Raw genomic sequence first — 48,323 nt, 5'->3', positions numbered from 1 at the left:
CAGAACCATCGTGATCGCCGCCGTCAGCGTCGTCTTGCCGTGGTCAACGTGACCAATCGTGCCGATGTTGCAGTGCGGCTTGTTACGTTCGAACTTTTCCTTGGCCATTCTCTTCTCTCCGTCCCCTGAACAGGGGGCTTTGTCCTAGTGTTTCAGGGGGTGATTTAAGCGGAATACTTCTTGATCACTTCGTCGGCGACGTGTTGCGGCACCGGCTCGTAGTGGTCGTACTGCATGGTGAAGGCCGCGCGGCCCTGCGACATGCCGCGAAGCGTGTTCACATAGCCGAACATGTTGGCCAGCGGCACGAAGGCGTTCACGACGGTGGCGTTGCCGCGCATGTCCTGACCCTGGATCATGCCGCGACGGCCGTTCAGGTCGCCGATGACCGAACCGAGGTAGTCCTCGGGGGTCACGACCTCGACCGCCATGATCGGCTCGAGCAGCTTGGGCGCGCCCTTGTCCTTCAGTTCGCGGAAGGCGGCGCGGGCCGCGATTTCGAACGCCAGCACGCTGGAGTCGACGTCGTGGAACTTGCCGTCCGTCAGCGTCGCCTTGAAGTCGATCAGCGGGAAGCCGGCCAGCAGGCCGCCGTCCTTGATGGACTCGAGGCCCTTCTGGACGCCCGGGATGTATTCCTTGGGCACGGCGCCGCCGACGATCGAGTTCTCGAACACGAAGCCCGAGCCGGGCTCGCCGGGCTCGAAGGTGATCATGACGCGGGCGAACTGGCCCGTACCGCCGGTCTGCTTCTTGTGCGTGTAGTCGATGTCGACCTTGCGGCCGAGCGATTCACGGTAGGCCACCTGCGGCTGACCGATGGTGGCGTCGACCTTGTAGGTGCGGCGCAGGATGTCGATCTTGATGTCGAGGTGCAGCTCGCCCATCCCCTTGAGGATGGTCTGGCCCGACTCGTGATCGGTCGAGACGGTGAAGGAGGGATCCTCCGAGGCCAGCTTGGCCAGGGCGACGCCCAGCTTCTCCTGGTCGGCCTTGGTCTTGGGCTCGACCGAGATCTCGATCACGGGCGCCGGGAATTCCATCTTCTCGAGGATGACGGGCGACTTCAGGGGATCGCACAGGGTGTCGCCCGTGCGGGTGTCCTTGAGGCCGGCCAGGGCGACGATGTCGCCGGCGTAGGCTTCCTTGATGTCCTGACGGTCGTTGGAGTGCATCAGCAGCATGCGGCCGACGCGTTCCTTGCGGTCGCGGCTGGAGTTCAGCAGGCCCATGCCGGTTTCCATCTTGCCGGAATAGATGCGGCAGAAGGTCAGCGAGCCGACGAACGGGTCGTCCATGATCTTGAAGGCCAGAACCGACAGGGGCTCGTCGTCGGAGGCGCGGCGCACGACCGGTTCTTCCGTCTTGAAGTCGATGCCCGGGGTCGGGGGGATGTCGACCGGCGACGGCAGGTAGTCGACGACGGCGTCCAGCAGCGTCTGCACGCCCTTGTTCTTGAAGGCCGAGCCGCACAGGATCGGATAGAAGGCGCCGGTCAGCACGGCCTTGCGGATGCACTTCTTCAGCACTTCCAGCGACGGCTCGGTGCCGTCCAGATAGGCTTCCATCGCCTCGTCATCGAGTTCGACGGCGTTGTCGATCAGGTACTGGCGAGCGGCGACGGCCTTGTCCATCAGGTCGTCCGGGATCGGGCCGACGGTGAAGTTGGCGCCCAGGGCGTCGTTGTCCCAGACCACCGAATTCATGGCGACGACGTCGACCAGGCCCGACAGCGAGGATTCCGAACCGATCGGGAACTGGATCGGCACGGCCTTGGCGCCCAGGCGGTCGCGGATCGACTGCACCGAGGCGTCGAAGTCGGCGCCGATCTTGTCCATCTTGTTGACGAACACGATCCGCGGAACGTTGTATTTGTCGGCCTGACGCCAGACGGTTTCGGTCTGCGGCTCGACGCCGGCGTTGCCGTCCAGCACCGTCACGGCGCCGTCGAGCACGCGCAGCGAACGTTCGACCTCGATGGTGAAGTCCACGTGGCCCGGGGTGTCGATGATGTTGAGGCGCTTCTCTTTCCAGAAGGCGGTCGTCGCGGCCGACGTGATGGTGATGCCGCGTTCCTGCTCCTGGTCCATCCAGTCCATGGTCGCGGCGCCGTCGTGGACTTCGCCGATCTTGTGGGACTTGCCGGTGTAATACAGGATCCGCTCGGTCGTCGTCGTCTTGCCCGCGTCGATGTGGGCCATGATGCCGAAGTTGCGGTAGTCCTCGATCTTGTTGAGACGGGCCATGAGAAGCGTGCCTTGAAGTGAGTTCAGGACGCGTTTCGCGCCCTCGGGGAGATGTCGATCTGTGCGGATAAGCGGGCGCGGGCGATTTAGCTCAAACCGCCCGCGCCGGATAGTCACTAGATAGGCGCCGAACGCGGCGCCTTGAAGGCGTTTACCAGCGGTAGTGGCTGAAGGCGCGGTTGGCTTCGGCCATCTTGTGAGTGTCTTCGCGCTTCTTGACCGCGGTGCCGCGGTTGTTCGAAGCGTCCAGCAGCTCGGCGGCCAGCTTTTCGGTCATGGTGTTCTCGCCACGCTTGCGCGCGGCGTTGACCAGCCAGCGGATGGCCAGGGCGCGGCGGCGATCGGGGCGAACCTCGACCGGCACCTGATAGGTGGCGCCGCCGACGCGACGCGAGCGGACTTCAACGGCCGGGGCCACATTGTCCAGCGCGGCGTGGAAGGTCGCGACGGGCTCCTGCTCCTTCTTCTTGTCGGCCAGGATCTCGAACGCGCCGTAGACGATGTTCTCGGCGACGGCCTTTTTGCCCTCGTACATGACGTAGTTCATGAACTTGGTGACGATCAGATCCTTGTATTTGGGATCCGGCAGAACTTCGCGCTTCTGTGCGCGGTGACGACGGGACATGGGCTTGGCCTTCTAAAGCGGTGTCGGACGGCCGGCGCGAGCCGGCGAATGGAATGGGGCGGTCGCTTACTTCGGACGCTTGGCGCCGTAGTGCGAACGGCGCTGCTTGCGATCCTTGACGCCCTGCGTGTCGAGCACGCCGCGCAGGATGTGGTAGCGAACGCCAGGAAGGTCTTTCACGCGGCCGCCGCGGATCAGGACCACCGAGTGCTCCTGCAGATTGTGGCCCTCGCCGGGGATGTAGCACACGGCCTCGATGCCCGTGGTCAGGCGGACCTTGGCGACCTTACGCAGAGCCGAGTTGGGCTTCTTCGGGGTCGTCGTATAGACGCGGGTGCAGACGCCGCGGCGCTGGGGGCAGCCCTTCAGGGCCGGCACCTTGTTGCGCACCGGCTTGGGTTGGCGCGGCTTGCGGATCAGCTGGTTGATAGTCGGCATGGAGTCTCGGTTCTCTTCAATCGATGGGGGCGTGTGCCTTTCGGCCGGAGCGCCCCGGTGAGCCTTCTTTTCGGACGACGCCTGAACGCCGCCCCGGGTTTGATCTCGAGCCGAGGAGAGCCAACCAAACGAAAAAACCGGAACGCGCGCTTCGGGCGTTCCGGCGGGCGCAGCCCGTCCGCTCAATTGTCACGATCCCGGAACCCGGCGAACCGGGAGCCTCGAAAGTGGGGGGCTTCTACGCGCGAGGGGGCGCGGGGTCAAGGGTGGCGTGACGTCTGCCGGAGCGGCTCACCCGCAACACAGCCGCAATACCGCCACGCTCACCCCCTCCCATGCGCGCATGGCGGGTGGCGGGGGCATGTCGAGATCGATCCGGGTGTGGCCGCGCGCCGACCGCTGGCGCAAGCCCGCCATCGTCGCGGCCTCCCTGCTGCTGCACGCGGGCCTTCTGGGGTATCTCGGCCTGCGGACCATGGGACCGGCCTCGCCGTTCCCCGACCCGGAACCCACCATCTATGTCCAGCTTGAGCCCCGGCCCCTGCTGGCCGACGAGACCCCGCGACAACCGGTGGCCGCCCGGCAGACCGAGGCTCCGCCGTTGACCCGGTCCGTCACCACCCCGACCCCGCGCGACGAGGACGAGGACGAATCGCCCGCGCCGCCCTCCCCGCGCCTCGCGGCGCCCGCCCCTGGCGCGCCTCCGCCCCCGGCGGACAGCGCCTGGACCGTCCGCCCCCGCACCCTCGGCGACCGCATCGGCCAGGGCCTGCGCACCAGTCCCGTCGGCTGCGCCGCCGGCGCCGTGCTCAGCGCCGCCGAACGCGCCATCTGCGACGACCGCTTCGGCCAGCGGGCGGCGACGGCCCGGCCCATCGAAGGCACGGGCAATCCGGAACGCGACGCCCGCTTCGCCCGCGAGGGCGCCCGCCGCCTCGCCGAATACGAGGCCCGCCGGCGCCCCCTGGCAGGCGGCAGCGGCAATGTCGGCCCCCAGGACGGCCCTGGCTCCAACTTCGGCATGGGTGTCGCAGGGGCGCATCTGGACCAGTCCCTGCGTCCGGACTCGACGCAGAACATCCGCACCCGCAGGGATGGTCCGCGCAGCAGCGGAACGCCGCTCACGCCCGGCGCCGGGTTCCAGCGCGACCCGCCGCCCCGCTGAAACCACGCGCTGCCCGCGCTCAAGCAGGGAGCCGCCGCGCGGCGAGCGATAGCGCCAAAAGAAAAGGGCGGCCCCGTCGCCGGGGCCGCCCTCTTCACGGTTGGATTGTCATCCCGGGCTCGACCCGGGATCAGCCTTCGCTGCTCTCCAGCTCCAGCGCCAGGTCGGCCGGAAGCGGCTCGATGGCCTCTTCCCGCTGCGACGTCAGTTCGGCGTCGCGTTCGTTGGCGATCTTCTGCAGGGCGCGGAGATAGGCGCCCGTGCCGGCCGGGATCAGGCGGCCGACGATGACGTTCTCCTTCAGGCCTTCCAGCGTATCGATCTTGCCGTTGACCGAGGCGTCGGTGAGGACGCGGGTCGTCTCCTGGAAGGACGCCGCCGAGATGAAGCTGCGGGTCTGCAGCGACGCCTTGGTGATGCCCAGCAGGACCGGCTGGGTGGTGGCCTGACGGCCGCCACGCTTCTCGACCTTCTGGTTTTCCAGCACGGCTTCCGCCACCTCGACCGTGTCGCCACGGATCAGGGTGGTCTCGCCCGAGTCCAGGATCTCGACCTTCTGCAGCATCTGGCGAACGATCACCTCGATGTGCTTGTCGTTGATCGGCACGCCCTGCAGTCGGTAGACCTCCTGCACTTCGTTCACCAGGTACTCGGCCAGGGCCTCGACGCCCTGGATGCGCAGCAGGTCGTGCGGATCCGGGTTGCCGTCGATGATGTAGTCGCCCTTGTTGATCAGATCGCCGTCGTGGACGGAGATGTGCTTGCCCTTGGGGATCAGGAATTCGACCGGTTCGGCCTGGTTGCCGTCGGCATCCGGTTCCGGCGTGATCTTGATGCGACGCTTGTTCTTGTAGTCGCGTCCGAATTCCACGCGGCCGTCCATCTCGGCGATGACCGCGCAGTCCTTGGGTCGACGGGCTTCGAACAGCTCGGCCACCCGCGGCAGACCGCCGGTGATGTCGCGCGTCTTGGCGCCCTCGGTCGGGACGCGGGCGATGATCTCGCCCGGCTTGACCACGTCGCCGTTGTTCACGGACAGAACCGCGCCCACCGGCAGCAGGTAACGGGCGTCGGAGCCCGAGGCCAGCTTGGCGTAGGCGTCGCCGGAGGTGACGCCCATGGCCGGACGCAGGTCCGCCCCACGCGGGCTGGCGCGCCAGTCGCTGACGACGCGCTGGGCGATGCCCGTCGCTTCGTCGGTTTCCTCGCGGACCGACAGGCCCTCGACCAGGTCCTCGAACCGGATCACGCCGCCGACTTCCGTCAGGATCGGAGAGGTGTAGGGGTCCCACTCGGCCAGACGCTGGCTGCGCTTGACGTCCGATCCCTCGACCACCCGCAGGCGGGCGCCGTACGGGATCTTGTGGCTCTCGCGGTCCTTGCCGTCGACCACGATGGTGACGACGACGTTGCGGCTCATGGCCACCAGATCGCCGTGCGCCGCCTTGACGGTGGGGCCGGTGATACGGGCGATGCCGGGGTTGGTCGCCTCGTAGAACGAGGTTTCCGCCACCTGCGCCGTGCCGCCGATGTGGAAGGTCCGCATCGTCAGCTGGGTGCCGGGTTCGCCGATCGACTGGGCGGCGATGACGCCGACCGCTTCGCCGATGTTGACGTTGGTGCCGCGCGCCAGGTCACGCCCGTAGCAATAGGCGCAGATGCCGGCTTCGGCTTCGCAGGTCAGGGCCGAGCGGACCTTGACCGACTGGACGCCGGCGTTGTCGATGACCTCGACCTCTTCCTCTTGCAGGTAGGTGTCGGCCTTGAACAGGACCTTGTCGCCGCCCGGTTCCTTGATGTCCTCCGCCGCGTAGCGACCCAGAACCCGCTGACCCAGCGAGACCAGCACGTCGCCGCCTTCGACCACGGCGCGCAGGGTGATGCCCCGCGTCGAGCCGCAATCGTCCTCGGTGACGATCGAGTCCTGCGCCACGTCGACCAGACGACGCGTCAGATAGCCGGAGTTGGCGGTCTTCAGCGCGGTGTCGGCCAGACCCTTGCGGGCGCCGTGGGTGGAGTTGAAGTACTCAAGGACGGTCAGGCCTTCCTTGAAGTTCGAGATGATCGGCGTCTCGATGATCTCGCCCGAGGGCTTGGCCATCAGGCCGCGCATGCCGCCCAGCTGCTTCATCTGGGCCTGCGAACCGCGGGCGCCGGAGTTGGCCATCATGAACACCGAGTTGATGTCCGGCGCCTGACCCTTGGCCAGAACGCGCGGCTGCGCGATCTCGCCCATCATGGCGTCGGCGATCTTGTCCGTGGCCTTGGCCCAGGCGTCGACGACCTTGTTGTACTTCTCGCCCTTGGTGATCAGGCCGTCGGCGTACTGTTGCTCGTACTCCTCGACCTGGGTCCGGGTGGCGGCGACCAGGGTGGCCTTGGCGGCGGGGATGACGATGTCGTCCTTGCCGAAGGAGATGCCGGCCTTGGCGGCTTCACGGAAGCCCAGCTGCATCATCTGGTCGGCGAAGATGACCGTCGCCTTCTGACCACAGTGGCGATAGACCTGATCGATCAGGTTGCCGATTTCCTTCTTGGTCAGGTTCTTCTCGAGCAGGCGGTAGCCGATGTTCGCGTTATGCGGCAGCAGCGCGCCCAGCTTCATCCGGCCCGGGGTCGTGTCGATGACCTTGGTGATGACTTCGCCGGCGGCGTTCATCTCGGTCCAGCGAGCCTTGATCTTGGTGTGCAGGGACACGACACCGGCGTCGAGCGCGGCGTCGATCTCGCCCATGTTGGCGAACAGCTTGCCCTCGCCCTTCTCGCCTTCCTTGACCAGCGACAGGTAGTACAGGCCCAGGACGATGTCCTGCGACGGCACGATGATCGGCTTGCCGTTGGCGGGCGACAGGATGTTGTTCGTCGACATCATCAGGACGCGCGCTTCCAGCTGGGCCTCGAGGCTCAGCGGGACGTGAACGGCCATCTGGTCGCCGTCGAAGTCGGCGTTGAAGGCGGTGCAGACCAGCGGGTGCAGGCGAATGGCCTTGCCCTCGATCAGCTTCGGCTCGAACGCCTGGATGCCCAGACGGTGAAGCGTCGGCGCGCGGTTCAGCAGGACCGGGTGCTCGCGGATGACCTCGTCGAGGATATCCCACACCTGCGGCTGCTCGCGCTCGACCATGCGCTTGGACTGTTTGACGGTGCCCGACAGGCCCTTGGCGTCAAGGCGCGCATAGATGAACGGCTTGAACAGTTCGAGCGCCATCTTCTTGGGCAGGCCGCACTCGTGCAGCTTCAGCTCGGGACCCACGGTAATGACCGAACGGCCCGAATAGTCGACGCGCTTGCCCAGAAGGTTCTGGCGGAAGCGGCCCTGCTTGCCCTTCAGCATGTCGGCGAGCGACTTCAGCGGACGCTTGTTGGCGCCCGTGATGACGCGGCCGCGGCGGCCGTTGTCGAACAGGGCGTCGACCGATTCCTGCAGCATCCGCTTTTCGTTGCGGATGATGATGTCGGGCGCGCGCAGTTCGATCAGGCGCTTCAGGCGGTTGTTCCGGTTGATGACCCGGCGATACAGGTCGTTCAGGTCGGAGGTGGCGAAGCGGCCGCCGTCCAGCGGCACCAGCGGGCGCAGTTCCGGCGGGATGACCGGCACGACCGTCAGGATCATCCACTCGGGCTTGTTGCCGCTCTCGAGGAAGGCCTCGATCAGCTTCAGGCGCTTGGAGGCCTTCTTGGCCTTCATTTCCGAGGGGCTGTCGGCCAGTTCGCCGCGGTGCTTTTCGGCCTCGGCGTGCAGGTCGATGCCGATCAGCAGGTTGCGCACGGCCTCGGCGCCGATCTCGGCGGTGAAGCCGTCATCGCCGAACTCGTCCTGGTAGCGGTAGAACTCGTCTTCCGTCAGCAGCTGGTTCTGCTTCAGCGGGGTCAGGCCCGGCTCGGTGACGATGTAGTTTTCGAAGTAGAGGACGCGCTCCACGTCCTTCAGCGCCATGTCCAGCATCAGCGAGATGCGCGACGGCAGCGACTTCAGGAACCAGATGTGGGCGACCGGCGACGCCAGTTCGATGTGGCCCATCCGCTCGCGGCGAACGCGGGCCAGGGTGACCTCAACGCCGCACTTCTCGCAGATGATGCCCTTGTATTTCATGCGCTTGTACTTGCCGCACAGGCATTCGTAGTCCTTGGTCGGGCCAAAGATACGGGCGCAGAACAGGCCGTCACGCTCAGGCTTGAACGTCCGGTAGTTGATCGTCTCGGGTTTTTTGATCTCGCCAAACGACCACGACCGGATCTTCTCCGGGCTGGCGAGGGCGATCTTGATCTGGTCGAAGGTCGGGGTGACCGGGACCGCGTTGAAGATGTTCAGGACTTCCTGGTTCATCTTGATTCCTTCTGCGGGGTGACCCGCCAAATTTCATTGAGGGAGAAAGCGAAAGACCGTCCCTCCCCGCTTTCGCGGAGAGGGATTTTGATCGGTCAGCTGTTCTCCAGCTCCACGTTCAGGCCCAGCGAGCGCATTTCCTTGACGAGCACGTTGAAGCTCTCGGGAATGCCCGCCTCGAAGCTGTCGTCGCCGCGGACGATGGCCTCGTAGACCTTGGTCCGGCCGGCCACGTCGTCGGACTTCACCGTCAGCATCTCCTGCAGGGTGTAGGCCGCGCCGTACGCTTCCAGCGCCCAGACCTCCATCTCGCCGAAGCGCTGTCCGCCGAACTGCGCCTTGCCGCCCAGCGGTTGCTGGGTGACGAGCGAGTACGGCCCGATGGAACGGGCGTGGATCTTGTCGTCGACCAGGTGGTGCAGCTTCAGCATGTAGATGTAGCCGACCGTGACCGGACGCTTGAACTGCTCGCCGGTCTGACCGTCATAGACGATCGACTGGCCCGTGCGGTCGAGGCCCGCCTTCTCCAGCAGTTCCTCGATGTCGTTGATGTGCGCGCCGTCGAACACCGGGGTGGCGAACGGAACGCCCTTGGACAGGTTGCGGGCCAGCTCGACCAGGTCCTCTTCCGATTCCGGAAGCGGGGTGTCGGCGCCGTAGATGCTGGTCAGGTGATCGACCAGCGCCTTCTTCTGTCCGCCCTGTTGCCAGGCTTCCAGAAGACCCTGGATCTGCTTGCCGAGACCGGCGGCGGCCCAGCCCAGGTGGGTTTCGAAGATCTGGCCGATGTTCATGCGCGAAGGCACGCCCAGCGGGTTCAGAACGACGTCCACCGAGGTGCCGTCTTCCAGGTGCGGCATGTCCTCGATCGGCAGGATCTTGGAGATGACGCCCTTGTTGCCGTGACGGCCGGCCATCTTGTCGCCGGGCTGAAGCTTGCGCTTCACGGCCACGAAGACCTTGACCATCTTCATCACGCCGGGGGGCAGTTCGTCGCCGCGTTGCAGCTTCTCGACCTTGTCCTCGAAGCGGCGGTCGAGCGCCTTGCGGGCGTCCTCGAACTGCTTCTTCATGGCTTCCAGCTCGCCCATCGCCTTCTCGTCGTCGAGGGCGATCTGCCACCACAGGCCGCGCGACAGCTCGCCCAGCTTGGCTTCGGTGACGACGCCGCGACCCAGGCCCTTCGGACCCGAGGTGGCGGTCTTGCCGACGATCAGCGGATGCAGACGACCGTAGACGTTGCGCTCGAGGATCTTCAGCTCGTCGTCGCGGTCCTTGCCCAGGCGTTCGATTTCCGAACGCTCGATGGCGATGGCCCGTTCGTCCTTGTCGACGCCGTGGCGGTTGAAGACGCGCACGTCGACGATGGTGCCGGCGACGCCGGGCGGCAGGCGCAGGCTGGTGTCGCGGACATCCGAAGCCTTCTCGCCGAAGATGGCGCGCAGCAGCTTCTCTTCCGGCGTCATCGGGCTTTCGCCCTTCGGCGTGACCTTGCCGCACAGGATGTCGCCCGGCTGGACCTCGGCGCCGATCGCCACGATGCCGGCCTCGTCGAGGTTGCGCAGGGCTTCCTCGCCGACGTTCGGGATGTCGCGGGTGATCTCTTCCGGCCCCAGCTTGGTGTCGCGGGCCATGACCTCGAACTCCTCGATGTGGATCGAGGTGAAGACGTCGTCGCGCACGATGCGCTCGGAGATCAGGATCGAGTCTTCGAAGTTGTAGCCGTTCCAGGGCATGAAGGCGACGAGGGCGTTGCGGCCCAGGGCCAGTTCGCCCAGGTCCGTCGACGGGCCGTCGGCGATCACGTCGCCGACCTTCACTTCATCGCCCACGCGTACGATCGGGCGCTGGTTGATGCAGGTCGACTGGTTGGAACGCTGGAATTTCGACAGGCGGTAGATGTCGACGCCCGAACGGCCGGCGTCCAGCTCGTTGGTGGCGCGCACGACGATGCGGGTGCCGTCGATCTGCTCGACGACGCCGTCACGACGGGCGACCACGACGGCGCCGGAGTCCACGGCCACGACCGCTTCCATGCCGGTGCCGACCAGCGGTGCGTCGGATTGCACCAGCGGCACGGCCTGACGCTGCATGTTCGCGCCCATCAGGGCCCGGTTGGCGTCATCGTTTTCGAGGAACGGGATCAGGGCCGCGGCGACCGAGACGACCTGCTTCGGCGACACGTCCATCATGTCCACGTCGGCGCGGATCAGCAGCTGCGAGTCGCCGTTGATGCGGCCCGGAACCAGCTCCTCGACGATCATGCCGTCCTTGAGCTCGATGTTGGCCTGGGCGATCGTGTATTTCGCCTCTTCCATGGCCGAGATGTAGACCACCTCGTCCGTGGCCTTGCCGTCCTTCACGCGCCGGTAGGGGCTCTCGATGAAGCCGTACTTGTTGACCCGCGCGTGGGTGGCCAGCGAGTTGATCAGGCCGATGTTCGGGCCTTCCGGCGTTTCGATCGGGCAGATGCGGCCGTAGTGGGTCGGGTGCACGTCGCGGACTTCGAAGCCCGCGCGCTCGCGCGTCAGACCGCCCGGGCCAAGCGCCGAGAGGCGGCGCTTGTGGGTGATCTCGCTGAGCGGGTTGGTCTGGTCCATGAACTGCGACAGCTGCGACGAGCCGAAGAACTCGCGCACGGCCGCGGCGGCCGGCTTGGCGTTGATCAGGTCGTGCGGCATCACCGTGTCGATATCGACCGAGGACATGCGCTCCTTGATGGCGCGCTCCATCCGCAGCAGGCCGACGCGGTACTGGTTCTCCAGCAGCTCGCCGACCGAACGGACCCGGCGGTTGCCGAGGTTGTCGATGTCGTCGATCTCGCCCTGGCCGTCCTTCAGGCCGACGAGGATCTGCAGCACGCGCAGGACGTCGTCCTTGCGCAGCACGCGGATCTCGTCCGAGACGTCCGGGGTTTCCAGACGCATGTTCATCTTCACGCGGCCGACGGCGGACAGGTCGTAGCGCTCGCTGTCGAAGAACAGCGAGTTGAACATGGCTTCGGCGGCCTCCGGGGTCGGCGGCTCGCCCGGACGCATCACGCGATAGACGTCGAACAGCGCGTCCTCGCGGCCGGTGTTCTTGTCGATGCGCAGGGTGTTGCGCATGTAGGCGCCGACCGTGACGTGGTCGATGTCCAGCACGTCGATGGTGGAGAAGCCCTTCTCCTCCAGCAGCTCGATGGTCGGGGCGTCCAGCTCGTCGCCGGCCTCGGCGTAGATCTCGCCGGTCTCGTAGTTGACGGCGTCGGCGGCCAGATACTTGGTCAGCAGGGCGTCGGCGGCCAGCGACAGCGACGTGGTCGTGTCGCCCAGCTTCTTGGCCTGGCGGGCGCTGATCTTGGTGCCGGCGGCGGCGATCACTTCACCGGTGTCGGCGTCGACCAGGTCGAACTCCGGCTTCACGCCGCGCCAGCGCTCGGCCTTGTAGGGGGTGACCCAGCCTTCGCCGCGCTTCTCGTAGGGCACGGTCTCGTAGAAGGTCTTGAGGATTTCCTCGCCGTCCATGCCCAGGGCCATCAGGAAGGTCGAGGCCGGCAGCTTACGACGGCGGTCGATGCGGGTGTAGACCACGTCCTTGGCGTCGAACTCGAAGTCGAGCCACGAACCGCGGTACGGGATCACGCGGGCGGCGAACAGCAGCTTGCCCGAGCTGTGCGTCTTGCCCTTGTCGTGGTCGAAGAAGACGCCGGGCGAACGGTGCATCTGCGAGACGATGACCCGCTCGGTGCCGTTGACGACGAAGGTGCCCTTGTCGGTCATGAGCGGGATATCGCCCATGTAGACGTCCTGCTCCTTGATGTCCTTGACCGAGCGCGCGCCGGTCTCTTCATCCGCCTCGAATACGATCAGGCGCAGCTTGACCTTCAGCGGCGCGGCATAGGTCATGTCGCGCTGGATGCATTCCTCGACGTCGTACTTCGGGTCCTCGAACTCGTAGGAGACGTATTCCAGGATGGCGCGTTCGTTGAAGTCCTTGATCGGGAAGACCGATTTGAAGACCGCCTCGATGCCCTGGTCCTTGCGCGGTCCGCTGCGCACTTCGCGCTGCAGGAACTGCTCGTAGGAGGCGCGCTGAACCTCGATCAGGTTCGGCATCTGCACCGCTTCGGGGATCCGGCCGAACGAGTGGCGGATGCGCTTCTTGCCGGTGAAGGTGGTGGCGTGGGCGAACTGACCGTTGACGACGGCGAGCTCAGCTTTGGACTTGGCCATTCTGTCTTCCCAATGCGCGGGCCGGGCAGCCCGCGTTCAATGCAGCAGCCACGGCTCCGCCTCTCGGGCGAACCGTGACCATCGGTTTCGACGTCCACCCTCGGGCCTCTCGGCGCCAGGACGTCTGAAATGTAGAGCTCCCTTGGGGAGGAGCACGCCTTCGCTCGGTCGGAGGGCGACGGACCGGGCCTCGGCGCTTTCGCGCGCATACGGGGGGATGTTTGCGGGACCGGCACATATACGCGCTTCTCTGACGAAATAAAGGCCCCCACTGATCTTTCCTCCCTGTCGCGCAGCGATGGGGAGGGGGACCGCCCCGGCGATTCAGCCGGGGTGGTGGAGGGGGCGACTTGATGGCGGGGGCAGGACGACCTCCCCCGGCGCCCATTGCTTTGCAGCGGGGAGGAAAATAGCGTCCCCGCCATGAAACACCTGATCCTCACGGCCGCCGTCGCCCTCTCCCTCGCCGCCTGCGCCGGCGCATCGCCGCCGCCGCCGGCCGCCGCGACGCCGGGCGTCGGCACGCCCGAGGGCTGGGCCGCCGGAAACGCCCGGTATCTGGTCGTCAACGGCGCCCGCCGCGGCTGGACCACCACCGAATCGGGCCTGCAGTACCGCCGCGTCGGCCGGGCGCACCCCGAGGGCCGCCAGCCCTCGGGCGCCGACACGGTCAAGGTTCACTATCGCGGGACCTTCGTCGACGGCCGCGAGTTCGACAGCTCCTACGCGCGTAACGAACCCGCGGAATTCCCGCTCAACCGCGTCATCAAGGGCTGGACCGAGGGCGTCGCCCTGATGCGCGAGGGCGAAAAATTCGAATTCGTCATCCCCGCCGCCCTCGGCTACGGCGAGCGCTGGGTCGGCGGCGGCGACCTCCCGCCCAACTCGACCCTGCTGTTCACGGTCGAACTGCTGGAAGTGAAGCCGGCGGCGTGATTCTTGATCCGCTCATCCCGCCGGGATGAGCGGGATCGCGAGCCGACGGAACCCCTGACATGACCGCGTTTTAATCAGGCGCGGCGTGGTCACGCTTGACCCCCGCCCCCGCCCGGCGTGATCTGCGCCTCCCCTCGGTCCCGGATTGCCCCGATGAAGCCTGCCGCCCGCCTGCTCGCCTCCGCCTGCGCCGCCGTCCTGCTGTTCGGGGCCGCGCCCGGACTGGCCCAGGTCGGAACGCCGGCTCTCGACCGCGTCCTGACCCCCGTCCCCGCGCCGCGGGACGTCGCCTACCCCGGCGTCATCACGCTCGAGATGGACGCCACCGACATCGACCGCCGCATCGTCTCGGTCAAACAGACCATTCCCGTCGCCGGCCCCGGCCCGCTGATCCTGCTCTATCCGCAGTGGATCCCCGGCAATCACGGTCCGGTCGGCCCGGTCGACGACCTCGGCGACCTGCGCATCACGGCCAATGGCCAGCCGCTCCGCTGGGTCCGCAACACGGTCGACACCAACGCCTACCAGGTCGAGGTCCCGGCCGGGGCCGCCTCGGTCGAGGTCTCATTCAAATGGCTGACCCCGATCGACGGCGCCCAGGGCCGCATCGTCATCACCGACGAGATGCTGAACATCCAGTGGGAGAAGGCCCTGCTCTATCCGGCCGGCTACTATTCCCGGCAGATCACCTTCCAGCCGACCCTGCGCCTGCCCGCCGGCTGGCAATACGGCACGGCGCTCGACACCCGCTCGTTCCAGAACGGCGTGGCCAGCTTCGCCCCCGTCACCCTCGAGCATTTCGCCGACAGCCCCGTGTTCGCCGGGGCCCATTACCGCCAGATCGACCTCGATCCCGGCGGCCGTTCGCCGGTGCGGCTGAACATCGTCGCTGACGACGCCGACATGCTGGCCGCCACCGACGAACACATCGAGCTGCATCGCAACCTGGTCGACCAGGCCGATCGCCTCTACGGCGCGCGCCACTTCAACCACTACGACTTCCTGCTGGCCGTCAGCGATGACCTCGGCGGCATCGGGCTCGAGCATCACCGCTCGTCCGAGAACAGCGTCGACACCGACTATTTCACCGACGCCGCCTCGACCCTCGCCGACCGCGACCTGCTGGGCCACGAATACACCCACTCCTGGAACGGCAAATGGCGCCGGCCCGCCGACCAGCTGACCCCCACCCTCAACGAGCCGCTGCAGAACTCCCTGCTGTGGGTCTATGAGGGCCAGACCCAGTACTGGGGGCTGATCCTGACCGCCCGCGCCGGCCTGATGACGAAACAGCAGGCCCTCGACGTCTTCGCCAACACGGCCGCCACCTACGCCGCCGACAACCCCGGCCGGTCGTGGCGCGCCATGCAGGACACCACCAACGACCCGATCATCGCCCAGCGCCGGCCCCAGCCTTGGGGCAGTTTCCAGCGCAGCGAGGACTACTATCGCGAAGGGGCCATGATCTGGCTCGACGCCGACACCCTGATCCGCGAACAGACCAACGGCCGAAAGTCTCTGGACGACTTCGCCCGGGCCTTCTTCGGCGTCCAGGACGGCAGCTGGGACCCCGCGCCCTACACCTTCGCCGACGTGACCTCGACCCTGAACGGCGTCCAGCCCAATGACTGGGCCGCCTTCCTGCGCACCCGCCTCGACGCCGTCGGCGCGAACGCCCCGACCCCGAACGGCGGCATCGAGCGCGGCGGCTACCGCCTCGTCTGGCGCGAGACGCCGAACGACTATTCGAAGGCCCTGAACAAGGAACTGGACCGCGTCGATTTCGCCTACTCGCTGGGTCTCAGCCTGAACCCGGCCAACCGCGTCACCGCCGTCCGCTGGGGCTCGCCCGCCTTCGACGCCGGCCTGACCTCGGGCTGGGAGGTCGTCGCCGTCAACGGCCGCGCCGCCAGCGCCGACGCCATCTCCGAGGCGATCACGGCGTCGAAAGGCAATACGACCCCGATCGAGATGATGCTGAAGAAGGGTGACCGCTTCCGCACCATCGCCTTCGACTACCACGGCGGCCTGCGCTACCCGCACCTCGAGCGGATCGCCGGGACCCCTGACCGCTTGGGGGAAATTCTGTCTCCGAGGCGGCGCTAATGCCGTCCCTTCCCCCCTTGCGGGGGAAGGTGGCTCGCGAAGCGAGACGGATGGGGGGTCAAACGCCCGTCCTGAACAAGCGGGTCGGCCTCCATTACGACATCCCGACCAGCACCCCCATCCGACCGGCTCCGCCGGCCACCTTCCCCCGTAAAGGGGGAAGGGCATCCGTGACGAGGCTCCCAATGCTGAAACCTGCTCTTCTCGCCCTGCTCCTGACCTCGGCCGCCCTGCCCGCCCTGGCGCAGGTCCCGGCCTCGCAGGCCCAGACGCCCCTGCCCGTCCCGACCAGCCTGCCGCGCGCCCTGCCGCCCATCCCGGCGCCGCAGGACCGCGACTATCCCGGCGTCATCGGCATCCAGGCCGATCTGACCGACCTCGATCACAAGGTCATCCGGGTGCGTCAGACCGTGCCGGTCTCGGCCGGGCATCTGGTCCTGCAGTATCCGAAATTCATCCCCGGCAACCACGCCGACACCGGCCCGATCCAGCTCGTCTCCGGCCTCACCGTCACGGGCAATGGCCAGCGGATCGAATGGCTGCGCGACACCGTCGACCCCCACGCCTTCCACCTCGACATCCCGGCCGGCGTCACGGAAATCCAGGTCGGTTTCGAATGGCTGACCCAGCCCGACAACGCCGTCTGGCGCGTGGTCATGACGCCCGAGATGGTCAATCTCCAGTGGGAGAAGGCCCTGCTCTATCCGGCGGGCTACAACCACGACCGCATCACCTTCGCCCCGTCAGTGAAGCTGCCAGAGGGCTGGCAGTACGGCGTGGCCCTGACGACCACGGGCCGTGAGGGCGACATCGCCACCTTCGCCCCCATCTCGCTCGAACATCTGGCCGACAGTCCGATGTTCGCCGGCCGGCACTATCGCCGCATCGACCTCGATCCGGGCGGACGCTCGCCCGTCAACCTGCACCTCGTCGGCGACACCGCCGCATCGCTGGCGGCCTCTCCCGAACGGATCGAACAGTATCAGTCTCTGGTCGACCAGGCCGACCGCCTGTTCGGCGCCCGCCATTTCGACCATTACGAATTCCTGCTCGGCCTGACCTCGAAGATGGGCGGCATCGGCCTCGAGCATCACCGCTCGTCCGAGAACACCGCCAGCCCCACCTTCTTCACCGCTTCCACCGCCCCCGACTATGGCGCGCGCACCCTGCTGCCGCACGAGTTCACCCACAGCTGGAACGGAAAATTCCGCCGTCCGTCAGATGAATACGTCCAGAACCTCAACCTCCCCACGCAAAACAGCCTGATGTGGGTCTATGAGGGCCAGACCGAATACTGGGGCGACGTCCTCGGCGCCCGCTCGGGTCTGGTCACGAAGGACGAGGCCATCGCCAACCTCGCCGAGGTCGCCGGCTTCTATGACCAGCAGCCCGGCCGCCGGTGGCGCCCGCTGCAGGACACCACCAATCATAACCTGCTCGGCTACCGCACCACCAACCCGTGGCCGTCGTGGATGCGCGGCACCGGCGACTACTACCGCGAGGCCCTGCTGATCTGGCTCGACGCCGACACCCTGATCCGCGAGGCCACCAGAGAGCGCAAGTCGCTCGACGACTTCGCCAAGGGCTTCTTCGGCGTCGACGACGGCGTCTGGGAGGCCAGACCCTATACCTTCGACGACGTGGTCGCGGCCCTGAACGCGGTCCACCCGCACGACTGGGCGACCTTCCTGCGCACCCGGCTCGACGCCGTCGGCCCCGACGCCCGCGCTCCGCTCGACGGCCTCGCCCGCGCCGGCTGGCGGCTGACGTACGTCGACGACCTGACCCCGGTCGAGAAGCGCATCCAGTCCGGCTGGGCCACCGACTTCCAGTATTCCCTCGGCTTCAACCTGAACGCGGCCAACCGCATCACCGGCGTGCGCTGGGGCGGGCCGGCCTTCGAACAGGGGCTGGGCGCCGGCTGGGACCTGATCGCCGTCGGCGACCGCGTCGCCTCGGCCGAGGTCCTGCGCGACGCCGTCACGGCGGCCAGGGGCGGGAGCGAGCCCATCGTCCTCGTGGTCAGGCGCGGCGACGAGTTCCGCACCCTGTCCTTCGACTACCACGACGGCCTGCGCTACCCGCGCCTGGTCCGCATCGAGGGCGCGCGCGACCGCCTGACGGACATCTTCGCCCCCCGGCGTCGCTGAAGCTGACGAGTCTCCTCCCCATCCCCGATGGGGAGGTGGCGCGGCGCCCCTTCGCGCCGTGAGGGAGGGGGTCCGCGCCGCCTTGCCGCCTTCGCCGTCTCGGCTCGAACTGCAGCCGGCCAATTGCCGTTCATGCAGCCCCCTCGATTGCCGTTCACGGGCAAAGAAAAACGGGCCGGGGATCGCTCCCCGGCCCGTCTATTTCATCAGATCGCCCTCAAGCAGCGCGAAGCGCGTTAGGGCAAAAAGACTGCTTACTTGACCTGCACCTTGGCGCCGGCTTCCGTCAGCTTCTTGGCGACTTCGTCGGCGGCCTGCTTGGAGACGTTCTCGACGACGTTCTGCGGAGCGCCTTCGACCAGGTCCTTGGCTTCCTTCAGACCCAGGTCCGAACGCACGCCGCGGACTTCCTTGATCACGTTGATCTTCTTGTCGCCGCCGTCCAGCAGGACGACGGTGAACTCGGTCTGCTCTTCAGCAGCTTCGGCGGGGGCGGCGCCGCCACCGGCGGGCATGGCCATGGCCACCGGAGCAGCGGCGCTGACGCCCCACTTTTCTTCCAGCAGCTTGGACAGTTCGGCGGCTTCCAGAACGGTCAGTTTCGACAGGTCTTCAACGATTTTGGCGAGATCGGCCATGTGAGTTTTCCTTCGGAGGAGTGGGTGTCAGAGAGAGTTTTGCAGAGATGAAAGAGGCGGTTCCGCTTACGCGGCGTCCTTCGAGGCGTACGCGCTGAACACGCGGGCCAGTTGGGAAGCCGGGGCTTGCACGACGCCGGCGATCTTGGTCGCGGGGGCGTTGAGCAGGCCGAGCAGCGAAGCGCGGATCTGGTCCAGCGACGGCAGTTTGGAGAGAACCTCCACGCCCTTCGCGTCCAGAACCTTCTCACCCATGAAGCCGCCCAGGACGATGAACTTGTCATTGGCCTTGGCGTATTCAGCGGTGATCTTGGCGGCCGTCACCGCATCGTCGGCATAGGCGATGCCCACGGGACCCTTGAACAGGCCGTGGTAGTCGCTGCCTTCGGCGGCATCCAGCGCCTTGAGCGCCAGGCGGTTCTTGACCACCTTGAACGTGCCGCCTTCCTTGCGGAGGCGTCCACGCAGGTCTTCCATGTCCGCAACGGTCAGACCCAGGTTGTGGGTCACGACCACGGCGCCCGCGTCGGCGAAGACGCCCTTGAGCGTCTCGATCGACTCGGCTTTTTGAGCGCGGTCCATTGCGGTCTCCAGTCTGGTATTCGCCGCCGGGCTTATTCCCGACGACGGATTGGCCAAAGCGCGCCGCATCGCTGCGAAGCGTTCAGGCCGGTCGTAATGTCCGAAGGAGGCTCGAACCTCGTGCGGCCCGGATACCGGGTCGACGATGGCCGTCTGCATCCCCATCTCCCCACGGCGTCAGAGGGCTCTCTGACATTTATGGCCTGGGTGACCCCCACGCCCCGAAGTTCTCGGACAGGACCGCCGCGGCCGAAGCTGCGACGGAGAAGGCGCGCTCTATACACGGGCCGGCGCAGAACTCAAGCGCCGGCTCTTCCCAAGCGTCGCCGATGGGCGTCAGATGCCGCGAAACCCGGGGCAGGACCATGACACAGCCGAACGACGACGCGCCCTCCGTTCCGCTGGAGGCGATGGGCCGCGACAGTCTCGGCCGAGACGCCGCGCCCTGGCTCGCGCCGGCGCGCCTGGCCATCGGCATGCTGCAGGGCCTGGGTCTGTTCTGGTTGCACCGCGCCTCGGACGGCGTGGCGACCTGGCCCGCGACCCAGCCCCTGCTGTTCGGCCCCCTGCTGCTGGTCCTGGGCTTTCTGCCGGTCATGCTGCTGGCCGGCGTCAGCCGTCTGCGGCTGACGACCTTGGCCATCTGGGCCGGCGTCGCCGCCGCCTCCCTGGCCCTGCTCGGCCTTCACGACATCGCCCGCCAGAGCGCCGACACCCTGCAGGGCCCGCCCTTCCTGTCGCCCCCGGTGATCCTGTTCGCCGCCGCCGGCCTGTTCATCGCCCACCATCTGGTGGCCCCGGCGGACATGGAGCGCCGCCGCATCGCCAGCTACCCGGCCTATTTCGACACCGCCACCAAGTCGCTGGTCCAGCTGGCCCTGTCGATCGGCTTCACCGCCGCCTTCTGGGCCCTGCTGCATCTCGGCGCGGCCCTGTTCCGCATCATCGGCCTCGACTTCCTCGAGGACCTGCTCGGCAAGGACTGGTTCTACATCCCCGTCACCTTCCTGGTCTTCGCCGTCGCCGTGCATCTGACCGACGTGCGCGACGGGCTGATCCGGGGAGTCCGCACCGTGGCCCTGATGCTGCTGTCCTGGCTGTTGCTGGTGATGACGGTGATCGTCGCCGGCTTCGTCGCCGCCCTGCCCTTCACCGGTCTGCAGGGTCTCTGGGAGACCGGAAACGCCACCGCCCTGGTCCTGGCCGCCGCCGCCGCCCTCGTCATCCTGATCAACGCCGCCTACCAGGACGGCCGCCCGGACAACCGGCCGCCGGCGGTGCTGCGGGTCGCCGTGCGGGTCGCCGCCGTCCTGATCGCGCCCCTGGTCGTCATCGCCTTCTGGGGTCTGGCCCTGCGCGTCGGCCAGTACGGCCTGACGCCCGACAGAATCATCGCCGCGGCCTGCGCCGTCGTCGGCGCCGCCTTCGCGGTCGGCTACGGCTGGGCCGCGCTCAGCCCGTTCTGGCGCAAGGGCGAGTGGATGCGGCCTCTGGAGCGCGCCACCATCTGGACCGGGGTCCTCGCCCTCGCCCTGATCCTGGCCCTGTTCAGTCCGCTGCTGGACCCCGCCCGGCTCTCCGTGACGGATCAGGTCGCCCGGCTGCAGCGCGGCGCGGTGACGCCGGACCGGTTCGACTACCATTTCCTCCGTTTCGAGAGCGGCAAGGCCGGACAGGCGGCGCTGGCCCGGCTCGCCCGTTCCGGAAACGCGGACATCGCCGCCCGCACCCGTGCAGCCCGGTCGGCGACCGACCGACACGACCCGGCGCTGGGCCCGCGCCATCCCCAGGTCATCGAGATGTCGCCGGCGGGTTCGGCCTTGCCGGCCGATTTCCTGACCTCCGTGGAGGGCAGGGCGCTGCGCGGCTGCGACGCCGCGGGCGACTGCGTCGCCGCGCTTCGGGACGTCAACGGCGACGGAACGCCCGAGGTCCTGCTGGCCCGGGCCCATGGCGTCCAGGTCTTCGCCCGCATCGACCCGAACCGGTGGGCCGTCGTCGGCTCCTTCGATCCGGCCGTCTGCCAGGGACGGGAGTCCGCCGACCTGCGCGAGGCGTTCCGCGCGGGGCGGTCCGCACCCGTGGCGTCCGCCTGGCCCGATCTCGTCCTCGGGATCGACTCGCGCGCCCGGTTCACGCCTGACCCGGCGAAGTGCGGCCGCGCGCCCGTCTCCGACTGGCTTGACCGTTTCGGCGCCCGCGGGCCGGCGGCGGCTTCGGTCGGCTAGCCCCGGCCCGCCCGATCGCGCCGAATGCAGTGGGGCCCTTGACCCGCCCCCGATCCGGTTCATTACAGTCAGTTCATGAAATCGGGATCGGGGGACCCCGCGTGAATCAGGACGGACCACAGGCTGAACTGCTGCGCCGCGCCGCCGAGGCCTTGGCGCGTCGTGATCCGCAGTCCGCCCTCGGCCTTCTGGACCAGGCCGACCGGATCGGTCCGACCCACAATGGCGCCCTGAACCGGGCCGTGGCGCTGCGGCTCATCGGTGACTTCCATGGCGCCCTGATGGTGCTCGACGACGCCCTGGCCATGCAGCCCTATGATTTCTCGGCGCTGCTGGCCAAGGCGGCGATGCTGGAAAAGATCGGCAAGGGCCACGCCGCCGTCGACGTCTATCGGAATGCGTTGAAGATCGCCCCGCCCCGCGACCACTGCCCGCCGCCGCTGGCCGCCCAGATGGAGCACGCCGACAGTGTCGTGCGCCGCCACGCCGAGGCCCTGCGCGACCATATGAAGGCCGAGGTCGCCGCCCTGCGCGCCACGGTCGAGCCCGCCGCCCTCGACCGGTTCGACGAGGGGCTGGACATCTACGCGGGGCTGAAGACCGCGCCGAAGCAGGAACCCCTGCTGCTCGACTATCCCCGCCTCCCGGCCATTCCCTTCTACGACCGCGCCCTGTTCCCGTGGCTCGAGACGCTGGAAGCCGCCACCCCGCTCATCCAGGGCGAGCTCGAGGCCCTGCTGGCCTCGTCCTTCGACGAGTTCGCCCCCTATATCGCCTATCCGAAGGGCGCCCCGGTCAATCAGTGGGGCGAGCTGAACCACTCCCGCAAATGGAGCTCGCTCTGGCTGTGGCGGGACGGCGAACGGCAGGACGCGGTCTGCGAACGTTGTCCGCAGACAGCCGCCCTGCTTGAGTCGCTGCCGATGTGCCGTCAGGAGGGGTTCGCCCCGACCGCCGTCTTCTCGGCGCTCCAGCCCCACACCCACATCCCGGCCCACACCGGTTCGTCCAACGTCCGCCTGCTGACCCACCTGCCGCTGATCCTGCCCGGCCCGGCCCGCTTCCGCGTCGGCAACACCGTTCGCGACTGGAAGATGGGTCAGGCCTGGGTGTTCGACGACACCATCGAGCACGAGGCCTGGAACGACGCCGACCAGATGCGGGTGATCCTGATCTTCGACATCTGGAACCCGTGGCTGACCGACGGCGAAAAGACCCTGATCACGGCCATGATGCAGGCCCGACGGAGCTTCACGGCGGAGCGGTAGGGATTAGGGACTAGGGATTAGGGGGCGAAGGCGAGGGATCCCTGGTCCCTGGTCCCTGGTCCCTCGCTCCCGTTAACCCACCGCTCACCACCCCCCACAACCCGATCTTCACCTTGTGGGGCGTAAAAACGTCCCGGAATGAGCCAGTCCCGCTTCAACGAGGACCGGCCGCAACGTGATGATGAAGGGCGCCGCTCCATGGCCAGAACCGTTCTCGTGGTCGATGACGATCCGACCCAGCGCCGCCTCGCCCAGGCCGTGCTGGAGCGGGAAGGCTATGCCGTCATCCACGCCGAATCCGGCGGCGAGGCCATCGACCGCCTGACGAAGGGCGGCGGCGCCGACGTCGTCCTGCTCGACATGGTCATGCCGGGCATGACCGGCATGGAGGCCCTGGCCGAAATCCGCACGGCCGGGGTCACGACGCCCGTCATCGTCCTGACCGCGTCGGGCGGCGTGGACGCCGTGGTCAAGGCCATGCAGGCCGGCGCCCAGGACTTCTTCGTCAAGCCGGTCTCGGCCGAGCGCCTGCTGGTCGGCGTCTCCAACGCCCTGCAGATGACGCGCCTCACCGCCGAGGTCGGCCGTCTGAAGAAGCACGTCACTGGGCGCACCTCCTTCGACGATCTGGTCGGCCAATCCGCGCCCATGCGCATGGTCAAGTCGCTGGGGACCCGCGCCGCCAAATCCTCCATCCCCGTCCTGATCACCGGCGAAAGCGGCGTCGGCAAGGAAGTCATCGCCCGCGCCCTGCACGGCGCCTCGGACCGGTCGGGCAAGCCGTTCGTCGCGGTCAACTGCGGCGCCCTGCCCTCGAACCTGATTGAGTCCATCCTGTTCGGGCACGAGAAGGGGGCCTTCACCGGCGCCCACGACAAACACCCCGGCAAATTCATGGAGGCCAACGGCGGCACCCTGTTCCTCGACGAGATCGGCGAACTGCCGCTGGACATGCAGGTGAAGCTGCTCCGCGCCCTCCAAGAGGGCGAGATCGACCCCGTCGGCGCCAAGCGCTCGGTCAAGGTCGACGTCCGCATCGTCTCGGCCACCAACCGCGACCCGGCCCAGCAGGTGCGCGAGGGCGCCTTCCGCGAGGACCTGTTCTACCGCCTCAACGTCTTCCCGATCGAGGCTCCGTCCCTGCGCGAACGCCGCGAGGACATCCCGGCCCTGGTCGATCACTTCGTCGCCCGCTTCAACATCGAGGAAGGCAAGCGCATCGCCGGCTGCACGGGGGAAACCCTCGCCCTGCTGTGCGCCTTCGACTGGCCGGGCAACGTCCGCCAGCTCGAGAACGCGGTCTATCGCGCGATCGTCCTGGCCGACGCGCCGTTCCTGCAGCCCCACGACTTCCCCGCCATTTCCGGCCGCGCGACGCCGCTCGCCGGCGACGATGAGGCGGATCACCCGGAGGCCGGATCCGGCCCGGCCGACATCGACCTCCCCCCGCTGCCCGACACGCCCATCCGCATCCTCGACGAGCGCGGCCACCTGCGCACCCTGGAGGAGATCGAGCGCGACCTGATCCAGCACGCCATCGAGGTCTACGCCGGCCACATGTCCGAAATCGCCCGCCGCCTCGGCATCGGCCGCTCCACCCTGTACCGCAAGGTGCGCGAGCAAGGCCTGGAGGGCAGCCTCAGGGAGGCCGGCTAGGCCCGGCCAGGGGGGGCCGCAATTCGGCGCCGTCTTGGCAAAGCCCGAAGTCTGACCAAAAGTTCATTGGCCAGCGGTCGCCGGAACCCCGAAGACGAGTGCTCTGCGCCTGACCGCAACCCCCGGTTTCCCCACTGCAACGCGACGGAAACAGAACCGGGCCACGTTGCAGCTTCGTCGTCCTCCCCCGAAGGCCTTTCGCATGCTCCTCGTCACCACCGCCCTGTCCGGACTCATGGCCGGGGCGATCCAGGCCGCGCCCCCGCAGCAAGCCCCGCAGACGCCCGCGGCGACGCCGCCGGCCGCGGCCCGGCCCGCCGCTGCGGACCCCGACGCCTATGACCTCGGCACGGTGGTGACCACGGCGGCGCGCCCTCGCGGCAGCGTCAATTCCGACATCCCGCCCGACGTCACCCTGACCCCCGAGCAGATCCAGGCCTACGGCGCCTCGAACATCGCCGAACTCCTGACCTATCTGGAGCCCCTGACCCGCAGCTCGCGCGGCCGCGCCGACGGCCAGCCCGTGCTGCTGGTCAACGGCCGCCGCATCTCCGGCTTCCAGGAGATCCAGGGCATTCCGACCGAAGCCATCGAGCGCACCGAAATCCTGCCCGAGGAAGTCGCGCTGGAGTACGGCTACCGCGCCGACCAGCGGGTCGTGAACTTCGTTCTCAAGGCCAATTTCCGCTCGGTCTCGGGCGAACTGACCGGCCGCGCCCCGACCCAGGGCGGCCGCACCGTGGCCGAGATCGAGGGCAACGTCCTGCGCATCGCCGGGGCCACCCGCTGGTCGATGGACGCCGAATACGAACGCTCGACCCCGCTGTATGAATCCGAGCGCGACATCGTCCGCGATCCCGGCGCGACTCCGTTCGACCTGATCGGCAATATCTCGGGCCTTCCGTACCGCGGCTCGGGCGTTCCCTGCAGCCCCGCCTCGGGCGCCCCCTGCGACCCCCAGATCGACCCCGCCCTGTCGGTCCTGGTCGGGCGGCCCGTCCTGGTCAATCCGGTCCCCGGAAGCGGCGCGCCCAGTCTGGCCAATTTCGCCCAGGCGGCCGGCGACCCGCGCACCGGCGACCTCGGCGCGTACCGCACCCTGCTGTCCGCCAGCGAGCGCGCCACCGTGCGCGGCACGGTCAAGCGCGACATCAACGGCACGACCCAGGGAACGATCAGCGGCAATCTGCAGAACGTCTCCAGCCGCAGCTTCAACGGCCTGCCCGGCGTGGTCCTGACCCTGCCGGACGGCAATCCCTTCTCGCCCTTCGCCAGCGACGTGCTGGTCTACCGCTACCTCGACGACGCCGACGCCCTCGGCCGCGAGACCGACACCCTCACCGGGCGGATCGCCGGCATTCTCGACGGCTATATCGGAGACGACTGGCGCTGGACCCTGACCGGCTCCTACGACCGCGTCGAGACGGACACCCTGACCGGCCGCGGCTTCGGGACCACGCCCTTCCAGACCCGCCTGACCGCCAACGACGGGGCCGCCAATCCGTTCGGCCCCCTGACCCCCGCCGACTTCACCCGCCTGCCCGACGACACCGCCAACTCCGTGTCCCAGGTGCTCAGCGCCGAGGCGGTGCTGAACGGCGACGTCTTCGACCTGCCGGCCGGCGGCATATCCTCGACCTTCACCTTCGGCGCCGACACCCGCTCGCTGGACTCGACCAGCGTCCGCTCGGGCCTGACCACCGAGCGCTCGCAGTCGCGCGATCGCTTCAACGGCCAGGCCAGCTTCGGCATTCCCATCGCCAGCCGCCGCACCGGCGTCTTCCCGGCGCTGGGCGACCTGTCGGCCAATTTCAACGTCGGCTATGAGGAGCTGTCGGACTTCGGCGGCCTGTCCACCCTCGGCTTCGGCGTCAACTGGTCGCCGATCGAGCCCCTGTCCCTGCTGGTCAGCTACACCGACGAGCACGGCGCGCCCACCATCTCGCAGTTGAACGATCCGACCATCTCGACCCCGAACGCGCCGGTGTTCGACTTCGCCGCCGGCCCCGCCGGCGAGACCGTTCTGGTCACCCGCATCGACGGCGGCAATCCCGACCTGAACTCCGACAACCGCAAGGTCTGGAAGCTGGGCGCCACGCTCAAGCCCTGGTCCGAAACCGACTTCCGCATCCAGTCGACCTGGACCTACAGCCTGACGGAAGACGCCATCGCCGCCTTCCCGACCCTGACCCCCGAGCTCGAGGCCGCCCTGCCTGACCGCTTCAACCGCGACCCGGCCGGCAATCTGGTCTCCTTCGACGCCCGGCCGCTGAATTTCGACCGCTTCGAGCGTCAGGACATCCGCACCGGTTTCAACTACTCCCGCGCCTTCGGCCAGCCCGGTCCCGCCGCCACGCCCCTGCCCGGCATGCCCGGCGGCGCGCGCCCCGCGCCCGGCCTCGGCGCGCCCATGATCATCCGTCAGGGCGGCGACGGCCCCCGCGGCGACGGTCCCCGCGGCGGCCCCGGCGGCGGCGGGCCCCAGATGCGCATGGGCGGCGGCGGGGGTCGCGGCGGCGGCATGCAGCCCGGCCAGGGCCGCTTCAACCTCTCGGTCTATCACACGGTCCGTCTGCAGGATGAGATCGTCATCGCCGACGGCGTGCCCGTGCTCGACCTGCTGGACGGCTCCGCCACCGGCAGCCGCGGCGGCACGCCCCGCAACGAGATCCAGGGCCAGGCCGGCGTCTTCAAGAGCGGCATGGGCGCCTTCCTCAACGCCAACTGGCGCGAGGGCACCCGCGTCGACGGCGGAACCGGCCCCGACCTGGCCTTCTCGGACCTGGCCACGATCAATCTCAACGTCTTCGTCGACCTCGGCGGCCAGGCCGCCTGGGTGGCCAAATACCCGTGGCTGAAGGGTTCGCGCGTCCAGCTCGGCGTGCAGAACATCTTCGACAGCCGTCTGGAGGTCACCTCCAGCGCCGGCGACGCCCCGCTGAACTACCAGCCCGACTACCTCGACCCCCAGGGCCGGACCGTCAGCCTGACCTTCCGCAAGATCCTGTTCTAGGGCGCGCCCACCACAGTCCGTCACCCTCGGGCTTGACCCGGGGGCCGGACCGTCCGGCGCCCATCCGGGGACGGCGGTCTTCAACGGCCCGAGCCATCCCGGCCGCGCCGTGCGGGCCGACATCCGATCCTCGGGTCAAGCCCGAGGATGACGGCCGGGAGGGTGATCAGTCTCCCGGGGAAGCCTTCCGCCCCCACCGCCGCTTCGGCGTCTCGCCCTTCGCCTTGGCGGCGATCTCCTTCAGCTTGCGGCCCTGCATCGCCGACAGGGCCTGGCCCGGCGCGCCCAGTTCCGGGTCGCCGAAGGCGCGGCCGTGGGTCTTCACCCGCTCGCTGACCGAGTCGATGAACTCGCCCTCCCATTCGGACAGCGAAACGCCCGCCTTCTCTGCCGAGCGGCGGGCGCGTCTGAGAGCATTGAGGGCCGCGCGCTGGGCCGCCTTGCGTTCGGCCTCGAACGGACTGGAAGGCGGCTTCTTCGCGCCGCCCCTGCCCCCGCCGAAGCCGGTTCGCTTCAGGGTCAGATCTCGCCGAGCGCCGACAGGTACAGGTCCAGGATCGCGTCCTCTTCCTGGCGCTTGGCCTTGTCCTGCTTCCGTATGCGGATGACCTTGCGCAGGATCTTGACGTCGTAGCCCTCGCCCTTGGCCTCCAGGAAGACCTCCTTCATGTCGGCCATGACGGCGGCCTTGTCCTCTTCCAGACGCTCGATGCGCTCGATGATGGTGCGCAGCCGGCCCTGGGCGGCCGAGGTCAGGACGTCGGGCGAGGAATCGAAGGAAGCGTCGTCGGCCAAGGGAGAACTCCGGATAAAATGCCCTCAAACAGGCCTGGGGCCGACAGGGCGAAAAGAATATGAGGGACGCTAACCACGCCCGGGCGCGCGACTCAACGATGCCTGGGGACGGACGCGAAAAAGGCTGCGGACAAGTCCGCAGCCCTGAAACTTTCGAACCGCGCTGTGGCGCGCGGAAGACCTTTTAGCCCTGCTTCGCCTTGAAGCGCGGGTCGGTCTTGTTGATCACGTACACAACACCCTTGCGGCGCACGACCTTGCAGTCGCGGTGGCGGGTCTTGAGCGACTTGAGCGAGCTGCGGACCTTCATGGTCGTCGTCCTGAGGCAAAGCAAAACAGAAAAGCCGCGGGAAGAACCTGCGGCGGAGCGGTGCGTATAGAGAGGCTTCCCGGAATCGTCAACCGCCGACTGAGGTGACTTTGCCCACGGTTGCGGCAGACTGCGACCCGGACGCCCGGCATGGAGAGGATCGTGACCGACGACCACCGAATCTACCGGATGAGCTTCGCCAGCGTCTATCCCCACTACATCGCCAAGGCGGAAAGGAAGGGACGCACGAAGGAGGAGGTCGACCAGATCATCCGCTGGCTCACGGGCTTCACCCGGGAAGCGTTCGAGGCCCAACTGGCGAAGAAGTCGGACATCCGGACCTTCTTCGCCGAGGCGCCGAGTTTGAACCCGGCGCGGTCCCTGATCACCGGCCTGATCTGCGGCATCCGCGTCGAGACCATCGAACAGCCGCTGATGCGCGAGATCCGCTACCTCGACAAACTCATCGACGAGCTGGCCAGGGGCAAGGCGATGGAGAAAATCCTGAGGCGCTAGATCTCGCACGCGAACCAGGGGATGGCGCCGCTATTGCAGCAACGCTTCCCGCCTCGCGCACTTGTTATGACGGGGCGGCCGCCGGGGACTCTACAGCTACATCATGCGTATCAGCCTTCGACTCATTCTCATCGCCTCCGTCGCCGCCTGCGCCCCCATGCTGCCGGAGGCGCCGCCCGTGCGGCCGACCCCGGCGCCGGCGCCCGTCCGTCCCTCCGCGCCCACGCCGGCCGCGCCGACGCCCGCGCCCGCGGACCAGGCCGGGTTCGAAGGCTGGAAACAGGGCTTCCTGGCCCGCCACGGCGGCGTCCGCCGCGACGCCTACGCCCGCGAGCTGGCCGGCCTGACTCCCGACCCCTCCGTCATCCGCCTTGACGGCAACCAGCCCGAGTTCAGCCGGCCCGCCGGCGCCTATATCCAGTCCGCCGTCTCCGCCACCCGCATCGCCCAGGGCCGCCAGCGCACCGACCGCGTGCCGTGGGACGTTGTTCAGCGGTTCGGCGTCCCGGCCGAGATTCTCGTCTCCATCTGGGGCAATGAGAGCAGCTTCGGCGCCGTCCAGGGCGACTATGACGTCATCCGCTCGCTGGCCACCCTCGCCTTCGACGGCCGCCGCCGCGACTGGGCCGAGGCCCAGCTGAAGGACGCGCTGGACATCGTCGTCGACGGCCGCCGCGACCGGGCGGGGCTGAAGGGCAGCTGGGCCGGCGCCATGGGCCAGACCCAGTTCATGCCCGACAACTATCTGCGCCTCGGCGTCGACCAGAGCGGCGACGGCAAGGTCGACATCTGGGGCTCGGACGCCGATTCCCTCGCCTCCGCCGCCAATCTGCTGGCCCAGGCCGGCTGGAAGCGCGGCCAGGCCTGGGGCTATGAGGTCGTCCTGCCCTCCGGTTTCGACTACGCCGAGGCCGAGGGGCCCCGCCACGACTGGCGCTACTGGGCGGGGCGGGGCGTCACCCTGGCCCGCGGCGGCGCCCCGACCGACGCCGAGGCGCTGGAAGAGGCGACCATTCTCCTGCCACAGGGCGCGCGCGGTCCGGCCTTCCTGGCCCTGCCCAACCACTATGTGATCCGCCGCTACAACAACTCGGTCTCCTACGCCCTTGCCATCGGCCTGACCGCCGACGGCATCGCCGGCAAGCCCGGTCTGGTGGCGACCTGGCCCGACGACGCCCCCCTGTCCCGCGACCAGCGCATTGGCGCCCAGCGGGCCCTGACCGCCCTCGGCTACGACACCCAGGGCGTCGACGGCGTCATCGGCGCCAACACCCGCGCCGCCCTGCGCCGCTGGCAGATCGCCACGGGCCGTCTGGCCGACGGCTATCTGACGGCCGACCTGGCCGATGAGCTGATCCGCCGGGCAGACTAAGGTGGGCCCTTCCCCCATTTCGGGGGAAGGTGGCTCGCGAAGCGAGACAGATGGGGGCTGCCGGTTGCGGGCGCCCTTCGATGATCGTTGCGCCGGAACGAGCCCCCATCCGAGCGGCTTCGCCGCCCACCTTCCCCGAAATGGGGGAAGGATCACGAATCTATAGTCGGATTGGCGAGAAAATATCCCGCCCCTTCAATTGCTTACGCTTTTCCCAAACGGAATTGTCAGCACCCCTGAAAACCCCCTCATAATCTTGTCCATCCCGTCGGTGGGGAGGGCGTCGGATCCACGTTCCTCGATGTCGGCGGGCTGTGGTCGAGCGATGAAGCCCGGGGGCGCTTACGCCGGGGGTCCTTGAGGACGTCGATGGATGGCGTCCGCCTGCTCGCCGCGCGCTTCTTGTGCGGGACCTCTGCGGCGCTTGATGTTTCCGCACGTCTCCCCCCGTCCGGGACCGCAAGGAACCGTCCGGGCGTCGGCAAGGCCCAAACAGGGCCGGCGGCCGGCACGCGCGTGGAAAACGACGACGCGGGGCGGCTGTCTCGTCGAAACGGTAAAACACACAAGCACCGGGCGAGCCCGGTCGCCCCGCGCCCTCCCCAGCTTTGGCGGCCCTTCGCCAGAGCGCGTCGACCCATGCCTGATGGAAAGGAAACCCGTGCCCCGCTGCAAATCACCCCGGCTGACCGATCGCGACGTCATCCGCGCGCTGCAACTCATCCGCCTGGAGGGCCTGCCGACCGGCGAATACGAGCCCATGTCGAACCGCGAGGAAATGTATCTGCGCATCGTCCGCGCCGGCCATCCGGTCGATATCGAGGACTTCGTCCTCTCCAGGCCCCTGTTCCAGCTGGAAGCCGCTGAACGCCGCGCCAACGAGGAAGACGAGGCCGCCTCTGTATCCACATGATCGTTGTTTACCCGCTCCGCCTTCGCTAACCCGGACCAGACCCCTGCCGGAGCCGTCCATGTCCCGTTCGTCCGATCGTTTCGAAGGCACTTCCAACTACATCGCCACCGACGACCTGAAGATCGCGGTCAACGCCGCCGTGGCCCTCGAACGCCCGCTGCTGATCAAGGGCGAGCCCGGCACCGGCAAGACCGTCCTGGCCTATGAGATCGCGCGCGCCATGAACGCGCCCCTCATCACCTGGCACATCAAGTCAACGACCAAGGCCCACAACGGCCTGTACGAATACGACGCCGTCTCGCGCCTGCGCGACAGCCAGCTGGGCGAGGAACGCGTCCACGACGTCCGCAACTACCTCAAGCCCGGCAAGCTGTGGGAGGCCTTCACCGCCCCCGAACGCCCCGTCCTGCTGATCGACGAGATCGACAAGGCCGACATCGAGTTTCCCAACGACCTTCTGCAGGAACTCGACCGCATGGAATTCTACGTCCAGGAGACGGATGAGACGATCCGCGCCGAGGTCCGCCCCGTCGTCATCATCACCTCCAACAACGAGAAGGAACTGCCCGACGCCTTCCTGCGCCGCTGCTTCTTCCACTACATCCGCTTCCCCGACGACGCGACGATGCGGGCCATCGTCGAGGTCCATTTCCCCGGCATCAAGCCGCGCCTCGTCTCGGAAGCGCTGAAGACCTTCTACGAAATCCGCGACACGCCGGGCCTGAAGAAGAAGCCCTCGACATCGGAACTGCTCGACTGGCTCAAGCTGCTGCTGGTCGACGACATCGACCCCGAAACCCTGCGCGAAAAGTCGCCCAACAAGCTGATCCCGCCCCTGCACGGCGCCCTGCTGAAGAACGAGCAGGACGTCCACCTGTTCGAACGCCTCGCCTTCCTCAGCCGTCGCGAAGGCGCGCGGCCCGGCGGCTGAACACATCAGGGGACCGGTTTGAACACCCGCCTTACCGCGATTTCACTGGATTATCGGCCCGGCCCGCTCAGGATGAGACCACGTAAAGGACTCCCGACGATGACCCTTCGTCCCTTTCTCATCCCGACCGTCTGCGCCTTCGCCGCGCTGACGTCCGCCTGCGACGGCGACTCCGTGCGCATCTCCTCGACCCGCACCGAGAACAATGACGCCAAGGGCGTGCTCAAGGTCGTCGACGCCCTGCAATGCCCCCAGACCATGGGCTCCCTGACCCGCAAGGGCTCGGCCCAGGACGGCGGCAAGGTCTGCACCTATGTCGGACCCAAGGGCGCCGAGGTCAGCCTGCATCTCGTCAGCCTGGACGGGACAAATCCCGCCGATGCCCTGAAGGCCTTCGAAACCCGCCTGTCGGGCTCGCTGCCCGCCGCCGCCGCCGAGCTCCGGGCCTCGGCCGACGCCGAAAAGGCCCGCGTCCGCGCCGATGCCGCCCAGGCCGCCGCCGATACGGCCGCCGTGGCCGCCGACGCCGCCGCGGGCGCGGCGGACCAGGCCGCCGCCCAGGCCGATCGCGCCGCCGGCGCCGCCGACCGCGCCTCCGTCCGGGCGCCGGGCGTCAGGATCGAAGCCGCCGGCGACGACGCCTCCGTTCGCCTTCCGGGCATGCACATCGAGACCCGGGGCGATCAGGCCAGCGTCCGCATCGGCGGCTTCCACATCAACGCCAGCGACAGCGACGGCGCGACCCGCGTCACCGGTTCCTCGCCGGCGGGCGGCGGAAGCGGCGACAGCGTCAGCGTCAACGCCCTGAACAACGCCGCCGAAATCCGCACCAGCGCCAGCGGCGAGGCCACCCGCGCCAGCTGGATCCTGACCGACAGCCGCGACTCGGAATCGGGCTGGCGCCTGGTCGGCTATGAGGCCCGGGGCCCGGTCGGCGGGCCTCTGGTTGTCGCCGCGGTCCGCTCCAGGGACACCAACCGCAACCGCGCCTTCGAGGACGCCAAGGACCTGGTCACCCTCAACGTCGGCGAATAAGCGGCCCGGCGGCCCGGCTTCGCCCTTGATCGCATCGCCCCGATGCGTCACCAACCCTGCCCACGACAGCAGGATCAGACCTTGGCCGTAAAGCCCCGCCCTTCCGCGAAACCGCCGCGCGCCTGGCAGCGCATGCTGTCCGGCCGCCGCCTTGACCTGCTCGACCCCTCGCCCTTCGACATCGAGATCGAGGACATCGCCCACGGCCTGGCCCGCGTCGCCCGCTGGAACGGCCAGACCGTCGGCGAACACGCCTTCTCCGTCGCCCAGCACTCCTGCGTCGTCGAGGAGATCGCCGCCCACATCAAGCCGGGCCTCGAACCGAAATGGCGGCTCGCCGCCCTGCTCCATGACGCCTCGGAATACGTCATCGGCGACATGATCTCGCCCTTCAAGGCCGCGCTGGGCGTCAACTACAAGGCCTTCGAGGCCCGGCTGGAGGGCGCCATCCACCTCCGCTTCGGCCTCCCGCCGAAGAATCCGGTCGAGATCAAGACCCTGATCAAGAAGGCCGACGTCGCCTGCGCCTATTTCGAAGCCACCCAGCTGGCGGGCTTCAGCAGGAAGGAGGGCCTGACCCTGTTCGGAGCCCCGCCGGCCGGCTACGACCTGGTCATCGACCCCCTGCCCGCCCCCGTGGCCCAGCAACGCTACCTCGAACGCTATCGCGTCCTCGCCGAGGCCACCGGCGTCGTCCCCGCCCCCGACGCCTGGCATACGGAATAGCCATGGCGGGTCCGGACGAACAGGGCGTCCGCATCGGCCTCTCGGCCGTCGTCATCGCGCTCCGCGACCGCAAGGCCTGCGTCCTGACCACCACCGGCGAGGACGGCGCCGCCGCCCTGCCCTTCGGCCCGTTCGACCCGGCCCGTGACCGCACCTTCGAACGGGCCCTGCGCGACTTTGTCACCGCCCAGACCGGCTTCAGCCTCGGCTTCGTCGAACAGCTCTACACCTTCGGCGACCTGGGCCGGGCCAGCCCCCGCGCCACCCCCGGTCCCGAACGTCGCCGCGAGGTCTCGGTCGGCTATCTGGCCCTCACCGCCGATGCCGCCGACGCGCCCCAGGCCGAGGCCCGCTGGACCCCCGTGCTCGAAATCTTCCCCTGGGAAGACCGCCGCGACGGCGCGCCCGCCTGCGTCGCCCCCCTTATCGCCGGGCTGACCGCCTGGGCCGGGGCTGATCCCCGGCGCCTGGCCCGCATCGAAACCCTCTTCGCCACCACCCCCGCCCACCGCTGGAACGAGGGTCAGGTCCTAGACCGCTACGAACTGCTCTACGAGGCCGGACTGGTCGCCGAGGCCGCCCGCGATCAGGAACGCCCGCCCCTTCCCGGCGCCCCCGGCCGCGCCATGGCCTCGGACCACCGCCGGATCCTCGCCACCGGCCTGGGCCGCCTGCGCAGCAAGCTGAAATACCGCCCCGTCCTCTTCGACCTCATGCCCCCCGCCTTCACCCTGTCCGAGCTCCAGATCGCGGCCGAGGCCGTCGCCGGCCTGTCCCTGCACAAGCAGAACTTCCGCCGCGGCGTCGAACGCACCGGCCTGGTCGAGCCCACGGGCCGCCTTTCCGCGGCGACCGGCGGCCGCCCTGCCGAACTTTTCCGCGTCATCGACGGCGACCTTTCGACCGGCGAGGCCCTCGGCCTGCCGCTGCCCGCGCAGCGCTGACGCGATTTCTCAACCGCCCGCTTGCGGCGCGGCCCGGTCCCCATTAGAGAAGCCGCTCGCTCGACCAAGCGTCCTACGGCCCCGCGGAGAGGTGGCAGAGTGGTCGAATGTACCGCACTCGAAATGCGGCGTGCCTTTGCGGGCACCGTGGGTTCGAATCCCACCCTCTCCGCCACCGGCCCCAATCGCAACGCGCCGCTCGAGCGGCCGGTCGCCCCGGGGCCGAATCCGGTATCTTGACGTCCTTCATGCCGCGCCAGCATAAGGGCCGCCCGTCGGGACGGCGGCCGGCTTAGCTCAGTTGGTAGAGCGCCAGTTTTGTAAACTGGATGTCGCGGGTTCGATTCCTGCAGCCGGCACCATCGCCCCGGGTCAGCCGCCGCCCAGGGCGACCGTGATCCGGTAGACGACGAAGGCGGCCAGATAGGCCAGGCCGAACATGTAGGCCACCATGACCCACATCCATTTCCACGAGTTCAGCTCGCGCTTGACTACGCCCAGGGTGGCCACGCACTGGGGCGCGAAGACATACCAGGCGAGGAAGGCGAGACCCGTCGCCAGCGACCACTGCGCCGCCAGGGTGGCGCCCAGCAGGCTGGTGGCGCTCTCCGGATCGGCCACGGCGTAGACGGTGCCGAGGGCCGCCACGGCGACCTCCCGCGCGGCCATGCCGGGCACAAGGGCGATGACCATCTGCCAGTTGAAGCCGATCGGCGCGAAGATCGGCTCCAGCGCGTGGCCGATCATGCCGGCGAAGCTGTAGTCGATGGCCGGCCCCGTCGCGCCCTCCGGCGGATAGGGGAAGGTCGCCAGGGCCCAGACCACGACCATCAGCGGCAGGATGATCCGCCCCGCCCGCTCCAGGAAGATGCGCGCCCGGATCCACAGGTTGAACAGCACGCTCTTCATGTCGGGGACCTTGTACGCCGGCAGCTCCATCATGAAGGGCTCGACCGCCCCCCTCCAGAACACCTTCCGGATCACGAACGAGACCGCGAGCGCGCTGATGATGCCCGAGGCGTACAGGCCGAACATCACCAGTCCCTGCAGGCTGGCGAAGCCCCAGACCTGCCGGTTCGGGATGAAGGCGGCGATGATCAGCGTGTAGACCGGGATGCGCGCCGAACAGGTCATCAGGGGTGCGACCATGATGGTGGTCAGGCGGTCGCGCTTCGAGTCGATCACCCGCGCCGCCATGATGCCCGGAATGGCGCAGGCGAAACTGGAGAGCAGGGGGATGAAGGCGCGGCCGTGCAGGCCCGCTCCTCCCATGATCCGGTCCATCAGGAAGGCCGCCCGGGCCATGTAGCCGAAATCTTCGAGCAGGATGATGAACAGGAACAGGATCAGGATCTGCGGCAGGAAGACCAGAACACTGCCGACGCCCGAGATCAGGCCGTCGACGATCAGGCTCTGCCAGATCCCGTCAGGGATCGCCGTCGCGACCACGGCGCCCAGCGCCGCCAGCGCACCCTCGATGCCGTCCATCAACGGCGTGGCCCAGGCGAAGACGGCCTGGAACATGACGAACAGCAAGGCGAGCAGGATCACGAGGCCGCCGACCGGATGCAGCAGGACCGAGTCGATCCGGCCGGTCAGGGTGTCCGGCCGTTCGGGCGGACGGACGCAGGCCTTCATGATCCGCTCGGCCTCGCGCGCCGCGCAGCGCAGGGCGTCCGCGTCGGGCGCCGCCCAGGCGTTGGCGGCGATCTGCGGCGCGGCGTCCACCACCCCCGCGACGGCGGCGATCAGTTCGTCGACGCCGCGCTTGCGGGTGGCGACCGTAGTGACGGTCGGGACAGCCAGCTCGGCGGACAGCCGGTCCAGGTCGATTCGCAGGCCCTGACGCTGGGCGATGTCGTACATGTTCAGCGCCAGCACCATCGGGCGGCCGACCGCCTTCAGCTCCAGCACCAGGCGCAGGATAAGACGCAGATTGGTCGCGTCGGCGACGCAGACGATCACGTCCGGCGGGGTCTCGCCGGCCAGACGGCCGAGGACAGCATCGCGCGTGACCTCCTCGTCGGGGCTGCGGGCGCGCAAGGAGTAGGTGCCCGGCAGGTCGAGGACAGACAGGGCGCGGCCGTCCGGCGCGCGGATCAGTCCTTCCTTCCGCTCCACGGTGACGCCGGCGTAGTTGGCGACCTTCTGGTGCGCTCCGGTCAGGGCGTTGAACAGGGCGGTCTTGCCGCTGTTGGGATTGCCGACGAGCGCGACCCGCGCGCTCCGTACCGCCATATCCATCAGGCGGCGGCCTCTTCCGGAAGAAAGGCCGCTTCCGTGACGGCGACCGTTTCGAATCGGACTGTCAGGCTCGCGGCCTCGTGCCGGCGGAGGGCCACGCGCATGTCGTCCACCTTCATCGCGATGGGATCACGGCCGAACAGGCCTTCGTGCAAAAGTTCGACCCGCGCGCCTTCGACGAAGCCAAGCTCGAGCAGCCGGCGCTCCAGCTCCAGACCGTGCTCGTCCGCGGGGCCGTGACCGCCGACCTGGACAATCACGCCGCGATCGCCTCGCCGGGCCTGACTCAGTTTGAGGATATCCGACATCACGCTCGCAACCATGGCCGCGGCTTTCCGCGCCTGTTGACAGTGATTATCAGGTGCGACTGGCTGTCGTCCAGTCCGACGTAACGCCGCACCGGTTGCCGGGCGTCGAGGTTCGGCTATCAAGGGCGGATGTCACCGGAAACCCCCATGACCCGCCTCGTTCTGACCGCGCTCGCCACGCTCGCCCTTGCCGGTTGCGGCGAGGAGGAAACAAGCCCGGCGAAGGCCCCGGCACACCCCGCGCCGACGGCGGCGGAAAAGGCGGCCCTGCTGGCCGCCCTGCCCGCGCCCTATCATCAGGCCGATCTGGAGAATGGCCGCCGCGTCTTCGCCCGCTGCCGCTCATGCCACACCGTCGCCGAGGGCGGACCGAACATGACGGGCCCGAATCTGTACGGCGTTTTCGGGCGGCCTGCGGGGAGTCAGCCGAAATACAACTATTCCACCGCGGTGAGGAACGCCGGTTTCGTCTGGGACGCCGAGCGTCTGGATCACTGGCTGGAAAATCCGCGCACCTTCCTGCGCGGAACCAAGATGAGCTTCCCGGGCATACCCGACGCGACCGACCGTCGGGACGTGATCGCGTATCTGAAGGTCGAGACCGGCTACACGCCACCGGCTGCCTGACTACTCCGCCGCGGCCGGCACGGCGTCGTTGGCGGTGGCCTCGGTGGCTTCCCATTCCTCGATCTTGCGGGCGGTGTATTCGGGCGATTTGGTGAAGCGCGCCAGCACGCCGTAGATCACCGGGACCACGAACAGGGTCAGCAGGGTCGCGAACATCGCGCCGGCGAAGATGACCACGCCGATGGTCTGTCGACTGCCCGCGCCCGCGCCCTGCCACAGCACCAGCGGCAGGGCGCCGAAGGCCGTGGCGATCGAGGTCATGATGATGGGCCGCAGGCGCAGGGTCGAGGATTCGATGATCGCGTCATGGATCGACCGGCCCTGATCGCGCAGCTGGTTGGCGAATTCGACGATCAGGATGCCGTTCTTGGCCGCCACGCCGATCAGGATGATCAGACCGATCTGCGAGTAGATGTTCAGGCTCGAGCCCGCCATCATCAGGCCGAACAGGCCGCCGGCCGCGGCCAGGGGCACGGTCAGCATGATGACCGCCGGCGTGATCCAGCTTTCGAACTGCGCCGCAAGCACCAGGAAGACCAGCAGCAGGGCCAGGCCGAAGGCCGCCGCGACCGCGCCGCCCGCCTCCTGCTGGTCGCGCGCGGCGCCGCCCCACTGGGTGGTGACGACGCCCTGCGGCTGTTCGCGCGACACCCGGGTCATGAATTCCGTGGCGTCGGCCAGGGTCGTGCCGGGGTTGAGGTCGGCGGAGATCGAAATGGCCCGCTGACGGTCCAGCCGCCGCCGGTCCGGCGTATCGCCCGACGTCTGGGTCGTGACCACGGCGGACAGTGGCACCAGTTGCCCCGAGCCGGTGGCGACATACAGGGCTTCCAGATCGCCCACGCTGCGCCGGTCGTCCCTCTGGGTCTGCAGGATGACGTCGTATTCCTGCCCACCGCGCAGATAGGTGGTGGCCCGGCGTGAGCCGAACATGGTCTCCAGCGTGCGGCCGACCGCCTGGGACGACACGCCGAGCGCGGCCGCCTTTTCCGGGTCGACGTCGACCAGCAGGCGCGGCGCGTTGGGCTCATAGTTCAGACGCGGCCGCGAGAAGCCGGGATTGTCCAGCGACGCCGCCAGGACGGGCTGAAGCCAGTTGTAGATGTCCTCGTATTCGGCGCCCGTGACGACCATTTCGATCGAGTTGGAGTTGCCGCCGCCGCGCTGGAAGGCGCCGGGAACCGAGGCGTTGACCTGGGCGTCGGTCTGGCCGCGCAGCTTGCCATTCAGTTCCTGGGCGATCTCGTCGGCGGCCCGGTCGCGTTCCGACCAGTCGCTGAGGATCAGGCTGCCGTTACCCGAGTTGAAACTGCCGCCGCCGAAGCCGGGGGCGGAAATCAGATAGCTGTCCGCCTCGCCGCTGGCCTTGTATTCGGCGAGGATGGGCTCGATCCCCATCATGATCCTGCGGGTGTAGTCGAAGCCGGCGCCCTCGGGCCCCTGGACCCGGATCTGCACGCGGCCGCGGTCTTCCGCCGGAACCAGTTCGTTGGGCAGGGCGAAGAACATGGCCGCCGCGCCGCCGGCCACCCCGAGAACCAGGACCGCCACGCCGACGACCGCAATCCGCTTGCCCAGCAAGGCCTGAAGCGAATTCTGGTAGGAATTCCGCAGCGCCTCCATGGCGCGATCGACCTTTCGCGCCAGCCAGCCTCCGCCCGAAGCCGGCTTCAGAATGCGCGAGGCCAGCATGGGCGACAATGTCAGGGCCAGGAAGGCCGAGAAGGCCACGGCCGCCGCGATCGCCGCGGCCAGCTCCACGAACAGCCGCCCGACATAGCCCGGCAGGAACAGCAGCGGCGCGAACACGGCCAGCAGAACGATGGTCGTCGCCACGACGGCGAAGAACACCTGCCGCGTGCCCCGTTCGGCGGCCACCAGCGGCGGCTCGCCATGGTCCAGGCGGCGCTGGATGTTCTCGGTCACGACGATGGCGTCGTCCACCACCAGGCCGATGGCCAACACCAGCGCCAGCAAGGTCAGAAGGTTCAGGGAGAAGCCCAGCGGGGCCAGGACGATGAAGGTCGACAGCAGACAGATCGGCGCCACGATCGACGGAATGAAGGCCGCCCGCATGCTGCCCAGAAATATGAAGTTCACCAGCGCCACGAGCGCCAGCGAAATGCCGATGGTGATCCAGACCTCGTCGATGGCGTGCGAGGTGAAGACCGAGTTGTCGGAGCCGACGACCAGTTCGGCGCCCTGCGGCAGGCTGGGGCGGACCTGCTCCAGCATCTCCTCGACGCCCCTGGAGATGGCCAGGTCGTTGGACTGGGCCTGACGGGTGACGGCCAGACCGATCTGGTCCTGTCCATTGCCGCGGAACAGGCGGCGATCTTCGGCCGGAGCCTCCTCGATGCGGGCGATGTCGCCCAGTCGGGTGACATAGGCGGACTGGCCCTGGATGGCGCCCGAAGCGCCGCTGGGCAGGGCCGTCGCGCTCGAGGCCGCGCCGGTCTGGGCGGTCGCGGCGCCGCCGGAGCCGCGCGTGCCGATGGGCAGCTGGCGGAAGTCCTCGGCGCGGGCGTAGGTGCGGGCGACGCGGACGGTGTAATCCTTCTGGCCAGACTCCAGCTGGCCCGCCGGCAGTTCGACGTTCTGGGTCGTGAGGGCCGTTTCGACATCGTTGACGGTCAGACCCCGCGCGGCCAGGGCGGCGGCGTCCAGCCAGATGCGCATGGCATAGCGCTGCTCGCCGTAGATCTGGACCTGGGCCACCCCCGGCACGGTCGCCAGGCGGTCGATCAGATAGCGGTCGGCATAGTCCGTCAGCTCCAGTCGATTCATGGTCGTGGAGCGAAGGAACAGGATCATGATGGGCTGGCTGTCGGTGTCGGCCTTGGACACCTCGGGCGGCTGGGCCTGATCCGGCAGGCGCCCGACGACACGCGACACCCGGTCGCGCACATCATTGGCTGCGTCGTCGATATTGCGGTCCAGCGAGAACTCGATCGAGACGTTGGATCGACCGTCGCGGCTGGACGAGTTAATCCGCTCCACGCCCTGGATGCCGGCGATCTGCTGCTCGATGGGCTCGGTGATCCGGCTTTCGATCACCTCCGCGGAGGCGCCGGCGTAGCTGGTGCTGACCGAGACGATGGGCGGGTCCACATCCGGCAGCTCGCGTACCGGCAGGAAGAAGAAGGCCGCGGCCCCGATCACGCACAGCACGATGGCGGCCACCGCCGCGAAGACCGGGCGGCGGACGGCGAGATCGGACAGCATCATCGGGCGGCGCCCCTTGCGGAAGCGGCGCCGGCCGGACGACGTCCGCCCTGGCCGGCGACGCTGACCGGCGCGCCCGGCTGGATGCGATTCAGCCCCGAGCCGACGATCCGATCACCGACGTTCAGCCCGGACACGATCTCCACGAATCCGCCTTCGACCGAGCCCGTCTCGACCTCGACCCGCTGGGCGGTCGAGCCCTTGTCGCCTTTGGCGATGCGATAGACGAAGGCCCCGTCGCCTTCGTACTGCACGGCCGCCTCGGGCGCCGCCGGCGCGGTGCGCTGGCCTTGCTGGACGGCGACCCGGACCGCCATGCCGGGACGGATGCGTCCGCCGGGATTGGGAATTTCGGCCCGGGCCGTGACGGCGCGGGTCTGTTCGTTGATGCGGGTGTCGATCAGGGCGATGCGTCCAGTGAAGACCTGGTTGGCATAGGCGTCGATCGTCGCCGTGATCGGCGTCCCGGCCCGCAGCACGCCCAGGTACCGCTCCGGCACCGGGAAATCGACGCGGACGACATCGATGTCGTCCAGTGTCGTGATGATCCCGCCCGGATTGACCAGCGTGCCCGCCGTGACAGAGCTGAGACCCAGGACACCGGCGAACGGCGCCCGGATCAGCCGGTCGCCGCGGCGCGCCTGGGCGGCGTTCAGCGAGGCCCGGGCCGTGGCCAGCGATGTTTCGGCGTCCTCGGCCGTCACGCGCGGGGCGATGCCGCGGTCGGCCAGAGCCTTGTAGCGGTCGTACTGCCGCTGGGCCTGGGCCACCTGGGCCCGAGCCTCGATGATGCCGGCGTCCTCTTCGCGCGCCTGCAGTTCGACGAGGGGCGCGCCCGCCGCGACCCTCTGGCCGTCGGTGAAAAGGACGCGGGTGATCAGTTCGCTGGTGGAGGAGGTGATGTTGACCGACCGGCGGCCGCGCGCCACGCCCAGGACCCGGATTTCGTCGGTGAAGGAGCGCGCGCCGACCACCGCCTCGGACACCGTCTGTCCGCGCCCGCCACCGGGCCCGCCCCGGCCGCCGGGACCCCCGCCCGCCTTCTCGTCGCCGGCGAAGGCCATGCGCAGGATGACCGCCACGACCATCAGGCCCAGCAGGACGGCGGCGGCGGCGAGGAAGAAGTGGCGTTTGATCACGCGGAGGGCTCTCTGGCGATGGGACGAGCCGACTTAGCGGCTGACGCCGTCGACGCAACTAGAGTCCCTGTAACGGCTGCTGTTTGCGTTTCCGTCGCCGCGAGCCGCGCCGGAATGTCGCGGTCAGAACCGGCGCCACAGGGCGATGACCGGTCCACCGCTTTCGGGCGTCTCGCGGCCGGCGATCGCCTGACGCCATCCGGCCTGCAGACTCCAGTCGCCCAGATCGCGGACCACCGAGGCCTCGACCGACAGCCAGCGGGGGCCGGCGTCGTCGGCCTGTCCCCCATAGGCCTGGGCCAGCACCATCCAGTCGTCACCGAAATGCGCGCCGGCCGTGGCGTCGACCCGGGTCTCGTCCGGCAGCCCCTGACGCATGCGGCGGGCGGCCTGCAGTTCGACAAACCCGCCGCTGGAACCCCAGCGCCCGCCCGATCCGCCGAACGACCGCCCGACCGAGGCCCGCAGCTCCCAGTCGCTGTCGCCCTGCCCCGGGGCGGCGTAGCCGGCGTTTCGACCCTCGCCGCCGTCCGCATAGCCCGCGTAGAGGCTGACGGCGGCGCGGTCGTCGCGCCAGGCCTGCCAGGTGACGCCGATCTCGAGCGGACCGCGGCCTTCATAGTCGATGAAGGCGTCCTCGCCCGATTGCCAGTCGCCCTTGAACTGTACCGTCAACCGGTCCGTGACGCCGTATTCGGCGAACAGGCTGAAGGCCGAGTCGCGGCGTTCGGCCGGCAGGTCGGCGAGGGAGCCGTCCATGTCGAAGCCGCGGTCGGCTCGCATATCCTCGTATTTGACGATCACCTGCCCTTGCCCACCGGGCTGGGTCCAGGGGCCCGCCTCGGCGGTCCCCGCGCACGCGAGAGCCGCCAGTCCGAACAGCAGCCCCCCGGCCGGTCTCAAGCGTCGTAGCCCGGGGATTTCCGGTCCAGCATCCGCAGCGCGCCGGGCCAGGCCAGGGCGGAGACGAAGCCGATCCCCCTGCCCTGCTCCTTTGTCTCGGCCTGGGCGGCATCGGGCGCGAACAGCACATGCTCCCGCCCGCCCGACAGCGCCGCCACCTGCTGGGCGCACGCGCGCTCGAGGAAGAACATGCCGATCCAGGCCTGTGCCGCCGTCTGGCCGACCGCGAGGGTGCCGTGATTGCGCAGCAGCATCAGCGGCCTGTCGCCGAGATCCGCCACCAGCCGCTCACGCTCCTCCAGGTTCAGGGCCAGCCCCTCATAGCCGTGATAGGCGACCTGGTGCTGCAGCAGGCAGGCGTTCTGGCCGATCGGCAAGAGGCCCTCCTGCTGCGCCGCCACGCCGACGCCCGCCACGGTGTGCAGATGGATGACGAAATGCGCGTCCTCCCGCGCCGCATGGATGGCGGAGTGGATGGTGAAGCCGGCCGGATTGATGAAGCTGGTCGTCTCCTGAACGATGTTCCCGTCCAGATCGACCTTCACCAGTGACGAGGCGGTCATCTCCTCGAAATACCAGCCATACGGGTTGATCAGGAAATGGCGCTCGGGCCCGGGGACGCGCGCCGAGATGTGTGTGAATATCATGTCGTCCCAGCCGTGCAGGGCGACGAGCCGGTAAAGCGCCGCCAGCTCGACGCGGGCGTTCCACTCCGCCTCTGACACCCTCGACTTGAGCGTTGCTGTCGCGCCGTCGGCCATGATCGCTTTCCCTGTGGTGGCGCACGCTCGCGCCGGGCGACGCCGACGTCAAGATTCAGCTTCCGTTAACCGCCTCTTAGCCCCGTCGTCCCAGGATGGGTCACGTCGAATCCCGTCGGTTCATCGGAGACGTCCGTGGTCCTCGTTCAACTGGTCCCCCCCGTCCGCTCCGAGGCCGCCCTTCCTCGGGCCAGCGAGCTACTGAACCTGGCTCGCAACAGCACTCCGGATGCGCGGCAACGACTTCTGCTGGGCGTCGTGGCCCTGTGCGACGCCAGTCCGCCCTCGGGCGAACTCTCGCCCGTTCTGGGTGAAATCTTCCTGACCCTCGCTCGCCAGGCCGAGCGGGAGGTGCGCAAGGTCCTGTCCGAGAAGCTGGCGCATGCCGACTGGGCGCCCGCGGCGCTGGTGAACGTCCTCGCGCTGGACGAGATAGAAATCGCCCGCCCCATTCTCGCGGCAAGTCCCATTCTGCAGGACGACGACCTGCTGCGCGTGATGATCGAGTCGTCGCTGGAGCACAAGATCGCGATCGCGCGCCGTCCGCAGATCAGCGGGCGGGTCGCGGACGCGGTGATCGAGCGCGGCGAGCCGGCGGTGCTGACCGCCTTGGCCACCAACCGGACGGCCGAGCTGAGCGCCGACGGCATTCGCCGGCTGGTCGACCATTCGCGCCGTATCGCCGCCCTCCGGGCGCCGCTGACGCGCCATCCGCGCCTGACCGAGGAGCTGGCGGAGCAGATGTACCATTGGGTCGGCACGGCGCTGCGGCAGTCGATCTCCGCCCGCTTCAATGTCGATGAAAAGGCGCTGGGCGCCGCGGTCTACGACGCTGTCGAAGGCGTGATCCGCCACGCGCGCGCGGACGACGTCCTCCCGCAGGACGATCCCGACCGGGACGAGATGGAACGGCGGCTGATCGACAAATTGCAGTCCGCGGGACAGTTGCGGGCCGGCTTCCTCATCCGCGCCGTCCGCGAGAAGCGTTTGAGCCTGTTCGTCCATGGCCTGGCCGCCCTGGGCGGTTTCGCGGCCGGGGATATCCGCGGGGCGCTGATCGCCCCGACGCCGGAAGCCCTCTACTACGCATGCGCGGCCGTCGGCATCGACCGCGCCGTGTTCCCGACCCTGCTGGCCGAGTTGCGCAAGCTCAACCAGTCCCTGCCGGGCGACAGGGGCGACGCGGTCTGGCTGCGCGGCGCCCTGTCCGCCAACTCCGCGGCACGCGCGTTCCGCGTGCTGGTCGCCGATAGTCACCGCGCACTCAAAGCCGCCGTTTGACTTCGCCGGCCGGCTCGGCTTGCGTGGGCGGGTGAGCGAACTCCCCGATCCGGACCTGCGCCTGGCCTTCGTGGCCTCGGACCGACCCGAGGCGCAGGCCGCCCGGGAACGGCTGGCGTCCCTCTATGGCTCCGTCGAGCCCGACCAGGCCGAGGTCATCGTCGCCCTGGGCGGCGACGGCTTCATGCTGGAAACCCTGCATACGGTCATGGACCGGCGCATCCCCGTGTTCGGGATGAACCGGGGATCCGTCGGTTTCCTGATGAACGACTATGGCGAGGAAGGGCTGCGGGAACGACTGGCGGGCGCCGGGCGGGCGGTGATCCACCCCCTGCAAATGGACGCCTGGACCGAAGCCGGCCAGGTCCACAGCGGGCTGGCCATCAACGAGGTTTCCCTGCTTCGACAGACCCGTCAGAGCGCCAAGCTGCGCATCAGCGTCGACGGTCGCGTGCGCCTGGAGGAGCTGTCCTGCGACGGCTGCCTGCTGTCCACGGCGGCCGGATCGACGGCCTATAACCTTTCGGCGCACGGCCCGATTATCCCGCTGGATTCGCGGGTGCTGGCCCTGACTCCCATCAGCGCCTTCCGCCCGCGTCGGTGGCGGGGGGCCCTGCTCCCGCATCAGGCCAAGGTCTGTTTCGAGGTGCTGGAGGCGGACAAGAGGCCGGTCAGCGCCACCGCCGACAGTTTCGAGGTCCGCCGCGTCGCGCGCGTCGAGGTCCGGGAACGCCGCGATATCGCCCTGACCATGTTGTTCGACGCCGGACGATCGTTCGAGGAGCGGGTGCTGGCCGAACAATTCGCCTCCTGAGGCCGTGCACGGTTTTTTAGGGACAGAGGCCCAGACTGCCGCCAATCCACTTCAGGAGTCCGCCGTGAGCAACCCGGCCCAGGTCATTCGTCCGCCGAACACCCTTCGCATGAAGGTCGGCGGAGCCTTTGGCGGAATCGACGCCGGGGCCATCGCCAAGGCGGAAGCCGCTCTCAAGGCCATGTCGTCCCAGTTCGGCCAGTGGCTGCAGGACGAGATCGTCAAGCTGGACAGCGCCCAGGCCGACATCCGCCGTGAAGGCTACAACCCCCAGACCGCCGAGGCGCTGTATTTCCGCGCCCACGACCTGAAGGGCCTTGGCACGACCTATCAGTATCCGCTGGTGACCCGTCTGGCGGGCTCGCTTTGCCGGATGATGGACGACCCGGTCAAACGCATGGCCGCCCCGGTCGTCATCCTTGACGCCCACATCGACGCCATCAAGGCTGTCGTGCGCGACCAGATCCAGACCGACGACCACCCGGTCGGCCGGGTCCTGGCCGAAACCCTCGAAGCCCGCGTCGCCGAACACCTGGGCTGACCGGCCCGTTCCGGCCGAAGTCAACGCCCGCCTGACCGGCGGGCGTTCTGCCGTCAGGCGGCGGCGGTGAGCCGGGCCTTGGCGGGCAGCGGATCGTGGTCCAGCCGCTCCATCAGATAGGCCAGATCCTCTCGCGGCGCGTTCGGCCGCTGGGTCAGGAACCGTTCCAGCATCCGGTGACGGAAGTCGTCGCCCGACGTATCCACCCCCTCGGCCTGAAGCTGGCGCCAGGTGTCGACCCCGGCGCGGAAAGCCTGAAACAGACGCGGCGGCAGGCCTGCGCGATCATAGACGGCCTTGAGACCGAGCGGGCCGGCGTCATGGATCATCAGCGATGCGCGAGCCAGCGGGGTTCCGGCGAGTTCGGCCACGCCGTGCTCGAACAGGGTCATCTGCCCCCGGGCCAGCGCGCGAAGCAGCAGCGACGGGGTCAGGGTGCGGCGGGCGTTCAGACTGGCCACGAACAGCGGCAGGTCCGCATGGCTCGCCGCCTGATCGACCAGATCGACCGTGGCCCGCTCACGCGCGAAGGCGGAAAGGCGGATCGCCGTCTCCGGCGCGACGGCATGGCGGGTGACCAGGTGTTCCCGCACCGCGTCGGAGGCCAGCTCGACCAGTCGCTCGGTCACCGTCAACGGCAGCACCTGACGCCAGGCGATGGCCGCCACGATCTCGGGCGAGGCCCCAAACCGGTCGATGCAGCGCCCCAGGGCGGCTTCGGCCACATCGGCGTTGTCGTTCGCCGCCAGTGCCCGCACGGCCTGTTCGCAGCCCACTTCAGCCACCGCCCCGGCCACGTCCCGGCCGACCTTCGGACGGCTGGCGACAGCCACCTGCCGGACGGCCGACCCGGCCCGTACGATCTCGATCAGGTCCTCGTCGGTGAAGACGGGCGAAAAATTGATCATCGGCAGGGCCACGCTGTCCACGTCGGCCGCCATGCGCCGCGCCACATCGCGGGGAATCAGGTCCGAGGCCTTCAGCGTCACCGCCATGGCCCGGCGGACCAGTTCGGCCGCGTCCTGGGACAGCATGCGCAGGATCTTCTGCGCCGCCGCCCGGTCGTCCTCGCCGAGGGGGGCCTTGTCCATGCTGCGGCACAGCTTGTGGGCCGCAGCCGCGCGCTCGTCCTCATCGGTCGCCTTGATCAGGCGATGGATGTCGATTTCGGTCAGACGGGCGCGATAGGCGGTCATGGGCGATCCAGGCAGTTGCCGGGCAACATCAACCCGTCATCCCTAACGGGCGGTTTACCATCACCGGATTCGCGATCAGATGCGCGTCTCCGCCTCCGGCCCGAAAGCGCCGCCGAAACCGCCGTTCTTGCCCTCGCCGTCCTGTCCCAG

General features: G+C 68.5%; 38 protein-coding genes and 2 tRNA genes (1 of these 40 only partly in view). 21 read left to right on the top strand and 19 right to left on the bottom strand.

What is annotated here, in order from left to right; genetic code table 11:
- The 4 genes from ASD59_RS14745 to rpsL all read right to left on the bottom strand — a co-directional run.
- On the bottom strand, positions 1 to 108 hold a 108-nt coding region (locus tag ASD59_RS14745; protein WP_200947909.1), incomplete at its 3' end, for a GTP-binding protein.
- A 56-nt stretch (positions 109 to 164) separates the two neighbouring features.
- Entirely contained in the window at positions 165 to 2,246 is a 2,082-nt protein-coding gene (fusA, locus tag ASD59_RS12915) for an elongation factor G (RefSeq protein ID WP_055832314.1), read from the bottom strand.
- Between the two features lie 151 nt (positions 2,247 to 2,397).
- The gene (gene rpsG, locus ASD59_RS12910) at positions 2,398 to 2,871 is read right to left on the bottom strand and encodes a 30S ribosomal protein S7 (protein ID WP_055832312.1); all 474 of its coding nucleotides are present in this window, start codon (positions 2,869 to 2,871) and stop codon (positions 2,398 to 2,400) included.
- A gap of 66 nt (positions 2,872 to 2,937) precedes the next feature.
- Positions 2,938 to 3,309, bottom strand: a complete 372-nt coding sequence (gene rpsL, locus ASD59_RS12905; RefSeq protein ID WP_055832311.1) for a 30S ribosomal protein S12 — start codon at positions 3,307 to 3,309, stop codon at positions 2,938 to 2,940.
- Between the two features lie 361 nt (positions 3,310 to 3,670).
- On the opposite strand from rpsL, the gene ASD59_RS12900 reads away from it, so the two are divergent.
- A complete protein-coding gene (locus tag ASD59_RS12900) occupies positions 3,671 to 4,474 on the top strand; it encodes a hypothetical protein (protein ID WP_156377031.1) in 804 nt (267 codons plus the stop codon).
- A gap of 130 nt (positions 4,475 to 4,604) precedes the next feature.
- On the opposite strand, the gene rpoC is transcribed toward ASD59_RS12900, so the two are convergent.
- Both rpoC and rpoB read right to left on the bottom strand, forming a co-directional pair.
- Positions 4,605 to 8,801, bottom strand: a complete 4,197-nt coding sequence (rpoC, locus tag ASD59_RS12895) for a DNA-directed RNA polymerase subunit beta' (protein WP_055832307.1) — start codon at positions 8,799 to 8,801, stop codon at positions 4,605 to 4,607.
- Positions 8,802 to 8,896: 95 nt separating this feature from the next.
- The gene (rpoB, locus tag ASD59_RS12890; RefSeq protein WP_055832305.1) at positions 8,897 to 13,015 is read right to left on the bottom strand and encodes a DNA-directed RNA polymerase subunit beta; all 4,119 of its coding nucleotides are present in this window, start codon (positions 13,013 to 13,015) and stop codon (positions 8,897 to 8,899) included.
- 423 nt (positions 13,016 to 13,438) lie between these two features.
- Between rpoB and ASD59_RS12885 the strand changes: the two genes are divergently transcribed.
- The 3 genes from ASD59_RS12885 to ASD59_RS12875 all read left to right on the top strand — a co-directional run bounded on the left by ASD59_RS12885 (position 13,439) and on the right by ASD59_RS12875 (position 18,207).
- On the top strand, positions 13,439 to 13,951 hold the full coding sequence (locus ASD59_RS12885; protein ID WP_055832303.1) for an FKBP-type peptidyl-prolyl cis-trans isomerase: 513 nt from the start codon (positions 13,439 to 13,441) through the stop codon (positions 13,949 to 13,951).
- Between the two features lie 153 nt (positions 13,952 to 14,104).
- The gene (locus tag ASD59_RS12880; protein WP_055832301.1) at positions 14,105 to 16,057 is read left to right on the top strand and encodes a M61 family metallopeptidase; all 1,953 of its coding nucleotides are present in this window, start codon (positions 14,105 to 14,107) and stop codon (positions 16,055 to 16,057) included.
- 185 nt (positions 16,058 to 16,242) lie between these two features.
- Positions 16,243 to 18,207: a M61 family metallopeptidase gene (locus ASD59_RS12875; RefSeq protein WP_055832299.1), complete on the top strand. Its 1,965-nt coding sequence runs from the start codon at positions 16,243 to 16,245 to the stop codon at positions 18,205 to 18,207.
- Between the two features lie 254 nt (positions 18,208 to 18,461).
- On the opposite strand, the gene rplL is transcribed toward ASD59_RS12875, so the two are convergent.
- Both rplL and rplJ read right to left on the bottom strand, forming a co-directional pair.
- Positions 18,462 to 18,845, bottom strand: a complete 384-nt coding sequence (rplL, locus tag ASD59_RS12870) for a 50S ribosomal protein L7/L12 (RefSeq protein WP_055832297.1) — start codon at positions 18,843 to 18,845, stop codon at positions 18,462 to 18,464.
- 66 nt (positions 18,846 to 18,911) lie between these two features.
- On the bottom strand, positions 18,912 to 19,427 hold the full coding sequence (gene rplJ, locus ASD59_RS12865; RefSeq protein WP_055832296.1) for a 50S ribosomal protein L10: 516 nt from the start codon (positions 19,425 to 19,427) through the stop codon (positions 18,912 to 18,914).
- A 365-nt stretch (positions 19,428 to 19,792) separates the two neighbouring features.
- Here rplJ and ASD59_RS12860 point away from each other — a divergent pair, with 365 nt between their 5' ends.
- From ASD59_RS12860 to ASD59_RS14385, 4 genes are all read left to right on the top strand, one after another.
- Entirely contained in the window at positions 19,793 to 21,655 is a 1,863-nt protein-coding gene (locus ASD59_RS12860; protein ID WP_055832294.1) for a DUF4153 domain-containing protein, read from the top strand.
- Between the two features lie 101 nt (positions 21,656 to 21,756).
- Positions 21,757 to 22,923 carry an aspartyl/asparaginyl beta-hydroxylase domain-containing protein gene (locus ASD59_RS12855; RefSeq protein ID WP_235561823.1) on the top strand — a complete coding sequence of 389 codons (1,167 nt, stop codon included), beginning with the start codon at positions 21,757 to 21,759 and terminating at the stop codon, positions 22,921 to 22,923.
- Positions 22,924 to 23,121: 198 nt separating this feature from the next.
- On the top strand, positions 23,122 to 24,579 hold the full coding sequence (locus ASD59_RS12850) for a sigma-54-dependent transcriptional regulator (protein WP_055832292.1): 1,458 nt from the start codon (positions 23,122 to 23,124) through the stop codon (positions 24,577 to 24,579).
- Positions 24,580 to 24,781: 202 nt separating this feature from the next.
- On the top strand, positions 24,782 to 27,592 hold the full coding sequence (locus tag ASD59_RS14385; RefSeq protein ID WP_055832290.1) for a Plug domain-containing protein: 2,811 nt from the start codon (positions 24,782 to 24,784) through the stop codon (positions 27,590 to 27,592).
- A gap of 166 nt (positions 27,593 to 27,758) precedes the next feature.
- Here the strand turns inward: ASD59_RS14385 and ASD59_RS12840 are convergent, their stop codons facing one another.
- The 3 genes from ASD59_RS12840 to ykgO form a co-directional block, all read right to left on the bottom strand.
- Entirely contained in the window at positions 27,759 to 28,109 is a 351-nt protein-coding gene (locus ASD59_RS12840; protein ID WP_156377036.1) for a hypothetical protein, read from the bottom strand.
- Between the two features lie 2 nt (positions 28,110 to 28,111).
- Positions 28,112 to 28,387, bottom strand: coding sequence for a DUF2312 domain-containing protein (locus ASD59_RS12835; RefSeq protein WP_055832288.1), 276 nt, complete (start codon positions 28,385 to 28,387; stop codon positions 28,112 to 28,114).
- Positions 28,388 to 28,571: 184 nt separating this feature from the next.
- Positions 28,572 to 28,697, bottom strand: a complete 126-nt coding sequence (ykgO, locus tag ASD59_RS12830) for a type B 50S ribosomal protein L36 (RefSeq protein ID WP_055832286.1) — start codon at positions 28,695 to 28,697, stop codon at positions 28,572 to 28,574.
- A 189-nt stretch (positions 28,698 to 28,886) separates the two neighbouring features.
- On the opposite strand from ykgO, the gene ASD59_RS12825 reads away from it, so the two are divergent.
- From ASD59_RS12825 to ASD59_RS12785, 9 genes are all read left to right on the top strand, one after another.
- Positions 28,887 to 29,213 (top strand): DUF2200 domain-containing protein, encoded by a 327-nt coding sequence (locus ASD59_RS12825; RefSeq protein ID WP_235561824.1) that lies wholly within the window; start codon positions 28,887 to 28,889, stop codon positions 29,211 to 29,213.
- Positions 29,214 to 29,316: 103 nt separating this feature from the next.
- Positions 29,317 to 30,585, top strand: a complete 1,269-nt coding sequence (locus ASD59_RS12820) for a lytic murein transglycosylase (RefSeq protein WP_055832282.1) — start codon at positions 29,317 to 29,319, stop codon at positions 30,583 to 30,585.
- Positions 30,586 to 31,246: 661 nt separating this feature from the next.
- Entirely contained in the window at positions 31,247 to 31,498 is a 252-nt protein-coding gene (locus ASD59_RS12815) for a hypothetical protein (protein WP_055832281.1), read from the top strand.
- Positions 31,499 to 31,556: 58 nt separating this feature from the next.
- Complete coding sequence (locus ASD59_RS12810; protein WP_055832278.1) at positions 31,557 to 32,429, top strand: AAA family ATPase; 873 nt, start codon at positions 31,557 to 31,559, stop codon at positions 32,427 to 32,429.
- 99 nt (positions 32,430 to 32,528) lie between these two features.
- Positions 32,529 to 33,464 (top strand): hypothetical protein, encoded by a 936-nt coding sequence (locus ASD59_RS12805; protein ID WP_055832276.1) that lies wholly within the window; start codon positions 32,529 to 32,531, stop codon positions 33,462 to 33,464.
- A 132-nt stretch (positions 33,465 to 33,596) separates the two neighbouring features.
- Positions 33,597 to 34,190 (top strand): YfbR-like 5'-deoxynucleotidase, encoded by a 594-nt coding sequence (locus tag ASD59_RS12800; protein WP_055832274.1) that lies wholly within the window; start codon positions 33,597 to 33,599, stop codon positions 34,188 to 34,190.
- 2 nt (positions 34,191 to 34,192) lie between these two features.
- Entirely contained in the window at positions 34,193 to 35,134 is a 942-nt protein-coding gene (locus tag ASD59_RS12795; RefSeq protein ID WP_055832271.1) for an NUDIX hydrolase, read from the top strand.
- Positions 35,135 to 35,219: 85 nt separating this feature from the next.
- Positions 35,220 to 35,309 (top strand) — tRNA-Ser (locus tag ASD59_RS12790).
- Positions 35,310 to 35,420: 111 nt separating this feature from the next.
- A tRNA-Thr gene (locus ASD59_RS12785) sits at positions 35,421 to 35,496 on the top strand.
- Positions 35,497 to 35,506: 10 nt separating this feature from the next.
- On the opposite strand, the gene feoB is transcribed toward ASD59_RS12785, so the two are convergent.
- Together feoB and ASD59_RS12775 are read right to left on the bottom strand one after the other, a co-directional pair.
- Positions 35,507 to 37,378, bottom strand: a complete 1,872-nt coding sequence (gene feoB / locus ASD59_RS12780; protein ID WP_055832269.1) for a ferrous iron transporter B — start codon at positions 37,376 to 37,378, stop codon at positions 35,507 to 35,509.
- Positions 37,378 to 37,686, bottom strand: a complete 309-nt coding sequence (locus ASD59_RS12775) for a FeoA family protein (protein ID WP_055832333.1) — start codon at positions 37,684 to 37,686, stop codon at positions 37,378 to 37,380. Before ASD59_RS12775 ends, feoB begins: the two co-directional genes overlap by 1 nt.
- A gap of 147 nt (positions 37,687 to 37,833) precedes the next feature.
- On the opposite strand from ASD59_RS12775, the gene ASD59_RS12770 reads away from it, so the two are divergent.
- The gene (locus tag ASD59_RS12770) at positions 37,834 to 38,313 is read left to right on the top strand and encodes a c-type cytochrome (protein WP_055832267.1); all 480 of its coding nucleotides are present in this window, start codon (positions 37,834 to 37,836) and stop codon (positions 38,311 to 38,313) included.
- Here the strand turns inward: ASD59_RS12770 and ASD59_RS12765 are convergent, their stop codons facing one another.
- From ASD59_RS12765 to ASD59_RS12750, 4 genes are all read right to left on the bottom strand, one after another.
- A complete protein-coding gene (locus ASD59_RS12765) occupies positions 38,314 to 41,538 on the bottom strand; it encodes an efflux RND transporter permease subunit (RefSeq protein ID WP_055832265.1) in 3,225 nt (1,074 codons plus the stop codon). It abuts the gene before it with no gap.
- On the bottom strand, positions 41,538 to 42,677 hold the full coding sequence (locus ASD59_RS12760; RefSeq protein WP_055832264.1) for an efflux RND transporter periplasmic adaptor subunit: 1,140 nt from the start codon (positions 42,675 to 42,677) through the stop codon (positions 41,538 to 41,540). Before ASD59_RS12760 ends, ASD59_RS12765 begins: the two co-directional genes overlap by 1 nt.
- A gap of 123 nt (positions 42,678 to 42,800) precedes the next feature.
- Complete coding sequence (locus tag ASD59_RS12755) at positions 42,801 to 43,580, bottom strand: hypothetical protein (protein ID WP_235561822.1); 780 nt, start codon at positions 43,578 to 43,580, stop codon at positions 42,801 to 42,803.
- Positions 43,577 to 44,341 (bottom strand): class II aldolase/adducin family protein, encoded by a 765-nt coding sequence (locus tag ASD59_RS12750; RefSeq protein ID WP_055832262.1) that lies wholly within the window; start codon positions 44,339 to 44,341, stop codon positions 43,577 to 43,579. Before ASD59_RS12750 ends, ASD59_RS12755 begins: the two co-directional genes overlap by 4 nt.
- A 135-nt stretch (positions 44,342 to 44,476) precedes the next feature.
- Between ASD59_RS12750 and ASD59_RS12745 the strand changes: the two genes are divergently transcribed.
- The 3 genes from ASD59_RS12745 to ASD59_RS12735 all read left to right on the top strand — a co-directional run bounded on the left by ASD59_RS12745 (position 44,477) and on the right by ASD59_RS12735 (position 46,977).
- Entirely contained in the window at positions 44,477 to 45,622 is a 1,146-nt protein-coding gene (locus ASD59_RS12745; RefSeq protein WP_055832260.1) for a DUF2336 domain-containing protein, read from the top strand.
- A gap of 31 nt (positions 45,623 to 45,653) precedes the next feature.
- Positions 45,654 to 46,436, top strand: coding sequence for an NAD kinase (locus tag ASD59_RS12740; protein ID WP_055832258.1), 783 nt, complete (start codon positions 45,654 to 45,656; stop codon positions 46,434 to 46,436).
- 64 nt (positions 46,437 to 46,500) lie between these two features.
- Positions 46,501 to 46,977 carry an Hpt domain-containing protein gene (locus tag ASD59_RS12735; RefSeq protein ID WP_156377029.1) on the top strand — a complete coding sequence of 159 codons (477 nt, stop codon included), beginning with the start codon at positions 46,501 to 46,503 and terminating at the stop codon, positions 46,975 to 46,977.
- Positions 46,978 to 47,030: 53 nt separating this feature from the next.
- Here the strand turns inward: ASD59_RS12735 and ASD59_RS12730 are convergent, their stop codons facing one another.
- Together ASD59_RS12730 and ASD59_RS12725 are read right to left on the bottom strand one after the other, a co-directional pair.
- Entirely contained in the window at positions 47,031 to 48,173 is a 1,143-nt protein-coding gene (locus ASD59_RS12730; RefSeq protein WP_055832256.1) for a DUF2336 domain-containing protein, read from the bottom strand.
- 75 nt (positions 48,174 to 48,248) lie between these two features.
- Positions 48,249 to 48,323 carry the 3' end of a transglycosylase SLT domain-containing protein gene (locus tag ASD59_RS12725; protein ID WP_055832255.1) on the bottom strand. The gene runs 723 nt beyond the window's last position, so 75 of the gene's 798 nt are visible here — the last part of the coding sequence; the start codon falls outside the window, past its right edge — the gene reads right to left on this strand; the stop codon is at positions 48,249 to 48,251.

Origin of the sequence: Brevundimonas sp. Root608 (assembly GCF_001427825.1) — a bacterium.
Lineage (GTDB): Bacteria > Pseudomonadota > Alphaproteobacteria > Caulobacterales > Caulobacteraceae > Brevundimonas.
This window is presented reverse-complemented; position numbering and strand designations above follow the sequence as displayed.

Coding starts and splice junctions, on each gene's coding strand:
- ASD59_RS12770 (WP_055832267.1), top strand. CDS start 37,834: ATGACCCGCCTCGTTCTGACCGCGCTCGCCACGCTCGCCCTTGCCGGT.
- ASD59_RS12800 (WP_055832274.1), top strand. CDS start 33,597: ATGCTGTCCGGCCGCCGCCTTGACCTGCTCGACCCCTCGCCCTTCGAC.
- ASD59_RS12820 (WP_055832282.1), top strand. CDS start 29,317: ATGCGTATCAGCCTTCGACTCATTCTCATCGCCTCCGTCGCCGCCTGC.
- ASD59_RS12885 (WP_055832303.1), top strand. CDS start 13,439: ATGAAACACCTGATCCTCACGGCCGCCGTCGCCCTCTCCCTCGCCGCC.
- feoB (WP_055832269.1), bottom strand. CDS start 37,378: ATGGATATGGCGGTACGGAGCGCGCGGGTCGCGCTCGTCGGCAATCCC.
- ASD59_RS12825 (WP_235561824.1), top strand. CDS start 28,887: ATGAGCTTCGCCAGCGTCTATCCCCACTACATCGCCAAGGCGGAAAGG.
- ykgO (WP_055832286.1), bottom strand. CDS start 28,697: ATGAAGGTCCGCAGCTCGCTCAAGTCGCTCAAGACCCGCCACCGCGAC.
- rpsL (WP_055832311.1), bottom strand. CDS start 3,309: ATGCCGACTATCAACCAGCTGATCCGCAAGCCGCGCCAACCCAAGCCG.
- ASD59_RS12875 (WP_055832299.1), top strand. CDS start 16,243: ATGCTGAAACCTGCTCTTCTCGCCCTGCTCCTGACCTCGGCCGCCCTG.
- ASD59_RS14385 (WP_055832290.1), top strand. CDS start 24,782: ATGCTCCTCGTCACCACCGCCCTGTCCGGACTCATGGCCGGGGCGATC.
- ASD59_RS12860 (WP_055832294.1), top strand. CDS start 19,793: ATGACACAGCCGAACGACGACGCGCCCTCCGTTCCGCTGGAGGCGATG.
- rplJ (WP_055832296.1), bottom strand. CDS start 19,427: ATGGACCGCGCTCAAAAAGCCGAGTCGATCGAGACGCTCAAGGGCGTC.
- fusA (WP_055832314.1), bottom strand. CDS start 2,246: ATGGCCCGTCTCAACAAGATCGAGGACTACCGCAACTTCGGCATCATG.
- ASD59_RS12730 (WP_055832256.1), bottom strand. CDS start 48,173: ATGACCGCCTATCGCGCCCGTCTGACCGAAATCGACATCCATCGCCTG.
- ASD59_RS12805 (WP_055832276.1), top strand. CDS start 32,529: ATGACCCTTCGTCCCTTTCTCATCCCGACCGTCTGCGCCTTCGCCGCG.
- ASD59_RS12810 (WP_055832278.1), top strand. CDS start 31,557: ATGTCCCGTTCGTCCGATCGTTTCGAAGGCACTTCCAACTACATCGCC.
- rplL (WP_055832297.1), bottom strand. CDS start 18,845: ATGGCCGATCTCGCCAAAATCGTTGAAGACCTGTCGAAACTGACCGTT.
- ASD59_RS12900 (WP_156377031.1), top strand. CDS start 3,671: ATGTCGAGATCGATCCGGGTGTGGCCGCGCGCCGACCGCTGGCGCAAG.
- rpoB (WP_055832305.1), bottom strand. CDS start 13,015: ATGGCCAAGTCCAAAGCTGAGCTCGCCGTCGTCAACGGTCAGTTCGCC.
- ASD59_RS12880 (WP_055832301.1), top strand. CDS start 14,105: ATGAAGCCTGCCGCCCGCCTGCTCGCCTCCGCCTGCGCCGCCGTCCTG.
- rpsG (WP_055832312.1), bottom strand. CDS start 2,871: ATGTCCCGTCGTCACCGCGCACAGAAGCGCGAAGTTCTGCCGGATCCC.
- ASD59_RS12795 (WP_055832271.1), top strand. CDS start 34,193: ATGGCGGGTCCGGACGAACAGGGCGTCCGCATCGGCCTCTCGGCCGTC.
- rpoC (WP_055832307.1), bottom strand. CDS start 8,801: ATGAACCAGGAAGTCCTGAACATCTTCAACGCGGTCCCGGTCACCCCG.
- ASD59_RS12765 (WP_055832265.1), bottom strand. CDS start 41,538: ATGCTGTCCGATCTCGCCGTCCGCCGCCCGGTCTTCGCGGCGGTGGCC.
- ASD59_RS12775 (WP_055832333.1), bottom strand. CDS start 37,686: ATGTCGGATATCCTCAAACTGAGTCAGGCCCGGCGAGGCGATCGCGGC.
- ASD59_RS12850 (WP_055832292.1), top strand. CDS start 23,122: ATGGCCAGAACCGTTCTCGTGGTCGATGACGATCCGACCCAGCGCCGC.
- ASD59_RS12750 (WP_055832262.1), bottom strand. CDS start 44,341: ATGGCCGACGGCGCGACAGCAACGCTCAAGTCGAGGGTGTCAGAGGCG.